Origin of the sequence: Aequorivita sp. KMM 9714 (assembly GCF_011065475.1) — a bacterium.
GTDB classification, from domain to species: Bacteria; Bacteroidota; Bacteroidia; order Flavobacteriales; family Flavobacteriaceae; genus Aequorivita; species Aequorivita sinensis.
The window spans coordinates 115,344-166,448 of the sequence record NZ_JAAGRO010000006.1 but is presented as its reverse complement, the minus strand read 5'-3'; the positions used below and the strand labels follow the sequence as shown (position 1 = coordinate 166,448).

Below are 51,105 nucleotides of genomic sequence, written 5' to 3'. Positions count from 1 at the left end.
CAAAAGAGATGTTGGCTGGTGCAAGTGTTTCCTTATTAGATGAGAATAATAAGCTTATAACTCAAACAACTGCTGATGAGAATGGTGTTTATAGTTTTGATGCAGATTGTGGGAAGCAGTTTACAGTTAGAGGAACCATGGAAGGATATAATCCACACGAAGAAATTGTTGAAACTCCTGAACTTACAGGAACTATCAATGTGCCGCTTCCATTATTTAGCAAAGGTCCTTGTGCGCCGAATGATTTAGGATGTAGATTAAACTTACAACCAATTTATTTTGACTTTGATAAGTCGTATATACGTCCAGATGCAGAAATAGAGTTAGCTAAAATTCTTGCTGCCTTACGAGAGTATCCAGAGATCGTTATCCATATAGAATCTCATACAGATTCACGAGGAAGTGATGCGTATAACGAAGCCTTATCTGAACGTCGTGCTCAATCTACCCTTAACTGGTTGATTTCAAAAGGAATCGATAGAAGTAGGTTAACTGCTAAAGGCTATGGCGAATCGCAATTGGTTAATGAATGTGAGAATGGAGTACCTTGTAGTGCAGAGAAACATCAATTAAATAGAAGGTCTATGTTCATCATAAAGAATTAACTCGACTAAATTAAATTCCATAAAAGCGTTTAATACTTTGTATTGAACGCTTTTTGCTTTTTATACAGCTACTGTTTTCGTATTTTTGAGCCAAAACTAAGTTTTTAATGGAAGAAGAAAAAGTAATACTTGTCGATGAGAACGATCAGAAGATTGGTTTAATGCCAAAAATGGAAGCCCATGAAAAGGGTTTGCTTCATAGAGCTTTTTCAGTTTTTGTATTTAATTCAAAAAATGAATTAATGCTTCAACAACGTGCATTGCATAAATACCATACCCCTGGACTTTGGGCAAATACTTGCTGTAGTCATCAACGCGACGGGGAATCTTCTATAGATGCTGGAAAAAGAAGACTTTCAGAAGAGATGGGTTTTACCACAGACTTAAAGGAAACCACAACATTTATATATAAAGCTCCTTTTGATAATGGACTAACCGAACACGAACTTGACCATATTCTAATAGGAAAGTATGAAGGAGAACCCAACATAAATCCTGATGAAGTAGCTGACTGGAAATGGATGAGTTTAGAAGAAGTTAAAAATGATATTCAAGCGAATCCAGATATTTATACAGCTTGGTTTAAAATTATTTTCGATAAATTTTATCAACATCTAGTTGTATGAGTTTAACTGTATTTAGAAAAGCACATTTCAATGCTGCTCATCGTCTATTTAAAAAAGAATGGGACGATGCAAAAAACTTTCAGGTTTTTGGAAAATGTAGCAACCCAAACTATCATGGGCATAACTATGAATTGGAGGTTGGCCTAACAGGTGAAATAGATCCTGAAACTGGATTTTTAATAGATCTTAATATTTTGAGAGATTTAATTAAAGAAGAAGTTGAAGACGCTTTAGACCATAAAAATCTAAATTTAGAAGTTCCTGAATTTAAAGATCTTAATCCTACTGTAGAAAATATAGCTATTGTAATTTGGAATAAATTAAGAAAACGTCTAGATTCTAAATTCGATATTACAATAAAATTATACGAAACCCCACGCAACTTTGTTGTTTACAACGGACATTAATGATTACAATTTCTCACCTTTATCCTTTAAAATTTGAACCTATACTTAAAGAAAAAGTATGGGGTGGCAATAAGTTGAAGGAAATATTTAATAAAGATGCCGATGAATATATAGGTGAAAGTTGGGAGATTTCTGGGGTAGAAGAAAGTGTTTCTAAAGTTGTTAATGGAAGTTTAAAAGGGAAAAACTTAAACTGGTTATTAGAGATTTATAAAGAAAAGTTAGTAGGTGCAAAAGTTTATAAGAACTACCAAAACACCTTCCCTTTGTTGTTTAAGTTTATTGATGCTCGTGAAGATCTTTCAGTTCAGGTTCATCCAGACGATATACTTGCCAAGGAAAGGCACGATTCATTAGGGAAAACCGAAATGTGGTATATTTTGGATGTTGAGGAAGATTCAAGATTGATTATAGGTTTTAATGGTGAAATTAATGAAGAAAAATATTTAAAAGCCCTTTCAGAAAAGAAAATCACCGAAGTATTAAAAACTGAATCTGTAAAAAAAGGAGATGCTTTTATTTTAAAACCGGGAACTGTTCACGCTATAGGCGCTGGAATACTTTTGGCTGAAATTCAACAAACCTCAGATAACACTTATAGAATATACGATTGGGATAGGCCGGACATTAACGGAGAAATGCGTGAATTGCATACCGACCTCGCGATAGATGCAATTGACTTTTCATCGGAAGAATCAAAACAGACTTATAAAACCAAGAAAAACACTCCTTCACAAATTGGTGTTACTGAGTTTTTTACTGTTAATAAATTAGATCTATCAAAAAATTACCTTCGAGATTTAAAAAGCATTCCATCTTTCACTGTTTATATGTGTTTAGAAGGTGAAGCCACAATAGAAACTAATGGTTATACTGAAACAATTAGTAAGGGAGAAACTGTTTTGATACCTGCTCAATTACCTGAAATAAAATTTATTACAAATTCAGTAAGCTTTTTAGAAGTGTACATAGCTTAATTGTTCGTATCTTTGCACCCAATTATTTAGAATACAACAAAAACAATTAAAGTAAGAACAATTCAATGGCAAACGTTAGAGATTTAAAAAAAGACATAAACTACGTATTAGGTGATATTATTGGTGCAGTTAGCATTTGGGAATTAACCAATGCACAGAAAGACAACAAAAAATCACAAGGTATTATAGACGAAGCTATCACAACTTTTGACGAGTTAATCGCGAAAGTAAACCAAAAAGATGTTGACAATAAAAAACAACACTTTACTGCTATAAAAGCTGAGCTAGAAGAAAGAGGTAGAAAATTAATCGACCAAATTAACGCTCTATAATATAGTATCTGTTTTTTTACGATTTACAATAAATGACTCCAATTCTTTACCGTATTTGGAGTCTTTTACTTTTGGGGTAAGCGCATTGTAAACGGTGTCTAAATACTTGATGTTGGCATCGTAAACTTCACTTAAAACAAGATAAGGAGCAAGTTCATATTCCTTATGGTTTAAAGCAAAATTTATAGTTGCGAAATATTTGCTAGAATGTAAAGCCCGCTGTTTATCTTCAATTTTTGCTAAAGAAGCTTCACTTGCGTTGTTTTTCAACTTTAATCTTTCTTCGATTAAACTTAAGTTTTTAATTACGTATCTATTTTTCAGTTTTAGATAATCTCTATACGCCTTATCATTTTCTGAACCTGTAACAACTGCAGCACTTCCAAAGTTCTTTAAGTTAGTAGTGATATTAATATCGCTATTTTCAGCAAAAAAAGTGATACGGTCATCTTTTAAGGTTCCGTCTTTAAGTCTAACATATAAATAGTAAACCTCTGGGCTCTCAACTTTATCTGAAAACTTAAAATTAGAATTACCATCTACAATCACCGAATCTATAGTAACTAGAACTGTGTCTTCAAATTTCTGAAACAATATTGTTCCTTTTTTAAGACCTTTTACAGTACCAGTAATATTCATAACTTCTGTATCCTTGGTTTCATTACAGCTAACAAGTGATACAAGTACAATTGCAATTAATAGAAAATAGCGCATTTTAATTATTTAAAGATGATATTATGCTAAAGTAGCTTTGTTTTACGAGCCTGCAAATATGACTATTTTTTTTCAAAAAGAATCGTTGAAAATAATGGATTCGGTGTTTCTTTATTCACAATTTAATCTTTAAAAGTTATCTAAAGATTTGTTTTCTTCAAAAGAAAAATACAACTGTATTAATTGCATTTAAGCAGCTGAAGCTAATTGCATAAGTACAGTACATAAAATTGCCGCTACCGTTCCCACAGCGTATCCAAATACTGCTAGTAGAACTCCAACCGTTGCTAGTGAAGGGTGAAAAGCAGAAGCAACAATAGGAGCAGATGCAGCACCTCCAACATTTGCCTGACTACCTACAGCCAAGAAGAAGTAAGGAGCGCGAATTAATTTTGCTGTCAGAATCATTAATCCCGCGTGTACAGCCATCCAAACTAATCCGATAACAATTAACCATAAATTATCGAATATGAGGGTTAAGTCCATTTTCATACCAATACTGGCAACTAATATGTAGATAAATACACTACCAAACTTACTAGCGCCTGCACCTTCATAAGTTCTGGCTTTCGTAAAGGATAGCAGTACACCAATAATAGTAGTTATGGTTATCATCCAAAAGAAACTAGAATCTAAGAAAGTGAAAATGTTTCTTGTTATCCCTTTTGGCATTTCACTCACAACAGAAGTAAAAAATCCACTTAGGAAGTTAGCTCCATAATGTGCCACACTAACAGTTCCAAAAGCGATTGCTGCAAGAACCATTAAATCTGTAAGTGAAGGGTTGCGATCAACTTTTTTAGCGTAATCGGTAACCTTTTCTTTTAAACTTTCAATGGCTGAAGTATCTGCTTTTAGCCATTTGTCAATTTTGGCAGATTTTCCAATTCCAAAGAGAATGACTGCCATCCAAATGTTTGCAACTACAATATCAACGAATACCATTCCGCCGTAAAGCTTTTGGTTGTAACCATAAATTTCAAGCATTGCAGTTTGGTTTGCACCACCGCCAATCCAGCTTCCTGCTAGTGTTGAAAGCCCGCGCCATACTGCATCTGCACCTTCGCCACCTACAGCTTCAGGATGAATAGAGCCTACAATTAAAACGGCTAAAGGCCCACCGATAACAATTCCGATGGTTCCCGCAAAGAACATAATTAAAGCTTTTGGGCCTAAATTGAGAACTCCTTTCAAGTCAATACTTAATGTCATTAATACTAAGGCTGCAGGCAGTAAATACCTACTAGACATATAATATAAACTTGTTTTTCCTGTGGTAGCCTCTCCGGTTTCAGAAACTGTTGTCCACTCTGGTGATATTATACCTGATGTTGTTAATAAAGCTGGAAGGAAATACGCCATGAAAAGCGCGGGAACTACACCATAGAATTTTTTCCAAAAACCATCTTCGCGTGAAGAAGTATAAAAAATGAAGCCTAAGGCTATCATCAAAATTCCAAAAACGATTGTGTCGTTGGTAAAAAGGGGAGTAGTGTCCTTAATAATTTCGGTAGCTGTATCTTGCATTATGGGTAGTTTTGGCGCAAAATACATATTTAATTTAAATTTTTAGAACTCTAATTTCAGAATTATGAGGTGTATGAATCTTATAACAACTTAATTTTTTTGATATTCTACTTATTAATAAATCCACTTATCGTTTCCACCAACTCTGGCATAATAGGCAGGTTATAAATGTTATAGGTTTTGCTGTTTTCTAAATCATTACCTTCAACTTCTTTAAGGATATGATTCATTTTTTCAATAATTTTATATTCAGCGTCTGGCTTGGCTTCTTTGAGTAGTTCGGCTTCTGAAACTAAAACTTGAATGTCTTTTGTTCCGTTAATGATTAAAACTGGAATATCTAGTTTTGCAATTTCTTCTTTTGGATCGAAAGCCATCCAACTCCCAATAAATGGTTGAATTTCTTTTCTAAAAATTGAAGCTAATCCTGGGTTGTAATTGTTAGCAACACCATTTACTCGAAGATCATCGAAGGCATCACGAGCACTATCAGCTAATCCAGGAGCTTGTTTGATTAGTTGAGAAACAATTACATCGTCTATAGATTGTCCCGCTCCTGCAACAGAAATAAAGCCATCTGCACCATTTTGCGCTGTAACCATCCCCACTAAGGAACCTTGACTATGGCCAATGATATATATTTTTGAAAATTCGTTTTTGTTTTTGAAATAATTTAGAATAGCATCAGCATCCTTTATAAAATCGCTGAACCGAATGTTTTTTTCATCAACATTACGCATTTTCATTTGCTTTACAATTCGTTTATCGTATCGAAAGGTAGCAATACCTTTATCGTAAAGTGCCTCAGCTAGGAATTTTAGTGAATTGTTCTCCATCATTTGTTGGTTTCCATTTCTATCTGTTGGACCACTTCCTGCAATTATAATTGCCAATGGAATTTTTTCTTCCGAATCTGGAGTTAATAAAGTGCCATCTATAAGTGGAGTAATCCGTAAATCTTCAGCGTTAAATTTCTTAGTTTGGGCAGAAATCACACTACTAAAAAGCAGGAAAGCAATAAATATATTTTTCATTTTATCTAAAATTATAACGTTGAAATTTAACCTTGCTAAGATAACACAAATTGAATTCTCTTATTCTTTTAACAAGCCGTTTATTGAAATATTGTATAAGCACATTCGCGATTCTGAAACATTTAATCAGTTTTAAGATTATAATTATTTAAGATGCTATCTTTGCATTCCTAAATTTTGAAATATCATGAATAAGCTTATCATAATTACTACTTTCTTTTTGTTTTGTTTGTCAACCGTTTTTGCATCTGAAGACTTCGGAAAAACGGGTCATAGAGCAGTAGGTGAAATTGCTCAAAAACATTTGAGTGAAACAGCTAAAAAACAAATATTTGAGTTGTTACAAGGTCAATCCTTAGCTTTAGTTTCTAATCATGGTGATGATATTAAAAGTGATAGAGCTTATGATTCTTATGGTCCTTGGCATTATGTAAGTTTTCCATTTGGTGAAAAATATGATGAACACCCTAAAAGCGAAAGAGGAGATCTAATTCAGGCTATTGAAACATGTATCGCTGTATTGAAGGACGACAAAAGCACTAAAGAAGATAAGGTTTTTCATTTAAAATTACTGGTTCATTTTATAGGAGATTTACACCAACCGCTTCATATAGGTTTAGCTGAAGATAAGGGAGGAAATGACTTCCAAGTACTTTGGTTTAAAAATGGAACTAACCTACATAAAGTATGGGATAGTAAAATGATAGATTCGTACAAGATGTCTTATACTGAGCTAGCTTCAAATATTGACGTTCTTAATGAAGAAGAAATTGAAGCAATTAAAAGTGGTTCGGTAAGAGATTGGATGTATGAAAGCCGTGAGCTTTGTGAGGATATCTACGCCAATACTGAAGTTGGACAAAAGCTAAGCTACGGGTATATGTATAAGTATATGGAGACTGTACGCTTCCAACTTCAAAAAGGAGGAGTCCGATTAGCTGGATTATTGAATGAGATTTTTGGCTAGTCGATAGCGTTTTAGTGGTGAGAGGTGAATAGGGGAAGGTCGTTGCTTCTCTGTATTTTGGCTTTCTACAGTGAAACGGTTTAGCTCTCTTTTACCTAATGCGTAATGATCTAAAGTTAGTATTTATTACGTATATAAATACGCCCAGTAAATCAATCCTAATTGCAAGGGGAATCTAACGATTAGAGCCCATTTTGGTAGCTTCATAGAAGCTTTTTTATCCTGCAACATATAAATGTGTACTGGTATAAATGCAATTAATAATGCTATTATACCCCAGGCCGCCATTTCTTGACTGTTTTTATTCATTAGCATAAATCCTAAAACCATTTCGGCTACACCACTAAGCATAACCATAGTGCTATGTGCAGGAATATATGGTGGCATAATGCGCTCATACAACTTTGGTTTTCTAAAGTGGTTCATTCCAGCGAGTACAAGCAGTACTCCCATTAAATATTGATGCCAAGGTAACATAGTTATTTTTTTAAGTTTTTAAATGTAGGCCTTTTTTAGATTTACAACAATAACGAATTGTTTAAAAAGACAAAAGCCTTTCTAATTCATGTTTAGAAAGGCTTTTAGAATATTTAATCTATTTGTTTTGCTTAAATACTACTTAATCATTTCGTAGCTACGCTTGATAAAAGCAGTAAGCTCTTCACCTTTTAGTAAGTTTTTACTCAATCTCGCTAAGTCTAAAGCTTGATTAACTAAACGCTCCTTTTTCTTATCGGTTTTAGTATTTAGTATTTCACTTACCAATTCGTGGTTTGTGTTTACAATTAGATTGTACATTTCTGGGAATCCACCCATTCCAAACATACCACCGCCTCCGGTTTTCTGCATATCTTTCATTCTACGCATAAATTCTGGCTCGGTAATAATAAATGGATTTGCATTGCTATCCATAGCCTCTAATTGAACAGTGAATTTTTCTTTTGGTATAACCCCGTCTAAGAAAGTTTTTAGCGTTTCCTTTTCTTCATCTGAAAGTTTAGAAATCTGCTCGTCGTCTTTCTTAATAAGATTTTCAACGTGATCACTATCTACTCGAACAAAAGAAACTTTTTCTTCGCTGCCTTCAATTTTTTGAAGTAGGTGAGTAACAATAGGAGAGTCTAATAGTAAAACTTCGTATCCTTTGTCTTTTGCAGCCTGAATATAACTGTGTTGTTCTTCTTTGTTTGAAGCATAAAGAACTACAAGTTTGTCATCCTTATCAGTCTGTGCGTCTTTTATTTTGTCTTTTAATTCAGAGAAAGTATAGAAAGCGTTATCTACAGTTGGGTAAAGAGCAAAGTCTTTTGCTTTGTCGAAGAATTTATCTTCAGTAAGCATACCGTATTCAATAACGATTTTAATATCGTTCCATTTCTTTTCAAAACCTTCGCGGTCGTTGTTAAATAAGCTCTTAAGCTTGTCTGCAACTTTTCTTGTGATATAGCTAGATATCTTTTTAACAGCACCATCTGCTTGTAAGTAGCTTCTAGATACGTTAAGTGGAATATCTGGACTATCAATAACTCCGCGTAGCATTGTTAGGAATTCAGGAACAATTCCCTCTACATTATCCGTTACGAAAACTTGATTTTGGTATAGTTGAATTTTATCCTTCTGAATGCTCATATCATTCGTCATCTTAGGGAAGTAAAGAATTCCTGTAAGATTAAACGGATAGTCTACATTTAGGTGAATATGGAAAAGAGGTTCCTCGAATTGCATTGGGTACATTTCTCGGTAAAACTCTTTATAATCCTTATCCTCAAGTTCAGTAGGTGCTTTTGTCCAAGCTGGATTAGGATTGTTGATTATATTGTCAACTTCCTGAGTTGGAGCTGGATCGTCTTCTTTTGCGTCTTCTGGCTTAGGAAGTGTTTCAGTACGAGTTCCAAATTTAATTGGAATAGGCATAAACTTGTTATACTTTACTAAAAGTTCACTTATACGTGATTCTTCTAAGAACTCTGTAGAATCTTCAGCTATATGAAGAATAATCTCTGTTCCTCTATCTTTTTTATCGACTTTTTCTAAAGTGAATTCTGGCGAACCGTCGCAAGTCCAATGTACTGCAGGTTGATCTTTAAAACTTTTAGAAATGATTTCAACTTTTTCAGCAACCATAAAAGCTGAGTAAAAACCAAGTCCGAAATGCCCGATAATTCCAGCGTCTTTTCCGTCTTTGTCTTTGTATTTTTCGATAAATTCTTCAGCACCAGAAAATGCAATTTGGTTGATGTATTTCTCAACTTCCTCAGCGCTCATCCCAATACCTTGGTCAATAATGCGTAGTTGCTTTTTCTCTTTGTCAAGTTTTACTTCAATAATAGGGTTACCATATTCTACCCCTTCAGCTTCTCCTATATTGGCAAGGTGCTTCAGTTTTAAAGTTGCATCTGTTGCGTTCGAAATTAATTCACGAAGAAATATCTCGTGGTCGCTGTATAAAAACTTCTTAATTAGTGGAAAAATATTATCCACTGATACATTGATAGTTCCTTTGCTCATTTTTTTTATAATTTATTTATTTCTTAATTGTACTCAGTGACTTTCAATAGTCAAAAAAAATACCAAGGATGCTAATGCTGACACCTTGTCACTGTATTGTAGAAATAAACTTTAACAAAACTTTGTTTAATCCTTTAACAATATCACTAAACAAAGAATGGTATATTTACAATTAAATAATTGGATATAAAATTGCTATGAAAAAGTAAAATGTCAATTATTTAATTGGTTAGGTTGTTTAAAAAGGGCGCATTAATAATGCGCCCTTTTTTAGTTCCAATAAATTATTTTTAGAAGCGTTTATTCGCCGCTAATCTTTCTGTTTTTTACATACTTTTCAAGCCACTCGTGTTGTTCCCATAATACGTGAAGAACACTTTCTTTTGCGCTATAACCGTGACTTTCCTTTGGAAGCATAACAAGTCGAGCAGTTGCGCCTAAACCTTTTAACGCATTGAAATATCGCTCACTTTGTAGTGGGTATGTTCCTGAGTTATTATCCGCCTCTCCGTGAATTAATAACAAAGGAAATTTCATTTTATCGGCATTCATAAAAGGAGACATAGTGTTATAGGTTTCAGGAGAATCCCAATAGCTTCTTTCTTCACTTTGAAATCCGAAAGGAGTAAGGGTTCTGTTATAGGCACCACTTCTAGCAATACCTGCAGCAAATAAATTTGAATGACTTAATAAATTTGCTGTCATAAATGCACCATAAGAGTGTCCTCCAACACCAACTCTGTTTCTGTCTATGTACCCCATTTCATCAACTGCATCTATTGCGGCTTTTGCATTTCCAACTAACTGAGCAACAAAAGAGTCGTTAGGCTCTTCATCACCTTCACCAACAATTGGGAACGCTGCATCATCTAAAACTACATATCCTTGAGTTACCCAGTAAATTGGAGATCCGTAATACGGGTATATAAACTCGTTAGGGTTTGTTGTACTTTGTGCAGCACTGCTTTTGTCTTTGTATTCACGCGGATAAGCCCAAAGAATCATCGGCATTTTTTCTTTGCTATTTACATCATATCCGATAGGTAAATACAAGGTGCCTTCAAGTTCTAAACCATCATCGCGTTTGTAACTGATAACTTCTTTGTGAACATCTTGAATGCTTTTAAATGGATTTTCAAATGAAGTAACTGGAGTTAAATCATTCTTCTTTTTAATGTTTCTGAAGTAATAATTAGGGTATTCATTCTGTGATTCTATGCGCACTAAAATCTTCCCTTTCTTCATATCAATAGCAGAGTTTAGATTTTCTAACTTATCGGTATAAGTAGATTCATAAACACGCTTAGTTTTTTGAGTTTTTAAATTGTATTCATCAATAAAAGGAAATTGTCCTTTTTCTGAAAAACCGTCACCCATTAGATAAGCTGTACCATTATTGATTTCTAAAACTCTTTCGTCATAATTGTTTCTAGTAGTTACAAAACTTCCCGGATCGCTATATCTATCTTGATAACTTCTATCGAAAATTATTTTTGGTGCTTGGGAAGCATTTGAAGGATTGAAAATATAACTCTTTGTGTTACGGTCGTTCCACCAGTAATCACTTGCAATTGCTAGGTTATCATTCCCCCAAGTTATACCAGAAAAACGATTGATAGTTTTAAGAAGCAATTTCTCTTTCCCATTAAAAGGAGCGGCTAATTCATAAACTGCATCTCTGTGATCTACTTTTACTTCTGGATCACCTTTGTCTTGCGCTTCAGCCCAATATAATGTAGCCGGTTTATCTGCGCGCCATCTCATGCTTCTTTTGCCTTCTCTAGTAGCCATAAATCCTTTTGGCTGTACTTCATTTAATGGTACATCGTTTACTTTTTGAATCAGTTTCCCGTTCTTGTCGTAAATATTTGTTTCAAATGGAAATCTGTAATAAGGAACTATGTATGAAAATGGTTTTTTTATGATATTCACCATAACATAACTCCCGTCTGGAGAGAAATCGATGTCGTCATACATAGCAGTAGGCAGAAAATCTGAAACTTCTCCGTTAAGTGTAATCTTTTTTATTGTTGAAAGCGCCAATTGCTCAAAGTTGTATTCGTCGTTAGGGCTACTTAATAAATCTTGATAGGTTCTGTTTTGAGCTTTTTCTCCATCGCTGATTGAAATTGTTGGACCTTCAGGTACGGCTTCTGAAGTATTTATTAACTCTTTTCTGTTGTTAGGAATAGCATTTACCAATAGTGCATTACTGTCTTTAAACCAATTGATGGGATTCCCCATATTTGCATTTAATTTAAGTGTACTTAGTTTCTTTGCACTACCTTTTTCAATATCTGCAATCCATAATTGAACACCATCGTCTGAGGTGTTTAAGAAAGCAACCATCTTTTCGTTTGGAGAGATAGAGAAATTAGAAATTCTTGCATTCTCAGGTAATCCAGTGATTTGCTTGGCATCCTTTGCTGTAGATTCTTTTACTTTTATATTGTTGAAATACCTTGTTCTACTTCCGATATTAGTTTTAGGGTTTATACGTAGACCTCCCAAACGAAGTTCGGTTTCAGAAAGTTCGGCAATAGATTTATATGCATCGCGGTAAAATAGCAACACGTTTTCCCCTTTACTGTCAATCCAAACTGAAGGTGCTAAAGGAGCATCAACAAGCTCTAAAATTTCTTTCGGGGGTTTTTGATACTTTAATTTCTCTTGTCCAAAAAAAGTTGTTGTTACAAATAAAAATGCAACAAATGCAATAATGTTTTTCATATTAAAATTTTTAAAAGCCTAAAGATATTCAAAATAATTATCCTAGGCGTTTTATAAAATAAGGAGTAAAGAGAATGTTTTAAAATGTGAGAACTTATAATCTTCTTCTTTAAAATCTATTATGCATGCATACTTTATTACGTTTAAATTACTTCCTTAAAAAAAAGTATATGTGTATCTTTCACGATTATTTAAAACTCTAAAAATGTATACTTCAAAAATTACTGGTCTTGGATATTATGTTCCCGAAAATGTTGTGACCAATGACGATTTGTCGAAATTAATGGACACTAATGATGCTTGGATTCAAGAGCGCACGGGTATTAAAGAACGCAGACATATTAAAAAGGGCGATGGGAACTCGACTTCTGTTATGGGAGTTAAAGCGGCTACCATAGCTTTAGACCGAGCTAAACTGGTTCCTAACGATATAGATATGATTGTTTTTGCTACGCTTAGTCCAGATATGTATTTCCCTGGAGGTGGAGTAGAAGTACAAGAAATGATGGGAATGAGAACGATTCCAGCACTAGATGTACGAAACCAATGTAGTGGTTTTATTTATGGACTTTCTGTTGCCGATCAATTTATTAAGACGGGTATGTATAAAAACGTTTTAGTAATCGGTAGTGAAAACCACAGTGGGGGATTAGATTTTACAACTCGTGGAAGAAACGTTTCAGTAATTTTTGGGGATGGTGCAGGAGCTGCTGTATTATCTAGAAATGAAGAGGGTGCCAATGGAATTTTATCTACTCATCTCCATAGTGAAGGCGCACATAAAAATGAACTTGCATTACAAGGGCCTAGCACCGCTCATTGGGTTCCAGAAATTATAGCTGAAAATCCTCAAGAAAATATTCCGTATTATCCTGTGATGAATGGGCAATTTGTGTTCAAACACGCTATAGTTCGTTTTGCTGAGGTAATTCAGGAAGGTTTGGATGCAAATAATCTTGAAGTAAAAGATATTGATATGTTAATTCCTCACCAGGCTAATTTACGTATATCGCAATTTATTCAGCACAAATTGAAATTAACAGACGATCAAGTTTTTAATAATATTCAGAAATACGGAAATACAACAGCTGCCTCAATTCCAATTGCGCTTACTGAAGCTTGGGAACAAGGTAAAATTAAAGAAGGAGATCTTGTAGTGTTAGCAGCTTTCGGAAGTGGATTTACTTGGGGAAGTGCAATTATAAGATGGTAAATTGATTTTTTTAAAATAAAGATGTGATAGTGAAACACCCATTTTTAAAAGGTTGTTTACTCATAAAATAAGATAGCCTTTCAGTATTTCTGAAAGGCTATTTCAATTACCTAAAATATGGAATAATTCGTTGAAGGCTAATTCAAATAAATTATAAAAATGAAACTTAGGATTATATGTGTTAGACGAAAAAACATCTTAATTGTTTCATTGTAAAACCTTATTTAACAATACAATAACATTTGAGTTTTAAAACAAACAAACCCGAAGTGTTTGCTTCGGGTTTGAAATATTACTGCAATTATTAACACTAACCATCAACGTAAAACTATTGCAGTAAAATAATATCTTACTTCTACTTTAATAAAGACGTTCAAAAAGTTATTATGTTTCATTGCTGCCTTCTTTTTAACTAACATTTATGATAATTTAGAACGTTGTATTGTATTTTTCCTAAAAACTAAATCAAATGAAAAAAACATTAGTGCTAGGCGCAAGTTTAAAGCCGAACCGATATTCTAATTTGGCAATAAATAGATTAGTGAATCACAATCACCTGGTTGAAGCGGTAGGTTTAAAAGAAGGTGAGGTTGCTGGCGTAAATATTGGTACAGAAAAGAAAGATTTTGAAGATATTGATACAGTAACCTTATATCTAAATCCAAAACGACAAGAAGAATACTACAACTATATTATTTCGCTAAAACCGAAGCGAGTGATCTTCAATCCAGGTACTGAAAATCCTGAATTCTACACACTTCTTAAAGAAAATAATATTGAAGCTGAGGTTGCTTGTACTTTAGTTCTTTTGGGTACGAATCAGTATTAGACCTAAGAATGTAAGTACTCCATTTAAGATTAATATAAAAAAGCCGAATTCAAAGTTTAGGTACAATGAGCTTAGATGGCTTATACCATACCCTATGAATGGAGTTGCAATTGCAATTAACGGAACAAGTTTATCTTTTACATTCCATTTTGTAAAGAGACCGTAAGCATACAAGCCTAACAGAGGGCCGTAGGTGTAACCTGCAAAAACAAAGAGTTTGGATATTACAGAATCATCTGCAATAACATATTTAAAGATGATAATTACAAATATTAATAATAGCGAAAATAAAATGTGAATGAGCTTTCGCATTTTAATTTGCTTCTTTTCATCATACCTCTTTTCAATATCCAGTATATCGATACTAAAGGAGGTGGTTAGTGCCGTTAAAGCGCTATCTGCACTACTATAAGCTGCAGCTATTAGGCCTAAGATAAACAACACAGCTACACCCATCCCAAATACGCTTTCCTGCGCAGCAAGGGTTGAGAAAAGTTGATCTTTGTGAGCATCTATTCCATTTTGTTCAGCGTACACAGTAAGTAATAACCCTAAAGTTAAGAATACAAAATTTACAATTGTAAGTACAATAGTAAACCAAAACATATTTTTTTGAGCGTCTTCTAAGTTGCGACAAGTAAGGTTTTTTTGCATCATATCCTGGTCTAGACCTGTCATTACAATTGCAATAAAAGCACCACTTATAAACTGCTTTACAAAATGATCTCCCGATCTCCAATCGTCAAAAAAGAATATCTGGCTCATTTCACTTTCAGCTACAAATGTAAAAAGACTGCTCCCAGAAAGACCTAAATCTGTGGCTACATAATAGACAGCAACTCCCACTGCAATTAGCATAAATAAGGTTTGTAGAGTATCTGTCCAAACAATGGTTTTTATTCCACTTTTAAAAGTATAGAGCCAAATCAATAAAATTGTAATAGTTACTGTTACCCAAAAAGGAATATTCAAATCGTCAAAGATTAAACTTTGCAACACTACAGCAACTAAATAAAGGCGGAAACTTGCCCCAACAACTCTTGATAATAGAAAAAATGAAGCCCCCGTTTTATAAGAAGCGTTTCCAAACCTTCCTTCTAAGTAGGTGTAAATTGAAGTGAGGTTTAAACGATAGTAGAGTGGAAGTAAAACGGTTCCAATTACTGCATAACCTACTATATAGCCTAAAACAACCTGAAAATAGCTGAATTTTGAAGCTTCAACCCAACCGGGAACTGATATAAAAGTTACTCCGCTTAACGAAGCGCCAATCATACCAAACGCAACCAAGTACCAAGGCGATTGTTTTCCAGCCTTAAAAAAATCAGCATTACTTCCACCCTTATTAGTTAAGTAGGAAATAAAAATTAAAGCTAAAAAATATCCAATGATTAATAAAAGTATGTGTAAGGGTTGCATATTATACTAGACTATAATAATTAGGAATTCGTCTGCGTAAAAATACAAAGTTTGATTTCCCTACCCATTTTATTTTTAATACATTTGATGACTTTACTCAAATTAACTTATAACTACCTAAAAACTAAAAAGATGCGTTTTAAATTACTACTGCTTTTTACCCTTTTATTTAGTTCTTTAGCCATTCAGGCTCAAGAATATTTACGAATGATTGATGCTGGCACCTATAAAGTGCAAGATATTATAGATAGTGCCGAAGCCCATTTCGAAGGAAAGGATAAAGGCCGTGGCACCGGATATAAACAATATAAGAGATGGGAGTATAACGCTCTTAGAATGGTTCAAGAAGACGGATATTTGGCTTCTAATGCTGATCGTTTAAGAGAACTAGAAAATTGGAATGCATATGTAAATAGTACTGCTGAAAATAGAATGGTTCTTCCAGATAGCTGGCAAGAAATGGGACCAGATAATTGGAACGCAACTTCAGGATGGAATCCTGGTGTAGGTAGAATTACTTCAGTAGCTATTGAAGAAGGGAACGAAAACCATATTATTGTTGGTGCTAACACCGGAGGTGTTTGGAAAACTACTGATGGAGCACAAACTTGGACTCCTTTAAATGACTACTTTTCAAATATGAAGGTTTATGCTGTTGCTATGGATCCAACCGATGCTAACACTTACTTCTTTGGAGCAACTAATGGAGATATTTTTAAATCAACAGATGCTGGAGCAACTTGGAGTTTATTAGCAACAATAGGGAATAGTGTTGTAAATAGAATTTTAATCCACCCAACCAATAGCGATATAATGTTTGCAACTGCCGAAAATGTTGGAATTTATGCTACTACAGATGGTGGAGCAACTTGGACAACTGCAGTTTCAGACTCAAGAGGGTATGACTTAGAATTTAAACCAGGAGACCCTTCAGTAGTTTATGCTTCAGGAACCGGATTTCATAAATCAACAGATGGAGGAGCAACTTTTACAACCATCAGCGGATTTAGCAGTGGAGCAAAAATGATAGGTGTTTCGGCAGCAAATCCAGAGGCAGTTTATGTGGTAGAAGCGTTTCAAAATAGATTTGGTGGATTTTATTCATCTGTAGATGGAGGTAATACATTTACAAAGCTTAATCACGGTAACAAAAACTATTTTGGTTATAGTACAACTGGAAATGACAATAACGGACAAGCTCCTAGAGATATGGCGATTGCTGTAAATCCTTCAGATGCTAATGAAGTGCATATTGCAGGTATCCTTTCTTGGAGATCTATGGATGCAGGAGTGACTTTTGAAATTACTTCAGATTGGATTCCTGGGAATGCTGCTACACAAAACATCGGCTATTGTCACGCCGATATTGATGATATGCTATTCCACGGAACTACACTTTATGCGGTTACTGATGGAGGAATTTTTAAAGCTGAAAACACGGCTACAATAAACGCTTCATATTTTGAAGATCTTACAGAAGGGCTAGGGATTCGTCAATTTTATAAAATTGGTATTTCACAAACAGAAGATGTAGTTGTATCTGGTGGGTCGCAAGATAATGGTACTTCTTTCTACACTTCTTCAACTGGATGGAGAGATTGGATTGGTGCTGACGGAATGGAAACATTTATAGACAAGGACAATACAAACTTTATGTATGGTACTAGTCAATTTGGTCAATTATACCGAACTCAGAATGGAGGAAATAGTCTAATTCAAATTAATGAACCAGGAACGGGTTCAGGGAATTGGGTAACACCTTTTGAGCAAGATCCAATAGTTCAAAATACTATATATGTTGGTTACAATCGAGTTTATAAGTCAGCTAACTTAGGTGCTTCTTGGACTCCAATTTCTCAAAATTTTGGAGGTAACTTAAACAATTTAAAAATTTACGAAAGGAACAATCAAATTATGTATGCATCAAGAGGTGCATTAATGTATAGAACTACCGATGGTGGTGCTACAGATTGGGAGCAAGTTGGAATTCCAGGAGGATTGATTAATTCAATTGCAATTCACCCTGTAGATCCTAATAAAATTGCAGTAGCTACCACAAGTGCAAATAAAGTGATGGTATCCGAAGATGGAGGGGATACTTGGAGTAGTTACAGTCTAAATCTTCCAAACTTTTCAGCTTTAGCAGTTGTTTGGCAAAACAACAGTAAGGATGGTCTTTATTTAGGTATGGATTATGGCATTTATTATATAGATAACACTTTTACCGAATGGCAACCTTTTAGTAATCTATTACCAAATGTTCAAATTAATGAACTGGAGATTAACTATGCAAACGGAATGATTTACGCAGGTTCGTATGGTAGAGGTCTTTGGGTTTCTCCAGTAGTTGAAGGTACAATGGGAGTTAATAAAAATACTTTTGAATCTTCTGTAAGTGTGTATCCAAACCCAGCGGATTCTCAAATTACTATCGGATTACAAAATCCAATAAATGCAGAAATTAGAATTTTTGATATTTCAGGAAAACTATTAATGTATCAAGCTGATGCATTTATCGCAAACAAATACACTATGGATGTTTCATCATTGAATTCAGGTGTTTACTTTGTGCGTTTAAATACAACTGCAGGTACAGCAATTAAAAAGCTTGTAATTAATTAATACAAATTTAATCCAAGTTAGGAATGCTTCAGGAAAATCATTTTTTTCTGAAGCATTTTTTTTAACTTGTCGGCAGGATTTTAGCTATGGAATTTTCTTCAAAATTACTTGAGAACGCGGTAAACGAAATGTCCCAACTCCCTGGAATTGGAAAACGTACAGCTTTGCGTTTAGTGCTTCATTTATTAAAACAGCCAAAGGAGCAAACCCAGAAATTGGCTGCTAGTTTGGTGAAAATGCGGGAAGAGATAAACTTTTGCTCAAATTGTCACAATATTAGTGATTCAAAACTATGTGAGATTTGCGCTAACCCTAACCGAAACGAAAAAATTGTTTGTGTGGTAGAAGACATTCGCGATGTAATGGCGATTGAAAACACAAGTCAGTATCGCGGACATTACCACGTTTTAGGAGGTAAAATATCACCTATGGATGGAATTGGCCCTGGTGATCTAACGGTTCCATCACTTGTTGAAAAAGTGAAATCTGGAAATATTACCGAGCTTATTTTTGCTTTAAGTTCTACTATGGAAGGGGATACCACCAACTTTTATATCTTTAAACAAATTGAACCTTATAACATTATTACAACTACTATCGCTCGTGGTATTTCTGTAGGTGATGAGTTGGAATATGCAGATGAGGTAACTTTAGGGCGAAGTATACTTCATCGTATCCCATTTGAATCGTCCTTAAAAAACAATTAGATTTGAATCAATTACTTCAAAATAATAAAACCATCTTAGCCTTTAATTTTTCAAAATAATCTGTACTGATGAAATTATCTGTAGTTATACTTAATTATAATGTGCGGTACTTTTTAGAACAGTGCATACTGTCTGTTGAAAAAGCTATTGAGAATATTGACGCTGAAATTATCGTGATAGATAATGATTCTAAGGACGATAGTTGTGAGGTGGTAAAAACTCAGTTTCCAAACGTAGTTCTTATTCAAAATAAGGAAAATGTAGGATTCAGTAAAGCAAATAATCAAGCAGTATCCGTAGCCAAAGGGGAATATGTGTGTATATTAAATCCAGATACTGTTGTAGCTGAAGACGCACTTGTAAATGCAATTAAATATTCTGAAAATGTAAAAAATATTGGCGCTTTAGGTGTTTATTTAATGGACGGTACAGGTAATTTTTTGCCTGAAAGTAAACGGAATTTACCAACACCAAAAGTATCTATGCTGAAGTTGTTAGGTTTTACAAAAAAGTATTATACCTCTCATTTGGCAGAAAACTCTAGTGGTGAAGTTGAAATATTGGTTGGTGCATTTATGCTTGTAAAACGAAGTATTTACAATGAAGTTGGTGGATTTGATGAAGATTACTTTATGTATGGTGAGGATATAGACTTGTCTTATAAATTTACTAAAGCCGGGTATAAAAACCATTATTTAGGGAAAAGTACTGTTCTTCACTATAAGGGAGAAAGCACTAAAAAAGACAAAGCGTATTTTGAGCGTTTTTATGGTGCAATGCAGATTTTTTACGAAAAACATTTTAATAATAATGCATTGCTTAAAAATTCGGTTTCTCTAGGGGTTGCCCTTGCAAAAAATGCATATAGATTCACCTCAAGTAAAAAAAACAAAGAAAATTTACAGCTAGAAAAACATTATGTTTTTACTGAAAATGTTGAATTAATTGAAAAGCTTTCAGATAAAATGAAGCTACATTTTCAAATGGCATCAAAAAATGTTCATGAGCAGGTTGTTTTGAAAAATAGCTTATTAGTTTTTGATAATGACTATGTTACAAATGGTGAAATCTTTCGGTTGATGAAACAATTGAAAGGAAAAGGCAACCATTTTAGGATAAAACCGCGAGGTCGCAACTTTATAATTGGGAGTGACCAAAGTGATGAAAAAGGTGGTGTAGTAGTTTTTTAAGAAATTTGAAACAGAAGACGAGCAAATTTTGACTAATTTTGCAACGTTTTTAAAATAAGGCTTGCGCCTTCCAAATTCGATATTGAAATTATATTATGGCAAAATTTGAATTGAAACTACCCAAAATGGGCGAAAGTGTTGCAGAAGCAACCTTAACAAACTGGCTAAAAGAAGTAGGTGATACTATTGAAGCTGATGAGGCAGTGCTAGAAATCGCTACCGATAAAGTGGATAGCGAAGTTCCCAGTGAGGTAGATGGTGTGTTAGTTGAAAAACTATTTGATGTAGATGATGTTGTGCAAGTGGGACAAACCATTGCTATTATTGAAACCGAAGGAGGGGCTGATGAAACTCCAAAAACTGAAAATACTTCAAAAGCTACTGCTGATTCAACAACTGAACAAGCTGTAAAAGAAGTTGAAAAGCAATTTGAAGCTGCAAAACAAGAAACTCATACTCCTATTGAAAATACTGGCGATCGTTTTTATTCTCCATTAGTGAAGAATATTGCTGCTGCTGAAGGTATTTCACAAGCAGAGTTAGATGGTATATCTGGAACTGGTAAAGACGGCCGTGTTACTAAAAACGACATTCTTGCCTACGTAGAAAACCGTTCTTCTGCTAAAACTGTTGCTCCAGCACAAGCCACTGCAACTGCAACTCCTGCGGCAAAAGAAGCTCCAAAAGCTAAAACTCCAATATCGGTAAATGGAGGTGATGAGATAATTGAAATGTCTAGAATGGGTAAATTAATTGCCCATCATATGGTTGAAAGTGTTCAAACATCTGCACACGTACAGTCATTTGTAGAATGTGATGTTACTAATATTTGGAATTGGAGAAATAAAGTAAAAGCATCTTTTGCTAAGCGCGAAGGTGAAAACTTAACTTTTACTCCAATATTTATGGAGGCTGTAGCGAAAGCGCTAAAAGACTTTCCAATGATGAATATTGCCGTAGATGGTGATAAGATTATCAAAAGAAAAAATATAAACTTAGGTATGGCTGCTGCCTTACCTGATGGAAACTTAATTGTTCCTGTAATTAAAAATGCAGATCAGTTAAACTTGCTTGGAATGAGTAAGGCTGTAAACGACCTTGCAGTACGTGCTCGTGAAAACAAGCTTAAACCAGACGATATCCAAGGTGGCACTTACACAGTTACTAACGTCGGAACATTTGGTAGCATTATGGGAACTCCAATTCTTAATCAACCACAAGTAGGTATTTTAGCTCTTGGAGCAATTAGAAAAGTACCTGCTGTTATAGAAACTCCAGAAGGTGACTTTATTGGAATACGTTACAAAATGTTCTTGTCGCATAGTTACGACCACAGAGTTGTAAACGGTGCATTAGGAGGGCAATTTGTAAAGCGTGTTGCAGATTACCTAGAAGATTGGGATGTAAATCGTGAGATTTAATTGAGATAAACAATACGTTAAAGGGGGATTTTGTATTCAAAATCCCCCTTTTCTTTTTTATAAATTCTTTCAAAACTTCAATAAGAAGTATCTTTACTTTTTTAAAATAAAAAAATGGAACTGAACCTAAAAAAACCAATCTGTTTTTTCGATCTTGAAACCACAGGTGTAAATGTAGCTAAAGACAGAATTGTTGAAATCGCAATCCTAAAAGTATTTCCAAATGGGAATAAAGAAAGTCATACTTGGCGTGTAAACCCAGGAATGCCTATTCCACCAGAATCTACAGCTATACACGGAATTAGCGATGAAATGGTTGCTAACGAACCTACGTTTAAAGATCTTGCACCAAAAGTTTATGGATTGATAAAAGATAGTGACCTTGGCGGATTTAACTCAAATAGATTCGATATTCCACTGCTTGCTGAAGAATTGCTTCGAGCAGAAATAGACTTTGATTTGAAAAAAGCCCTTGCGGTTGACGTTCAGACCATCTTCCATAAAATGGAAAAGAGAACATTAGAAGCAGCATATAGATTTTACTGTAACAAAGACCTTCTAGATGCTCATAGTGCCGCTGCCGATACAAATGCCACTTACGAGGTTTTAAAGGCGCAATTAGAGCGTTATCCAGACTTGGAGAACGATATAGCTTCCTTAGCAGATTTTAGTTCTCATAAGGACCATGCAGATTTTGCGGGATATATAAGTTATGATGAGAATGGAGAAGAGGTTTTTTCATTCGGAAAGTATAAAGGTAAGTTAGTAACAGAAATATTAGATAAAGATTCTGGTTATTTCGGATGGTTGCTTAATGCCGATTTTCCATTGTATACCAAAAAAGTGCTTACACGAATTAGACTTCAGAAATTGAATACAAAACTTTAAGAAAATCATCTCTTTTGATAACTGACAGTATTTCTAATTTCAAATAATAAATTTTACAATATGAAAATAATCTGCGTAGGGAGAAATTACACAGAACATATTAAGGAACTAGATAATGTTGTTCCTGATGAGCCAATATTGTTTTTAAAACCAGATTCGGCTATACTATTAAAAAAGCAACCATTTTACATTCCTGAATTTACAAATGAAGTTCATCACGAAGTTGAAGTGTTGGTGAAAATCAATAGAATAGGGAAGCATATAGATCGTAAGTTTGCACATAAATACTACGATGAAATAGGTTTGGGTATTGATTTCACAGCGAGAGATTTACAAAAGAAACTAAAAAGCGATGGTCTTCCTTGGGAAAAAGCGAAGGCATTTGATGGTTCGGCTGTAATTGGAAATTTTATATCAAAAAATGAGATTGAAGATATTGACGATTTACATTTCAGTCTAAAACGCAATGGGGAGGTTGTTCAACATGGCAGCACAAAGCAGATGATGTGGAAAATAGATGCCTTAATCGAAAATATTTCAAAATACTTCACTTTAAAAATTGGAGATGTTATTTTCACCGGTACACCATCAGGCGTTGGGCCTGTTTCTGTAGATGATGTATTACAGGGGTATATTGAAGAAAAAGAAATGTTTTCAATAAAAATAAAGTAAAGAAATATCATTCTGACAATATCTTCAAAATTGTCAATGGAAGGTATGCTTTTCAAAAAAAACAATGTAAATGCTAGCAGAGATTATAACCATAGGAGATGAAATTCTCATTGGTCAAATTGTAGATACAAATTCGGCTTTTATTTCGAAAGAGCTTGATAAAATAGGGGTAAAAGTATATCAAATTACTTCGGTTCAGGACGATCGTGAGCATATATTGCAAGCTTTTGAAGACGCTGAAAAACACGCCGATTTAATTATTGTTACTGGAGGACTTGGCCCTACTAAAGACGATATTACTAAACGTACTTTTTGCGATTATTTTGAGGATACTTTGGTGGAAGACTCAGAAATAGTTGAAAATATTAAGCAATTATTTAAAAACTATCAGCTCGGGGAGCCTTTGCCGTCAAATATACAACAGGCACTCGTTCCTTCTAAAGCAAAAGTTTTAATGAATCATTATGGAACCGCACCTGGAATGTGGATGGAGAAGGATAAAACTGTTTTTGTTTCATTGCCAGGCGTTCCCTACGAAATGAAAAATTTGTTAAAGGATCAAGTTTTACCTCTAGTAATAAAACGCTTTAATAGGCCGTTTATTTACCACAAAACACTTCTTACCTATGGAATGGGTGAAAGTGCTGTTGCAGATAGAATTGCAGATTGGGAAAATAATTTACCTGAAAATATAAGATTAGCGTATTTGCCTTCACTAGGAAAAGTGCGTTTGCGACTATCATCTAGTGGTACCGACGAAAATGCTTTAAAAGAAAGTATAGATTCCCGAATGGAAGTTTTATCTGATATGCTTTCGGATATTGCTATAGGTTTTGAAGATGAAACGACTATTGTAGGAAAGATTGCACATATTTTAAATGAAAAGCAACGAACATTAAGCTTAGCAGAAAGTTGTACAGGAGGGGCGATTGCAAGCCAGATAACTGCGGAGCCTGGAGCTTCATCATTTTTCTTAGGAAGTATTATTCCGTATAAAACAGAATTAAAGACAAAAGTTTTAGGTGTGCCGGCTTCACTTATTGAAGAATTTTCAGTTGTAAGTGTTGAGGTTGCTGAAAGTATGGCTTTAAATTCGTGTAGGCTATTTGATACAGATTACGCAATTGCCACAACAGGAATTGCAGGACCAACAAAAGGAGATGGCGCAGATGAAGTTGGAACAGTTTGTATTGCAATAGCATCTCGAAATGAAGTTTTTTCAGAAAAATTTAATTTTGGAAATGATCGCTATCGTGTGATTACAAAGGCGGCAAACAAATCTTTTGAGATGTTATTAAAAGAAATTTCAAAAAACTAATTTCCTTTTGTTGTACAACACGAAAGAATTACTTAAATTTGCACCCTGTTTTAAAATAACTAATAAAGTTAAGGAAATGTCAAGAGTTTGTGAACTTACCGGAAAGAAAGCGATGGTTGGAAATAACGTGTCGCACGCGATGAATAAAACCAAACGTAAGTTTGATGTAAATTTGCTTAAAAAGCGTTTTTATATACCAGAAGAAGACAAGTGGGTAACACTTAGAGTTTCAGCTTCTGCTATTAAAGATATCAATAAAAAAGGTATTTCTGCGGTTATGAAAGAAGCGCGTGAAAAAGGCTTTTTAACTAAATAATTGCAATAATCAATAAAGTCTATTACAATGGCTAAAAAAGGAAATAGAGTACAAGTAATTTTGGAGTGCACTGAGCATAAGGAATCTGGTAAACCAGGAACTTCTCGCTACATCACTACCAAAAACAAAAAGAATACACCGGATAGAATGGAGTTGAAGAAATTCAACCCAATTCTTAAGAAAATGACGGTTCATAAAGAGATTAAATAAGAGATAAAATGGCAAAGAAATCAGTAGCATCGTTACAGACAGGTTCAAAACGTTTAACCAAAGCTATTAAAATGGTTAAATCGGAAAAATCAGGAGCATATACATTTACTGAGGCTATTATGTCTCCAGAGATGGTAAACGACTGGTTAAACAAAAAATAACCAGATTAAAATATTGAGTTAAAGCCACTTTTTTACGAAGGTGGCTTTTCGTATTTTTGTTATTTAAAAAATAGTCAGGTATATAATTGAGCTGATAATAGCATAAATTTATAACCTTTAACCGACCACGGAAACCATGAGTATATTTAAAAGGATATTCTCCAAGGAGAAAAAAGAAACACTTGATAAAGGGCTAGAAAAAACTAAAACATCTTTCTTCGATAAGCTTAGTAAAGCTGTAGCTGGAAAAAGCAAGGTTGATGATGAGGTTTTAGATAACCTTGAAGAGGTATTGGTTTCTAGTGATGTTGGTGTAAATACTACCTTAAAAGTAATTGAAAGAATTGAAGAGCGAGTTGCTAGGGATAAATACCTAGGTACTGACGAGCTAAATAAAATTCTTCGCGAAGAAATTGCTGGGCTTTTAAGTGAAATAGATTCTGGTAACGCTACCGAATTTGAAATGCCACAAGATAAAAAACCATACGTTATTATGGTTGTTGGTGTAAACGGTGTAGGTAAAACTACTACCATTGGGAAATTGGCTTATCAATTTAAAAAAGCAGGTAAGAAAGTAGTTTTAGGTGCTGCCGATACTTTCCGTGCTGCAGCTATCGATCAATTACAAATATGGGCTGATAGAACTGATGTGTCTATCGTTAAACAAAGTATGGGTAGTGATCCTGCTAGTGTTGCTTTTGACACCTTACAGAGCGCAGTAAATCAAAATGCTGATGTTGTAATTATAGATACGGCAGGGCGTCTTCACAATAAAGTAAACTTAATGAACGAGCTTACTAAAGTAAAACGTGTGATGCAGAAAGTTATACCAGATGCGCCTCACGATGTGCTTTTAGTTTTAGATGGTTCTACTGGGCAAAATGCATTTGAACAGGCTAAACAATTTACAGCTGCAACCGAAGTTACCTCTCTAGCGGTTACTAAACTTGACGGTACTGCAAAAGGTGGAGTTGTTATTGGTATAAGCGACCAATTTCAAATTCCAGTAAAATATATTGGAGTAGGTGAAGGGATGGAAGATCTTCAGGTATTTAATAAGATTGAATTTGTGGATTCGTTCTTCAAATAAATCACATAATATAACTTTATTAAAAAACCCACCTTTATAAATTTAAAGGTGGGTTTTTATGTTTCTTGTGAAGTTGAAACTTAAACTTCAATAATTGTAAAAGATAAATTTAAAGGATCTAAATTCTCTTTAATGATGTCTAATATTTCTTCTCCATTATCTAAGTAGAAGTTTGAAAAATTTAGGTTTCTCTCTTGTAAACTTCCCTTTGGGAAAAGAGTATCTTGAATGTTTTTTACAGGGTTTAATTTTTCAGAAAGTTTTCTTTTTTGAGCTTTTAGTAATCTGGACTCAAGATTATCTAGACCGTTAAGTTGTTTTTTCTCTTGAGCAGCAACAGCACCAAGAAACGACTTGTCCGTTTTTTCAGCTAGCACATATAAATCTTTAAATTGTTGTTTTAAAAATTCTCTTTGTTTAGAAAAATCAATTTCAATATCTGAAATTTTATGAACGTGCTTGGTAGTTAACTCTTGTTGTGGAAGAAATAAATCTTCAACAGAAACGTCATAAGTTTCTAGCTCTTCCAATAATTTTTTAGGAGCTATTAAAGCTGAATTTCTCAATAAAAGAATAGGAAATGGAACTTTTACCTCATTAAAATAATCTTTTAATTGAAACCAATACGCTAGTTCACCGCCTCCACCAATATAACAGAGGTTTGGTAAAACGGCTTCTTGATATAATGGACGTAGTAAGGCATTTGGAGAAAAGCACTGTGGGTTATCATTTATTTCGGCTAAAATCTCCTCCTTAGAAAATGAGATTTCAGTGTTATTCACGTAAAAATCACCTTCACTTTCTATGATACGTTCCCTAATATTCTTATTTAAGTAAAATAAATTAACCTCTCGAGGATGCACCTGTTCTGAATGACCTAAGTCGGTAAGTTTTTTAGTGGTTTCAGAAACTTTTTTGAAACTAAGATTTTCAGTTATTTCTTTTTCAGCATAAGGAATGAAATATTTCTTTAAAACCTCATCATTGCCATCAACAATTACTAATCCAGATTCAAAAAACAATGTATTGGCTAAGTGTCGAGTGGCATCAGCTAAATTGTCATTTTTTAAATAAGCGTCAGAAAAATATCTAAGAAGCTCTTTAGCATTTTCACTGTTGCCAAATTGTGTTTTTAATTTTTCAAAAACTTCATTTAAGCCTTCAGTATTTAATTCTCCAACAGCACCAGAAGAATTTCTGTCCCATTTAACCTTTTCAATCCTGGAAGTATTATTGTTTTTGTAAGTGTTAAAATAGTTTATCTCTTCAAAATCGTGATCTTCTGTTGCCATCCAATAAACGGGAACAAAATTAAAATTAGGATAGTGCTCCTTTAGCTTTTCACATAAGTTTATCGTTGAATATATTTTGTAAAGAAAATATAGTGGCCCGGTAAAAAGGTTGAGCTGATGCCCAGTTGTTACGGTAAAAGTTGTGTTTTCCTTAAGCAAGTCTAAGTTGGTTAACGTAGCTTGGGATATAGAGTTGTACCCGTATTGCAACATAATCTGTTTAGACAATAACCGTCTCTGACGAATATTAAAACTATTTTGTTTCTCTTCAATTTGAAGTTTGAAGTTCTCCAAGTTTGGAAAACGATTATAAAAAGGAATTAATGATTTTTCTTCTGCTAAATAGTCGCAGATAAGTTTAGAAAAATAACCGGTCTCTTTATAAGGAATAGATTTAATTGGCATGTGCTATATGAAAGATTTTGAACAAAAATAGCCGATTTATGTGGGCTCAGGTTTTAAAGATACGTTAATTTCAGATTGTAATAAAAGCCTTTTAAAATTGTTTAAAGTCACTTTATTTGCAGTTTGAATTTCGGGCATAGTAATTGTATCTTTGCACATCCAAAAACTATGGCCATTAAAGGTGATGGTTTCTTTCAAAAATACCCATGAAAAAACGTGTTGTAGTAGGATTAAGCGGAGGTGTAGACTCTAGTGTAGCAGCCTATTTGTTAAAAGAACAAGGCTATGAAGTTATAGGTCTTTTTATGAAGAATTGGCACGACGATTCTGTAACTATTTCAGATGAGTGTCCTTGGTTAGAAGACAGTAATGATGCAATGCTTGTTGCTGAGAAATTAGGAATACCATTTCAAACTGTAGATTTAAGTGAAGAATACAAAGAGCGAATTGTAGATTATATGTTCCGTGAATACCAAATGGGACGTACTCCAAATCCAGATGTGCTTTGTAATCGCGAAATTAAATTTGATGTGTTTATGAAAATAGCGCTAGGTTTGGGAGCAGATTTTGTCGCTACTGGGCATTATTGCAGAAAAACAACTTCAGTAAGTGAAGAGAATGGCGTTGAAACAGAAATTCATCATTTACTAGCGGGGAAAGATCCTAATAAAGATCAGTCTTACTTTTTGTGTCAACTTTCGCAAGAACAACTATCCAAAACATTGTTTCCAATTGGTGAATTATTAAAGCCAGAAGTTAGAAAAATTGCAGCCGAACAAAATCTTATCACTGCTGAAAAACGCGATTCTCAGGGCTTGTGTTTTATAGGAAAAGTGAGATTACCAGATTTCCTTCAACAAAAATTAGCTCCTAAAGATGGAATAATTGTTGAAGTTCCAGCAACATTGCCTGAATATAAAGTGGAAACTCCAGAGTTTACTTCTGAAATGGAAGAACTTGAATTTCTTTCAGCAAAACATAAATATTCAAAATCTGATGGTAAAGAAGTTGGGGTTCACAATGGAGCGCATTATTTTACTAAAGGGCAACGAAAAGGTTTAGCAGTTGGTGGTACCAAAGAGCCATTATTTGTGATAGACACAGACGTTGAAGAAAATATTATTTATACAGGGCAGGGTAAAAGTCACCCAGGACTTTACAGACGCGGACTTTTTGTAAAGGACGAAGAAGTTCATTGGGTTCGTGAAGATTTAAAGCTTCAAGAAGATGAAAAAATGGAAGTTATGGCCCGTATACGCTATAGACAGCCATTAGAAAAAGCAACTTTGCACTGCACGCATTCAGGACTTTATATTATCTTTGATAATCCGCAATCTGCTATTACAGAGGGTCAATTCGTGGCTTGGTATAATGGAGCTGAGTTACTTGGCAGTGGTGTTATCTCTTAAAAATATTATATGAAAAAATTATTCCTATTATTAGTATTTGCATTTGTATCAACCCTAAGTTTTGCACAGTTAGAAGATGCCCTAGTTTTTTTAGAACCTAAGGATCCTTCGGTGGTTTCGGCTGCATTGGCAGACCCATCAACTATTTTAACTACAGCGGCAATAAATAGAAAATTAGCACAAGGTATTGCTATTGATGAACGCGATGTTCCTTTAAATGAAGTGCAAAAAGCACAGATAGAAACTGCAACAGGTATTACGGTTCTTGCAAAATCAAAATGGTTAAATGCTGTTTATGTACGAGGAACTTTAACTAATATCAATAATCTTTTAAATCTTTCATTTGTTTCAGACATTGAGTATGCTGATAAAAGTATGAATAGACCTGGACCTAGAGAATTTGAAAGACAGTTTAGATCTTTACAGAATAAAATAGAACAAGAAGAGCAATTAAGAGTAGTTTATAATTATGGGAATGCTGAGAATCAGACTGAAATGATTGGTGTTGATGTTTTACATCAAGAAGATTTTACGGGTCAAGATATTGCTGTAGCATTTATGGATAATGGATATCCTAATGTATTATACAACCCTGCTTATGCTCATATGCGTGATGAAGGAAGATTACTTGGGTATTATGATTTTGTTGCCCGTGTGGAGAGTCCAAATGGAACAGGTGGTCACGGAGCTTTAACCTTAAGTGATGCAGCTGCAGTGGTTACAAATGAATTTGTAGGTACAGCGCCAAATGCTTCCTATTACTTATTTATTACAGAGGATGATAGTGAAGAGTCTCCTGCTGAGGAGGCGTATTGGGTTGAAGCATTGGAGCGTTCCGATAGCTTAGGTGTTTACGTGAGTAATACTTCTTTAGGTTACCAGGATTATGACAAACCAGCATATACTCATCAATATTCAGATTTAGATGGAGAAACTACTATTGCAGCTCGCGGAGCTAATATAGCTTTTGATAAAGGTATGATTACAGTTACTTCTGCGGGTAACGACGGTTCTGGCTTTGGTTATGTGGGAACTCCTGCAGATGCGCCAGGTTCTTTCACTGTAGGCGCGGTTGATGCAAATGAAAATTATGTTTATTTCAGTTCTTACGGTCCAAATTCAGCTGGACTAGTAAAGCCTGATGTAATGGCTCAAGGAGCTAATACAGCTGTTGTAGATAGATTTGGCGCAACTACAGATTATTGGGGAGATCCTTTAACTTCTAATGGAACTTCTTTTAGTTCTCCTATAATTGCTGGAGCTGTGGCATCTTTATGGAGTGCTGTACCTACATTAAAAAACGATGTAGTTATGCAAGCAATTCGTGAGTCTGCACATTTATACAACAATCCAACAGATTTAATGGGTTATGGAATTCCAAATTTTGGAGAAGCATTAAATACGCTATTACTTAAAGTGAACGAACAAGAACTACAAGAAAATCAATTTGCTTTATATCCAAACCCAGTTACTACTGAAGTAAATATTTCATTTCCTAAAACTGCAGAAAATGCTGTGTTTGTATTGTATAATGTTTTAGGTGAAAAAATACTTCAAACTAATATTACGGCTAGTAATAATCGCATTGATTTATCTAACCTAACTTCAGGGATGTATATTGCATCTATTACATCAAACAACAAGACAACAAGTTACAAAATCCTAAAAAAATAGTGCAGAATAAAATTACAGAGCTTTTCAAAATTGAATATCCAATTATTCAAGGTGGTATGATATGGAATAGTGGTTGGCGTTTGGCTAGTGCTGTTTCTAATGCAGGTGGTTTAGGCCTTTTAGGAGCAGGTTCAATGTATCCTGAAGTGCTTCGGGAACATATAATAAAGTGCCAAAAAGCTACAGACAAACCATTTGGTGTTAATGTGCCAATGCTTTACCCTGATATTGAAAAAATTATTGATATAATAATTGAAGAAGGGGTTAAAATAGTTTTTACTTCGGCTGGAAATCCAAAGACATATACTTCTAAACTTAAAGAAAACGGCATTACAGTAGTACACGTTGTTAGTAGTGTAAAGTTTGCCTTAAAAGCACAAGAAGCAGGAGTAGATGCTGTTGTAGGAGAAGGTTTTGAAGCAGGAGGCCATAATGGTCGTGAAGAATCTACTACACTTACTTTAATTCCAATGGTAAAGGAGCAATTGCAGATTCCATTAATAGCTGCTGGAGGTATTGCTACAGGTCGCGCTATGCTTGCTACTATGGTTTTAGGTGCAGATGGGGTACAGGTAGGTAGTCGTTTTGTGGCATCGGATGAAGCTTCGTCACATCATGCGTTTAAACAAATGGTTGTAGACGCAAAAGAAGGAGATACCCAACTTACTTTAAAAGAATTAGCTCCAGTAAGAATGCTTAAGAATGAATTCTTTGAAAGTGTTATGGAGTTGTATAAAACGAATCCTACAAAAGAAGAGCTTGCCAAGCATTTAGGGAGGGCTCGTGCAAAACGTGGAATGTTTGAGGGAGATTTAGTTGAAGGTGAATTAGAAATAGGACAGGTTTCTGGACTGATTCACGATATTAAACCAGCTGGAGTAATATTAAAAGAAATGGTTGAAGAATTTCAAACTGCAAAAAAAGAAGTAGCTAGCTTTTAGCCATCTTATTAAATATTTTAAAAAGCAAAAACCCTTCCGATTTATTTCGGAAGGGTTTTGTTTTTAGTTTAGTTATTGACTTACTCTTTTATAAGTCTTTTTATTACTTGACCATCTTTACCTTGTATGATTACAAAATATGTCGCTGAGGCCAATTCGGAAACATCGATAACTTTTTCAGCTCCCATATTTCTAAGATCGATTGTTTTAATTACTCTTCCTCTTAAGTCGAATATCTTCAAGTTTTCTAAAGAAAGACTTGTAGATTTTCCTAAGGTAATAGAATGCGTAGTCGGGTTAGGATACATTTGTATACTATCCGAATCTAAGTTGTTATCACCAATACCTAAAACTTCATTAACAGTAAGTTCAAACGTACAAGTAGCATCGTTTCCATACTCGTCTTCAGCAGTTAACGTAATAGTGTGAACTCCTTCAGGAAGCTGTGTTCCTGCCGCAGGATTCTGAGAAGTAATAGTAACAGGAGATGTACAATTATCTACTGCTGTTGCTTCTCCAGTTCCAAAATAATCAGGCAATACGTAAAATTCATTTCCAGGATCAGTATCAACTGTTTGGTTTGAAGGACACGTAATAGTAGGAGGGAGGTCATCAGTTACTGTTACAACAGCTACACATGTACTTGTGTTTCCGCTTGCATCTGTTACGGTTAGTGTAACATTATTTGTACCTATATCTGCGCAAGTAAATGAGCTAGTTGAAATACTTAATGTATCAATAGCACAATTATCACTAGAACCTCCGTCAACATCTGCAGCTGTAATGGTTGCATTTCCAGAAGCGTCTAATTGCACAGAAATATTCTGACAAACTGCTGTAGGAGCTTCAGTATCATTTATAGTTACAGAAAAAGAACATGTTTCTATCGGATTGATTCCATCGTCGTATTCAAAGGTGTTAACGGTAGTTCCTATAGGGAATGTGCTTCCACTTGCTAAACCTGCAGTTTGTGTAATAGTTCCTGAACCACCACAACCTGCTGGTGAGTCTACTGTATAAGTAACAACTGCGCCACAAACCCCTGGGTCGTTATCTTGTGTGATATCCCCTGGGCAAAGAAGTGGACCGCCACCGCCGTTACCAATAACATTAACAATTGCCGAACAAGTAGAGCTAGCTCCACTATCATTTGTTACTTCTACTAAGATAGTATTTAACCCTACGTCTGAACAGCTAAAGCTTACTGTTGAAGCTAATGGGCTTCCTGCAAGTACAGTGTAGCTACCACATTCAACAGTAACATCGTATAATAATGCTTCTGCATTTATAGTAGCATTTCCGGTACCGTCAAGTGTAACATCTAGTACAGGAGCGTCTATTTCATAATCGTAATCTATTGCCCAAGTGTTTAGTGTACCCGTAAGACCACCTGCAACATCCGAAACTTTAAGTTCCCATGTTCCTAAAGTGCTTTCACCATCAAAAACTGACAATGGATTGTTTGGTTTAAAAGTTCCATTAATAGTTGGTGTTGAACTCGAACATTCATTTTCTACAGATGTAGCAGCTTCATCGTCAAGGGTAGCAACAATATCATCTCCAGAGCAACCGTACCCGGAATTTGTTCTTCCTGGTCTATCAACAATTACAGCTGTAGTACCAGCTGGAGATTTTATGCTAACAATTAAGTCTCCTACCCAACTATGTGTTATGTTTAAATCTACATCTAAATCGGTTATTGTAACATCTTCGGTTACATTCATTGTTACTGTAACCCCATTTGTATTAGCATCAGGGATTGCAACACCAGGTGAGCTTGATTTAGAGCCTGTCATTGGAACTCCGCCTGAACCCATGCAAATAATTACAGGAGGTTCGTTTGTTACATTAATTTCATCTGTAATTGTAGTTGGGTCTCCAGTACAGAAATCATCTACTGCATAAGTTACCGTTACTAATCCAGGACCTCCAACACTTGGGTCGAAAGTAAAGGTTGTTCCGTTTCCATCATCAGTTACTCCAGGTCCACTATAAACTCCTCCTGCAGGGTTACCTCCTGAAAGACCAATTTGAACTCCGTCTGAAAGACATACTTCATCTATTACATTTAAGCTTGAAAAGTTTGGTGGTAAATCAAATGCTTCGGTTCCATCTGTTTTACTACTAGATGAGCCCTGAATAGCGCTATAACCAAGTCCTCTTCTGGCGAACGCATCCCAAATTGCACATTGGTTTTCTCCACCATATAATGCCATATCTGCTGCTAAAATAGCATCGCGACCGTCCACAAAACCAGGATTGCTTGGTTGTAATTTAAGCGCTTCTGTTACTAAGGCTAAAGAGATATTATTTCCACCACTTCCATTATAAAAATCTGTATCGAAACCGTGTACAGCAATTAGCTCCCATGTCATTTCCCAAAGCATTGCAGTCCAAATAGAACCTACTCCGTGTGGTGCAACTTCTGATTTAATATCATCGTAAGTGTGAGGGTTAATTGCAAAATTTGTACTGTAAGGATGGGTTCTAATCCCTGGGCCATTTGGACCTTCACCAATTAACCAAGTTCCAACACCTCTAGAATCAGTTCCTGAATCTCCGCTTTGCATAGTAAGCATTAATCCATAATAGTCGCTCCATCCTTCACCCATTTGTTCTTGTCCGCCTAAGTTGCTTAATCTATTAGAAATACCATGTGCATATTCATGAACAATTACCATATTATCTAAATCCCCATCTCTGTTATCACAAACATACATTTGCATACGAGGTCTGTTTCCGTCTGGGGGAGTAGCGAAGTTTGCATTACATGTTCCCGATCCATCTTGAGCTTCTGCATTAACGCGGTCATTACCTATTCCGCCTTTTCCATAATTATTGTGTTGAAAATTTCCACTAGCTTCATCAAAACCATATTGATAAGTTACGTCATGGATAATATTGTTCCAATAAAAAAGGTTTGTAATTGCAGCGCTCTCTGATTGGTCACTATTACTATAGTTAGTATTTAACGGGAAGTCAAAAATTAAGTTTCCGCCTGGGCTAAACGCGTATTTGTTGTCTGGTTGGTTGTTTGCATTGTCATCGTCATATGCATCAACGTTATTACCACGAGAATTGGTGTAATCAGCAGTATTATTACCGCTAATGTCATGCCATCCATAAGGGGATGCAGTTAGGTTTTCTGGGTTTGTAACTAAAGTACGCGTTCCGTGATTTGGACTTTCTACAGGCATTGCAAATACTCTATAGCTTGCTGCTGGAGCCATTGTAGTGTTTGAAGAATTTGTATTGTTGTAGTTATAAGGCTCATTCATCGGCCCAACAAAAGGCGCTGAGTTTTCAGCAGCGTGAATGTGGTCTTCGTGATCTCCTAATATATTACAGTATAAAGTCCAGTTGTCTTTGTCAATAATATTTCCTGTTGAAGCATCAACGCGGAAATTCCACCAGTCTGATGAAGTTGTTTCAGATACGGAAAGCTCCCAAACTAGTTGAGTGCCAATACCTTGTCTGTAATAATACATTAGTTTAACAGGAATGTCTTCTGAAGAAATATCTGCTTTATTAAAAACTGCAGCTTTGTTTTTACCACCGATACTTTTTACTTCTTGAAGATTGCCAATTTTGTAGTTCATTTGTCTGGCTACAGAAGTAATTGCTTGTTTTGCAGAAATTCCTTGAGCATTACTTTTTACGGTAGCTTGAATATCTGCTAAGAATTTATTGTGTTCTACTAAAACCTTTCCATTCTTGTCAATGTGAATGCTAGATTCTGTGCCGTAAACTTCTATTCCGTTTATGGCTTGTCGTAAATAGATGTGATTAACACCGCTAATACTACTTACGTGTTGTTTGGTGATTACATAGGTGTTATTTTTTTGTTTAATGAGTTCTTCCAAAGAAATAGAGGATGGCTCATTTAATATTTTAGCCTGTCTTCTTTCTTCTTCTCGATTTGTGTCTTGTGCATTGAGCTGAAAACTCAGCAAGCACAATGCTAATAAGAATAGTGTAGTGTTTTTCATAATGAAATTAGAATTTAATGGAGTCTTAAAATTACAATAAATATAGTTTTTATTGACAATTATCATTGCTTATTTCAATTTGAATGTAGTTAGGAAAGTTTTAGGCAAAAAAAACCCCGCTAAAAGCGAGGTTTATTGTCTTAAAAAGTGATAAGTATATTATAGTACTTTTACGTTAACCGCATTTAATCCTTTTCTTCCTTCTTGAAGATCAAATTCTACTTCGTCACCTTCGCGAATCTCGTCGATAAGTCCTGTAACGTGTACAAAATGTTCTTTGTTGTTTCCTTCTTCAGTGATAAAACCGAAACCTTTGGTGTCGTTGAAGAATTTTACTGTTCCTTTGTTCATTGTATTTAAATAAAATAATTAATATAAGATGCAAATATAGATTTATTAATTACAATTTGCGGGTTTTTTAACTATTTTTTTTAAAAACTATAAACTTTTCAATTGTAATAATTATTTATCTTTCATTATTTGAGTCTATTTTTCAACAAATTGCTTTCTGAAGTGTTATAAATATGGATAGTTTGTAATTGAGGCTAAATATTTGAAAAGTATTAATTTTCAATTTAATTTTACACCTAGAAGGAAAGCCTTAAAAAACATTAGGGCATTCTTGTTACATTTGTTATTTTTGCAAACCATAAATCAAGCCTACTGATAAAATGCAGTAGGAACAAAATCGCAACTATGAACTTACACGAATACCAAGGAAAAGAAATACTAAACAGTTTTGGCGTTGAAATACAACGCGGAATCGTAGCAACTACTCCAGCAGAAGCTGTTGCAGCTGCAAAAAAACTTACCGAAGACACTGGAACTAGCTGGCATGTAATTAAAGCTCAGGTTCATGCTGGTGGCCGTGGAAAAGGTGGCGGAGTAAAACTTGCAAAAAACCTTCAAGAGGTTGAAGAAATTGCTGGAAGTATAATAGGAATGAACCTTATCACTCCTCAAACTTCTGCAGAAGGAAAAAAAGTACACCAAGTTTTAATTGCTGAGGATGTTTATTACCCTGGAGATAGTGAGCCAGAAGAATTTTATATGAGCGTTCTTTTAAATCGTTCTACAGGTAGAAACATGATTATGTACTCTACAGAAGGTGGAATGGATATTGAAACTGTAGCCGAAGAAACTCCACATTTAATCTTTACTGAAGAAATTGATCCTGCTGTTGGTCTTTTAGGATTCCAAGCAAGAAGAATTGCCTTTAACTTAGGATTGAGTGGAAAAGCTTTTAAAGAAATGACAAAATTCGTTTCTGCACTATACAGAGCATATAGCGAATCTGATTCTTCTTTATTCGAAATAAACCCAGTATTAAAAACTAGTGATGATAAAATTATTGCTGTTGATGCTAAGGTAAGTCTTGATGATAACGCAATGTATCGTCATAAAGATTATATGGAAATGCGCGATAAGCGTGAAGAAAATCCAGTTGAGGTTGAAGCTCAAGAAAAAGGTCTTAACTACGTAGATCTTGATGGTAATGTTGGGTGTATGGTTAACGGTGCTGGTCTTGCAATGGCTACTATGGACTTGATTAAACAAGCTGGTGGTGAGCCTGCTAACTTCTTAGATGTTGGAGGTACTGCAAATGCCGAGCGCGTTGAAGCGGCATTCAAATTAATTTTGAAAGATCCTAACGTAAAAGCAATCTTAGTAAATATATTTGGTGGTATCGTTCGTTGCGACCGTGTAGCACAAGGTATTGTTGATGCTTATAATAATATGGGAACTATTAATGTACCAATTATTGTTCGTCTACAAGGAACAAACGCAGATATCGCAAAAGAATTAATCGACAATAGTGGTTTAGATGTACAGAGTGCTATTGAATTCCAAGAAGCTGCAGATAAAGTTAAGGAAGTATTGTCTTAATTTATTTGCCTAATCTTTAGTTATATAAAACCTTTCATTTTAACAGATGAAAGGTTTTTTTATGCTTTTAAATCAGGGTTAGCTAACGAAAACATCTTGTTCTTATCTTTTTCAGAACTAAAATCCATATCGTCAATCAAGGCTTTTAGTTCATTTTTTACAACCGTGTTGTAGTCTTTATTTCTAATAGATTGTTTGTCTAAATAGGTTAGCATGGATATTAATTTTTGTACAACTATGGGGTCGTGCTTACAATAAGCTCTTAGGGATGCCATAACATTGTACAATAGCTCTTCAAAATGAATTATCGCTATTTTTAAATTCATTTTTCCATCTATTATAATAACACCTCTATCATTTTTTCTTAAACGTAGGGCAAAGAGCTCTGTTAAGTAGTCTATAGCGTTTATAGCGGTTCCTGGGTCGTTGATTCCTGGTGACATAGCTTTTACCGCAATTTCGGTAATTTGCTTAAAGGCAAGGGTGTAATTGTCTTGAATGTATTCTCCTCGAGCAAAGTTGATGTTCGAAAATATCTCTTCCACTAATTTGTTGTCAATTGGTTTGTTAACTTTTAACATAGAATTATTTTTCAAAACAAATAATCCTTTGGGAACTGTAATGTAAATCCGGATATCGTGTTCTAAACATAATGCATTCATGTTTTTAATTGAAATATTTTGAAAATATCCACTTTTAGAACAACTGTAAGTATGCCAATCGGAAGTATCAGGGAAAATTTGCGGAAGCATTTTAGAAGAAGCTTCTTCCTTTTCAATAATTTCTTCTAGACGTTTTGTGGCTTTGTTATAAATCCCGTCCATAATGTTATTTATCTGAATGCTTTGGGAAATATTATGAATGAAAAAGATAAATGAAAATAAACACAGTACCGTAAACATTACGCCTATTAGAATTGATATTCCAGGCAAGGTGTATTTGTTTTCGCTAGGGTCTATGGAGAACAATGTGAAAATACAGTATATAATAGAGGCTAAAAAGACTCCTAAAATAACTTGATGGGTTTTGTTCGAAATTAAACCTGGAAGTAGGCGAGGGGAGAAATTGCTAGATGCCTGGCTTAATAAAAGCATTACCATAGAAAAACTAAAAGTCATCATGGCTATTAACCCACCAATACAAGTGCTAAGAACATTAAGAGCGGTGTCTCCATCCTCTACCATCAACATCGGAAATATTTTCAACACTTTTTGAGAAACTCCTTGTTGCTCAATAAATATCATGCTTAGTGCTAAAAAAAATCCTCCTAAGGCAAAAATACTTGGGTAGAAAGCAATTTTACCTTCTAGCATATTAAAGAAAGTTGATAGTCGGTTAAGGAAATACTTCATTATTAAGGTTTCAGATGACAAAAAGACAGTGAAACTCAGCTAAAGCAAGTCAAATTGTCTGGTTTTTATAAATGGAATTGTTATTGACTAATTGTAATTGAAATTAGTAAAAAATTAAACAATATAACACTATGAAAACAGTTAATAACAATAATATGTGGTTGCCTAACTTATTAGATAATATATTTTTAGAAAACCGTCTTGATAGATTAAATAATTATGAAACTTTTAGCAATCCAGCGGTAAATATTATCGAAAATTTATCGAATTTTGTAGTCGAATTGGCTGCACCAGGTTTGCACAAAGAAAACTTCAGTATTGAGGTTGAGGAAGATACCTTAAAGATTGCTTATAAGGAAGTTAAGGAATCTCAAGAACAAGAGCAGAAAAATGATAATGCAGTTCAATATAAAAGAAGAGAATTCAATTTTGGAAGTTTTGAAAAATCATTCAAACTACCTGAAAATGTAAAAGTTGAAGATATTTTGGCAAACTATGAAGATGGAGTATTAAAAGTTACTTTGCCTAAAATGGAAGAAAAGAAAGTTTTAAAGAGAATGGTTGAGATTTCATAATTGAAATTTAATTTGGTTAGTTAGTTAAAATGACCGCGTGCTACTCAATCGGTACGCGGTTTTTTTATGCTTTTTAGTTAACCTCTTCTTCGTCTTCCTCCTGTACTTTTAATATTAGAATCACCTCTTTTTTCACCGCGATCTTTTCTTGCTTGTGGCTTATCTTTTCTAAGAGTTTTACTTTTTTTATTGTCTATTTCACGACGTCTTGTGGGCTTTATGGCTCTTTTTTCATCAAAGTCGGCTTTAGGATGAGGTTTAGGCTGCCCATCGCTATCTTTTACAGAATCCTTTAAAGTTTTTAATTCTTCTTTAGTAAGATCACGCCATTCACCAATTGGTAAGTCGCCTAATTCCAAATTCATAATTCTTATTCGTTGTAGCGCTAGAACTTCATAGCCAAGGTATTCACACATTCTGCGAATCTGTCTGTTCAAACCTTGAACTAAGAATATTCTGAATTCAAATCGGCTAACTCTTTCAACTTTACAGCGCTTTGTAACAGTATCAAGAATAGGAACTCCAGACCCCATTCTTTTTATAAATTCGTCTGTAACAGGTCTGTCGACTTTTACGATATATTCCTTTTCGTGTTTGTTTCCTGCACGTAGAATTTTATTTACAATATCTCCTTCATTCGTTAGTAGAAGTAAACCTTCACTAGGTTTGTCTAATCTTCCAACAGGGAAAATTCGTTCAGGATGATTCACATAATCTATTACATTATCTTCATAACGCGTATCGGTAGTACAAGTAATACCAACAGGTTTGTTGAGCATTATATAAACAAGATTCTCATTTTCCTTAATTAATTTCCCGTCAACACGTACTTCATCATTAGGCATAACTCTATCGCCAAGTGTGCTTTTTACGCCATTTATTGTTACGCGCCCTTTTTCAATTAGGGCGTCAGCCTCACGACGTGAGCAGAAACCACTATCGCTTATAGCTTTATTAATTCTTACAGAATCTGGATGATGCATTTATAGATTTTTTGTAAAGATACCATATCTGAAGGGCAAATTAAAAAGGTTAAAATTGATTTAATTCCTATATGTACATTTTTTAAAAATTGTAGTTTCATAAAAAACTAAAAATATGGCAATATTAGGTTCAATAATCAAGACTGCTATCGACCTGCGCGATGCGATAGTTTCTGAAAAATCCCAAGTAGAATCTCAAAAAGAAGTTTTAAAAAATTTACTTGAAAAGGCTAAGGATACAGCTTTTGGGAAATATTATGGCTTTTCTAAAATTTTAGAGGCTGAGGATATACAGAAGGAATTTTCTAAAAAAGTACCTTATTTCGACTATCACCAAATGGAAGAGAAGTGGTGGGTGAAAACACAAGAAGGGCTAGAAGATATTACTTGGCCGGGTGTACCTACATATTTTGCTAGAAGTAGTGGAACTACTGGAAAAACATCAAAAAAAATTCCTGTAACTGACGAAATGGTAGAAGCTATTCGCAATGCTGGGATTAAACAAGTGGGTGCTTTAGCAAATTTTGATGTACAATCAGATTTCTTCGAAAAGGAAATAATGATGTTGGGTAGTAGTACAAACCTAGAAGAACAAGACCAGTTTTTAGAAGGTGAAATTAGCGGGATTAGCGCTAGTAATATTCCATTTTGGTTTCGCGGATACTACAAGCCTGGAGAAGAAATCGCACAGATGGATGATTGGGACGAAAAGGTAGAAACAATAGCTAAACGCGCACGGGAATGGGATATAGGAGCATTGAGCGGAATTCCTTCTTGGATGGAACTTATGATGAAAAAAGTGATAGAATATCACGGTGCAAAAAATATACACGAAATATGGCCAAACCTACAAGCATATACTTCTGGAGGTGTTGCTTTTCAGCCTTATGAAAAGAGTTTTAATCAGCTACTGGCGCATCCTATTATAATTATTGATACTTATTTAGCTTCAGAAGGTTTTTTAGCTTTTCAGAATAGACCAGAAACAACCTCAATGAAGTTGGTTACCGATAATGGTATTTATTTTGAATTCGTTCCTTTTAACCCAGATTATATCAATGATGATGGATCACTGTCTCAAGATGCTCCTGCATTAACACTTGAAGAGGTTGAGGTTGATACAGATTATGTTTTAATAATAAGTACGGTTTCTGGCGCTTGGCGTTATTTAATTGGTGATACCATTGCTTTTACAGATGTAGAAAAAGCTGAAATTAAAATTACAGGTCGCACCAAATTCTTTTTAAACGTGGTGGGGTCACAACTTTCTGTAAATAAAATGGAGGTTGCACTACGTGAACTGGAAGAGAAATTTGATATAAAAATTCCTGAATTTACACTTGCTGCTGTTAAGATAGATGAAGAGTTTTATCATCATTGGTATTTGGGTACAGATACTGAAATTAGCAATGAAGAATTAGCTGAAGCCTTAGATAATGCTTTAAAAGAAGCAAATAAAAATTATGCTGTAGCTAGATCGAAAGCTTTAAAAGGAGTAAAAGTATCTACAGTAAGTTTAGAGGTTTTTCAAGAGTGGAGTGCCAAGAATAAAAAGAAAGGTGGGCAAGTTAAAATGGAAAAGGTGATGGGAGAAGAGAAGTTTGCTGAATGGGAGGAATTTGTAAAGACACAGCAATAGAATAAGTCTAACCTTCTTTTTCAACTATTTCAATTTCTTCCTCGACTTTATTTTTGTTGATGAGTTCCATAACTTCTTCAGGTGAAATGTAAAGTCTTCGAATTCGTTCTTTATATTTTTCTGAAAGATTGGCGTTTTCTAAAATGAAGTTTTTTGTTTTTAGGATATAATCTCCCATTCCGTGGGCAACAGCGTAGGTGTCCGCTGCGCGCTCTACTTCTTTGATATGAGCTGAAGAGAAAAGATATTTCACCCCAAATATTAGCATTCCAACATTTGTTCTATTGCGATAGTCCATAACATGACCTAATTCGTGTCCAATCCAACCAATTATTACATCGGAAGGAATATCATCTATGGTGAAAACTTCCCCTTCAATTTGAATGTTTCTGCTAATTAGAATAACATATTCCCTGTTTTCTTTCGATTTAAAAAAACTTGCAAACCTCGGTTGAGCTTGCATTGTAGACTTTTTTATATTGTTCTTAAATTTAAACTCTATGGCAGTGTCATAGAGTTCAGGATAATACGAAATTGCTTCGATTACCTCTTTTTTAATGTTTTCTGGAATTATTTTGTTATCTAAATTGATATTTTGAGTTGAAATCATAGAAAGAGTAAAATACAAAATAGATTTTATGAAAGTCGTTAAAAGCATTGTAAAATTAAATCTCTTGTTAGTATACTGCTGACTATAATATATAAAGAATATTTTAGATTACTCAGACCTCCTCTAGCTGTTTTTGATACGTTTTAATTTTATCACGAAGTTTAGCAGCCATCATAAAATCTAACTCTTTGGCAGATTTTTCCATCGCTTTACGAGTATCTCGGATTTTCTTTTCAATTTGAGCTTTAGTTAGGTATTCCACTTCAGATTCTGCAGCAAGGCTTTCAGCTGTTTCAAACGAATATGCCTCTTGTTTAGACTTCGTTAGCGAATTTTCAAAAGACTTCTTAATTGCTGTTGGCGTGATACCGTGTTTTTTATTGTATGCAATTTGCTTTTCTCTTTTGTAGTTTGTGCTATCAATTGTCTCTTGCATACTTTTGGTTATTTTATCAGCATACATTATAGCTTTACCATTTAGGTTTCTAGCAGCACGACCTACAGTTTGTGTGAGTGACCGCTCACTTCTTAAAAAACCTTCCTTATCAGCATCTAAAATAGCGACCAATGAAACTTCTGGTAAGTCCAATCCTTCACGGAGAAGGTTTACTCCAACTAATACATCAAAAAGACCTAGACGTAAATCCTGCATAATTTCCACTCGTTCCAAAGTATCTACATCACTGTGGATATAACGAGTTCTTACCTGTACACGAATTAAATACTTGGTCAGCTCTTCTGCCATTCTTTTGGTTAATGTAGTAACCAAAACCCTTTCGTCTTTTTCAATACGAAGGTGAATTTCTTCTAGTAAATCATCAATTTGATTGAGGCTAGGTCGAACTTCAATTGGTGGGTCCAAAAGTCCTGTTGGGCGTATAATCTGTTCTACAAACACACCGCCACTCTTTTCTAATTCGTAGTCGGCAGGAGTTGCACTTACATAAATCACTTGATTTTGAATAGCTTCAAATTCTTCAAACTTAAGTGGTCTGTTATCCATTGCAGCTGGTAAGCGAAATCCGTATTCAACCAAATTTTCTTTTCTTGAACGGTCTCCACCGTACATTGCACTAACCTGAGGGATAGAAACGTGACTCTCATCTACTACCATCAAGTAATCATCTGGAAAATAATCTAATAGGCAGAAGGGGCGAGTACCGGGCAAACGTTGGTCTAAGTAGCGCGAATAGTTTTCGATTCCGCTACAATACCCTAGTTCGCGAATCATTTCCAGGTCGAAATTTGTACGCTCTTCTAAACGTTTTGCCTCTAGGTGTTTTCCTATTTCTTTAAAATACTCTATCTGTAAAACTAAATCATCCTGAATGCTTTTAATAGCATTTTGTAACACATCTGGTGATGTTACGAACATATTTGCAGGATAAATATTTAATCGATCGTACTTCGCTTTTATATTGTTGTTTAAAGGATCAAATACTTCAATTTCCTCAATTTCATCTCCAAAAAAATGAATTCTAAATGCATCATCGGCATAACCTGGAAAAACATCAACGGTATCTCCTTTAATACGGAATCGTCCGTGATTAAATTCGGCTTCAGTTCTAGAATAAAGACTTTGAACCAAACGGTGAAGCAACTTTGTTCGCGAAATTATTTGTCCTTTTTCTAACGAAATAACGTTTTTCTTAAATTCAACAGGGTTACCAATACCGTATAAACACGAAACGGAAGAAACTACTATCACATCTCTTCGCCCAGATAATAGGGCAGAAGTAGTGCTTAATCGCATTTTTTCTATTTCTTCATTTATAGAAAGATCTTTTTCAATATAGGTTCCACTGCTGGGGATAAAAGCTTCAGGCTGATAATAATCGTAGTAGGATACAAAATATTCAACTGCATTATTTGGAAACAGATTTTTAAACTCTGTATAAAGCTGTGCGGCAAGAGTTTTATTATGGGCTAAAACCAAGGTAGGCTTTTGTACTTGTTCTACCACATTGGCAACAGTAAAAGTTTTTCCCGACCCAGTTACACCTAAAAGTGTCTGATATTTTTCATCGGAATTAAGTCCTTCAACTAATGATTTTATAGCCCGTGGTTGGTCTCCAGTGGGTTGAAATTCTGATTCTATTTTAAACTTCATATGTTCTTTTTCAAAGCTTTACAAAAATAGTGAATTGAAGCGAGAAGAGATTGTTTGTTAGCTAATGCTTAACGTCTATTAATTATGAATTTCAATTTGAAATTTATCTAAAAGTCCAATTACTTCAGGTAGTGAAAATTTAGCGCCTTTTAATCTGTTTTGTTCAGGATCAATAGAATAGTTTTTAGCTTCTCGAAAATCAGCTTTTTCCAAATTCGTATTTTGAAAAGTTGCATTTTGAAAATTACATCCCCTAAGTGTTACACCTTTTAAGTCTGCTTCAGTAAAATCTACAAATTGCAATTGTGAATTTTTAAAAATACTTCTGCTTAATTTCATTTTGTAGAAAATTGAATGCTCTAATAGGCACTCATCAAATGAAATAGCAAATCCGAATTCATTACATGAATCAAATTGTAACCCTAACATTTTACAATTTTTAAACTTTACATCCTGAAAAGATACCTTAGACAAATTACTATTGCTGAAATTACAATCTACAAACTTACAGTCTGAAAATCTACTTCCAGAAAGGTTGCTATTAGCAAAATTGCAATTTGTAAAAGTGCAGAATTCATATTCGGCTATTTCTAAATTATCTTTAGAGGAGTCAATATTGCTAAAAGTCTGATCGTCTATGTATTTGATATTCATTAAATAATTTTGCGGTTATTGACTAGTATGCTTTGTTTATTAAGCAGATTTAATTTCAACTTTTTCACCGTAAAACTTGGGTTCAACGTTGAAAATGATATCTAGAAAAGCTTTCGTTCTTGCGAAATATTCGCGTAGCTTCACTTTAAAACCATTTCTCCCACCTACATCTTTTGCGTTAAAACCAATTACGTTTAAACCGTTTTTTTCGGCGAGATATATAGCACGTTCATTGTGAAACTGTTGTGAAATTACGGTGAAACTATCCTGACTAAAGATAGCGTGAGCACGGATAACAGAGTCTAATGTTCTAAAACCAGCATAGTCCAAAAATATTACATCTTCAGGTATGCCGCGTTTAACCAGTTCCTTTTTAAATGTTTTTGGCTCATTATAGCTTTTCGAGCTGTTATCGCCGCTTACCAAGATAAAATCAATTTTATCGTTCTTAAACAATTCTACAGCTGCATCAATTCTGTATTTAAAATATAAATTTATTCCTCCGTTTTTATAATATTTTGCTGTTCCTAATACTACGCCAACTCTATTTTTCTTTATGGAATTTACGCTGTTGAACGTCTTGCCATTACTTGTGTTTGTAATTGTATAATTTGAATAAAAAGTCAAAAAAAATACGCTTAAGAACAACAGAATAATAACTTGAAAAATTCTTTTTATAATCATTGATAGTGTAAGGTGTTTTTCTGTTGAATTTAAATTAGAGTAAATCAATATTGCTACTTCACAAAGCTACGCAATGGCTTTAATCTTATATTGTGTTTTAGGGAAATTAACTACTTATACTCATCGCGTACTTCATCACTATTCGCAAAACAAACTGGTGATGAATTTTGAGGAATTTGATTTTTAGTTTCAATCCATTTACTTAAGTATTTTGTGCTTTGTAGTGTGTGATGTTGTATCACCTGACCTAAGAAATTTTCTTGTCGGTGGTTTGTTATGTTTTCAACAAGGGAAGTAATTATTGCATTCAGTTTTTCAGAGAACATTTCACCTAAAAAACGATTTTCAATAATTCTAAACCCATTTTCCTGAGCATTTTGCCAGGCGTTTTCATCTGAATATAGTTCAATTGCTTTAGTGACGAAGTTTTCATCCGAAGTGGTTATAATTCCACCAAAGGCCAAATTTCCATATAAACCTTCAGCGCCAATTTCCGTGGTAATTGAAGGTAGGCCAAATTGCATTGCATCGAAAAGTTTTCCTTTTAATCCAGCACCAAAACGTATTGGAGCAAGCTGTAAACGATAATTATTCATTATCTCTTTAACGTCTTCTGCCCAGCCTTTTACAATAAAACCTTCTTTTTTATTATTAAGTTGAAGAATTTGCTGAGGAGCATATGCTCCGTAAACGTGGAGTTCAGCTGAGGGAATTTGCCTTTTTACTTTAGGCCATAATTTTTTAAGTTGTAAAACGGAATCTACATTAGGCGGATGCAATAAATTACCGATAGCTAAAAAGTTTTCTCTTTCTGTAAATGAAACAGTGTTTTTGAACTCCGAATTAGCGTCAGCCAACAATGGAAGATAAAAAAGTAAATCTGAGGAAATCTTAAAAGTGTTCCTTAAAAGCTCAATTTCATATTCCGAAATTATTAAAGAGAGATCACATCTTAAAATACTTGCGAGTTCCCTTTTTGCAGAATCTGAAAATAGATTCGCTTCAGAAACTGGTCTGTTTTTTTTAATCGCTTCCTTTCTTGCGTTTCTTAAAAAATGTAAGTCTTCAGTATCCAGAATTTTTAACGCATTTGGACAGTTTTCAGATACTCGCCAACCAAATTGTTCTTCAGTAATAAAACGATCAAATATTACTACTGTTGGATTTAATTCTTTTACAAAATCATCAAATGCAGAGTCGTTGAGTTTTATGTTTTTAATAGAAATATTTTGAGCTAGAAGGTTAGCCGATTTATCACCTTTTGAAGCAGTACTTACAAATGTGATTTCATAATTACTTTCAGTGAAGAAATTAATCAATTGCATCATTCTCCCACCAGCCGCGGTAGTTGAAGGCTCAGGGTATGTATGGCCTATAATTAGAAGTTTCTTGGTATTCAAATTAGTATCCATAGAATTCACACATTAATCCAAGGTTGAAAAATCCAGAAAGAGCTCCTAAAAAGAGCATAGTACTTATAAATAAGATGGTGAGAATCACAATTTTGTTTTTTGAGTGATATGCGATGTAATTTAATATTATTTGAATAACCATAGCAAAACCTTGGGCTATTAACATCCGTTCGGCACACACAATAACAGGCTCCTTATAGTAAAGAATATAGGTGGCAACCATCAGAAACACATAAAGCGCACTGATGGTAAATAAGACTGTTTTTGGAAGTTTGAATCTTTGATAGCCCATCTTGACACTTTTATATCAAAGGTACAGAAATAAGAAGTTTCAACAATTAAAAAGCCTTTCCAATGCAGCAATTGCTTCGGAAAGGCTTGTTGAATTTGGTTAGTTTTATACTCCACTGTTATATAGAGAATTCGGCTCTTTAAATTATAACAGTGGAGCCCCCCTCTAATTTTACTTAATAAACAAACAAATGTTAACTTTTCTTACTAAGTCATTAAACTCTATTTCACTAATAACCATAGCGTCAAGAATAATTTTGAAACAAATATACCTTGGATAGAAAGTCGTATCAATACCAAATTAGTATTTGGTTCATCTTACTGAGTATTCGGTTTAAATGTATTTTAATTTTCCAAATACTAATTAATAGCCGCTATTTACTAAAATGTTGAGGTATAAGCGATGGTAGAATGGTATATTAGCTACAGACATGAGAACTTCCCTTGTTTTATTTGTTTTTTGTCTTTTAGCTAATTTGACATCAATACAGGGTCAAATAATGGCTGACTCAATTGTGTTTAAATTTGAACTCATCAATAGTAAAGAAGTTCAAGCGCATATTAATGATAAAGATTCTAGCTTCGAAGATGTTAAGGCGAGTGTTTCGTGGAGACCCTATAGTTCGGAATTGTCTGTAAACTCTAAACAGGCACTTTGGTTAAAATTCGACTTAAAAAATAATTCCAAGGACACTATCCGCAATTATATATATAGTGACACCCCAAGTAACACTATATACCAAGTATTTAAAAACGATGTTAAGGTATTTAAAAATGGAAGGTTAATTCCCTTACCACAGCGCACAAACAGGTCTGATTATTATTTTACCGAAATAGCACTAGCTCCATTTCAAACTTCACAGATTTTTATACGATTACACAATCCTTTAAAGAGAAAAATAGATCCACCCACACTAAACTCCAAACTTAGCTACTGGGAGTTGCTGCATAACATTAATGAAAAACAAGATGCGTCAATTTCCTTCATATATATTTATATAATTACCATAACAACAATTTTTGCCTTTGCTCTGGTGTTTTGGTTGCGGCTTTGGAAGAAACTATACCTATATTATTTAGGATATTTACTTTTTCAAATTATTTATGGTTTTCAAGTTTTGAGAACTACTTCTGCATCTTTTGGTAATTTGTTTACTTACATTCCAACGCTTTCCACTTCTGCTTTTCAACCCGTTCAATTTGTATTTATAGGGTTTTACATTTTATTTATAAAACACTTATTGAAAGTTAAGTACTATGATAAATTACTAGCGAAAGTATTATCATACTTAGGAAGGTTTTGTTTTGTGTATGCGGTTTCACACTTTATATTCAGCTATTTTTTCTTTGGAAATATGTTTGCCGAAACAGTGTTCATTATTGTGAGATTAATAATTATTCCACTTAATTTTATACTGATTTTTTGGATTATTTATAAAGTAAAACATCCGCTTATAAGTTATTTTATAGTAGGACAAACGTTCTTTTTTATTGGTGCAGTTTTGTCGTCCTATGTTGCTTATGCAGAGTTGAGTTTCATTCCGGGACACTTCTTTAACTTTACTCAAGCTCCAAATATCATCTTCCAAATAGGGTTATTGGGTGAAGTAATATGTTTTTCACTTGCATTAGGAGAAAATGTGCTTCTACTTCAAAAAGAAAAAACTAGAGCTAATAAAGAATTAATTGTTCAATTAAAAGAAAATCAAGCTTTGCAAGAAAATATGAATCGAAAGCTTGATGAGAAAGTTCATAAAAAAACTGAAGAACTAATTAAGGTTTATTCTGAGATTGAAAAAGACAGAGAACAGAAGATTAAAGATGAATTTACTCAGAAAATAAGGGAAACAGAAATGATAGCGTTGCGTTCACAAATGAACCCTCACTTTATTTTCAATAGTTTGAGTGCTATTAAGCATTTAATAATGACCTCTAGAAATGATGATGCAATTATCTATCTAGATGAATTTTCTGCTTTACTAAGAGGCATATTAAGCAGTAGTAAACATCAACAAATTACTGTAGAAGAGGAGTTAGAGATTTTAGAATTATATCTTTCTTTGGAACGAAGTCGGATGGGGTCTAGCTTCACTTATGATATTGAAGTATCGTCGAAGGAAGAGCTTTCACAATATCAAATACCTCCATTATTGTTACAACCTTTGGTTGAAAATGCAATCTGGCACGGTTTGCAACCAAGTCTTAAAGCCGAGAAAAAATTATCGATTATATTTGATACTTCTGACGATTTAATAATCACTATATTAGATAATGGTATCGGCAGAAAGGAAAGTGCCAAGAAAAAAAGATTGCATGAGGCTATGGGCACAAGTCTAGTTCAAGATCGCTTAACGCTTTTTAATCATTTGAGCAATAAGTCAATACGTCTTAAGATTACAGACCTTGAAAAAGATGATGTAGTTTTAGGAACAAAAATTACATTAACCTATGAAACTTAAATCATGACAAAAATTATAATAATTGATGATGAGGCGCATTGTACTAATGTATTAAAACATTTAATCGAAAGGGCACATTCAGATTATACCATCACGGGGATTTTTACAAATCCACTGGAAGGATTAGAATTTATTAAAAAAAACCCACCTGATTTATTGTTTCTAGATATTGAGATGCCAAATTTAAATGGATTCACATTACTTGATAATTTATTACCAATAGATTTTGACGTAATTTTTACAACTGCTTATGATC

45 protein-coding genes (1 of these 45 cut by a window edge) are annotated in these 51,105 nt (G+C 34.3%); 27 read left to right on the top strand and 18 right to left on the bottom strand.

The features are described 5' to 3' along the window. The 5 genes from G3A46_RS12875 to G3A46_RS12855 form a co-directional block, all read left to right on the top strand. A partial coding sequence (locus G3A46_RS12875) for an OmpA family protein (protein WP_165150392.1) occupies positions 1-605 on the top strand: 605 nt, incomplete at its 5' end. Between the two features lie 107 nt (positions 606-712). Further along, complete coding sequence (idi, locus tag G3A46_RS12870) at positions 713-1,231, top strand: isopentenyl-diphosphate Delta-isomerase (protein WP_139856131.1); 519 nt, start codon at positions 713-715, stop codon at positions 1,229-1,231. Next, the gene (locus tag G3A46_RS12865) at positions 1,228-1,638 is read left to right on the top strand and encodes a 6-carboxytetrahydropterin synthase (RefSeq protein WP_139856130.1); all 411 of its coding nucleotides are present in this window, start codon (positions 1,228-1,230) and stop codon (positions 1,636-1,638) included. Before idi ends, G3A46_RS12865 begins: the two co-directional genes overlap by 4 nt. Next, entirely contained in the window at positions 1,638-2,615 is a 978-nt protein-coding gene (locus G3A46_RS12860) for a type I phosphomannose isomerase catalytic subunit (RefSeq protein WP_165150390.1), read from the top strand. The genes G3A46_RS12865 and G3A46_RS12860 overlap by 1 nt, the downstream gene beginning before the upstream one ends. 65 nt (positions 2,616-2,680) lie before the next feature. Continuing rightward, positions 2,681-2,947, top strand: coding sequence for a hypothetical protein (locus G3A46_RS12855; RefSeq protein ID WP_165150388.1), 267 nt, complete (start codon positions 2,681-2,683; stop codon positions 2,945-2,947). Here G3A46_RS12855 and G3A46_RS12850 read toward each other — a convergent pair. The 3 genes from G3A46_RS12850 to G3A46_RS12840 form a co-directional block, all read right to left on the bottom strand. Next, positions 2,942-3,661: a DUF4369 domain-containing protein gene (locus G3A46_RS12850; RefSeq protein WP_165150386.1), complete on the bottom strand. Its 720-nt coding sequence runs from the start codon at positions 3,659-3,661 to the stop codon at positions 2,942-2,944. The genes G3A46_RS12855 and G3A46_RS12850 overlap by 6 nt on opposite strands. A gap of 189 nt (positions 3,662-3,850) precedes the next feature. Beyond that, positions 3,851-5,188, bottom strand: a complete 1,338-nt coding sequence (locus G3A46_RS12845; protein ID WP_165150384.1) for a DUF819 family protein — start codon at positions 5,186-5,188, stop codon at positions 3,851-3,853. A 107-nt stretch (positions 5,189-5,295) separates the two neighbouring features. Then, positions 5,296-6,222 (bottom strand): alpha/beta hydrolase, encoded by a 927-nt coding sequence (locus G3A46_RS12840; RefSeq protein WP_165150382.1) that lies wholly within the window; start codon positions 6,220-6,222, stop codon positions 5,296-5,298. Between the two features lie 187 nt (positions 6,223-6,409). On the opposite strand from G3A46_RS12840, the gene G3A46_RS12835 reads away from it, so the two are divergent. Next, positions 6,410-7,189, top strand: coding sequence for a S1/P1 nuclease (locus G3A46_RS12835; RefSeq protein WP_165150380.1), 780 nt, complete (start codon positions 6,410-6,412; stop codon positions 7,187-7,189). 126 nt (positions 7,190-7,315) lie between these two features. Here the strand turns inward: G3A46_RS12835 and G3A46_RS12830 are convergent, their stop codons facing one another. The 3 genes from G3A46_RS12830 to G3A46_RS12820 all read right to left on the bottom strand — a co-directional run bounded on the left by G3A46_RS12830 (position 7,316) and on the right by G3A46_RS12820 (position 12,427). Next, positions 7,316-7,666, bottom strand: a complete 351-nt coding sequence (locus G3A46_RS12830) for a MauE/DoxX family redox-associated membrane protein (protein ID WP_165150378.1) — start codon at positions 7,664-7,666, stop codon at positions 7,316-7,318. A gap of 138 nt (positions 7,667-7,804) precedes the next feature. Beyond that, the gene (gene htpG / locus G3A46_RS12825) at positions 7,805-9,697 is read right to left on the bottom strand and encodes a molecular chaperone HtpG (protein ID WP_165150376.1); all 1,893 of its coding nucleotides are present in this window, start codon (positions 9,695-9,697) and stop codon (positions 7,805-7,807) included. Between the two features lie 300 nt (positions 9,698-9,997). Next, positions 9,998-12,427, bottom strand: a complete 2,430-nt coding sequence (locus G3A46_RS12820) for a prolyl oligopeptidase family serine peptidase (RefSeq protein ID WP_165150374.1) — start codon at positions 12,425-12,427, stop codon at positions 9,998-10,000. Between the two features lie 205 nt (positions 12,428-12,632). On the opposite strand from G3A46_RS12820, the gene G3A46_RS12815 reads away from it, so the two are divergent. Continuing rightward, positions 12,633-13,640 carry a beta-ketoacyl-ACP synthase III gene (locus G3A46_RS12815; RefSeq protein WP_165150372.1) on the top strand — a complete coding sequence of 336 codons (1,008 nt, stop codon included), beginning with the start codon at positions 12,633-12,635 and terminating at the stop codon, positions 13,638-13,640. Between the two features lie 469 nt (positions 13,641-14,109). Next, the gene (locus G3A46_RS12810; protein WP_165150370.1) at positions 14,110-14,469 is read left to right on the top strand and encodes a CoA-binding protein; all 360 of its coding nucleotides are present in this window, start codon (positions 14,110-14,112) and stop codon (positions 14,467-14,469) included. Here the strand turns inward: G3A46_RS12810 and G3A46_RS12805 are convergent. After that, positions 14,440-15,888 carry a sodium:solute symporter gene (locus G3A46_RS12805; RefSeq protein ID WP_165150368.1) on the bottom strand — a complete coding sequence of 483 codons (1,449 nt, stop codon included), beginning with the start codon at positions 15,886-15,888 and terminating at the stop codon, positions 14,440-14,442. The genes G3A46_RS12810 and G3A46_RS12805 overlap by 30 nt on opposite strands. A 132-nt stretch (positions 15,889-16,020) precedes the next feature. Between G3A46_RS12805 and G3A46_RS12800 the strand changes: the two genes are divergently transcribed. From G3A46_RS12800 to ftsY, 11 genes are all read left to right on the top strand, one after another. Further along, positions 16,021-18,510, top strand: coding sequence for a T9SS type A sorting domain-containing protein (locus tag G3A46_RS12800; RefSeq protein ID WP_165150366.1), 2,490 nt, complete (start codon positions 16,021-16,023; stop codon positions 18,508-18,510). Positions 18,511-18,596: 86 nt separating this feature from the next. Continuing rightward, a complete protein-coding gene (recR, locus tag G3A46_RS12795) occupies positions 18,597-19,217 on the top strand; it encodes a recombination mediator RecR (RefSeq protein WP_139856098.1) in 621 nt (206 codons plus the stop codon). A gap of 68 nt (positions 19,218-19,285) precedes the next feature. Further along, entirely contained in the window at positions 19,286-20,407 is a 1,122-nt protein-coding gene (locus G3A46_RS12790) for a glycosyltransferase family 2 protein (RefSeq protein WP_165150364.1), read from the top strand. A 95-nt stretch (positions 20,408-20,502) separates the two neighbouring features. Continuing rightward, positions 20,503-21,828, top strand: a complete 1,326-nt coding sequence (locus G3A46_RS12785; RefSeq protein ID WP_165150362.1) for a dihydrolipoamide acetyltransferase family protein — start codon at positions 20,503-20,505, stop codon at positions 21,826-21,828. Between the two features lie 114 nt (positions 21,829-21,942). After that, positions 21,943-22,716: a 3'-5' exonuclease gene (locus tag G3A46_RS12780; RefSeq protein WP_165150360.1), complete on the top strand. Its 774-nt coding sequence runs from the start codon at positions 21,943-21,945 to the stop codon at positions 22,714-22,716. Positions 22,717-22,776: 60 nt separating this feature from the next. Beyond that, complete coding sequence (locus G3A46_RS12775) at positions 22,777-23,388, top strand: fumarylacetoacetate hydrolase family protein (RefSeq protein WP_165150358.1); 612 nt, start codon at positions 22,777-22,779, stop codon at positions 23,386-23,388. Between the two features lie 70 nt (positions 23,389-23,458). After that, positions 23,459-24,706: a competence/damage-inducible protein A gene (locus tag G3A46_RS12770; RefSeq protein WP_165150356.1), complete on the top strand. Its 1,248-nt coding sequence runs from the start codon at positions 23,459-23,461 to the stop codon at positions 24,704-24,706. Positions 24,707-24,782: 76 nt separating this feature from the next. Next, on the top strand, positions 24,783-25,022 hold the full coding sequence (gene rpmB, locus G3A46_RS12765) for a 50S ribosomal protein L28 (RefSeq protein WP_014782807.1): 240 nt from the start codon (positions 24,783-24,785) through the stop codon (positions 25,020-25,022). A 27-nt stretch (positions 25,023-25,049) separates the two neighbouring features. Next, positions 25,050-25,232: a 50S ribosomal protein L33 gene (rpmG, locus tag G3A46_RS12760; protein WP_045081706.1), complete on the top strand. Its 183-nt coding sequence runs from the start codon at positions 25,050-25,052 to the stop codon at positions 25,230-25,232. An 8-nt stretch (positions 25,233-25,240) separates the two neighbouring features. Then, positions 25,241-25,393 (top strand): DUF4295 domain-containing protein, encoded by a 153-nt coding sequence (locus tag G3A46_RS12755; protein ID WP_139856086.1) that lies wholly within the window; start codon positions 25,241-25,243, stop codon positions 25,391-25,393. A gap of 136 nt (positions 25,394-25,529) precedes the next feature. After that, the gene (gene ftsY / locus G3A46_RS12750) at positions 25,530-26,483 is read left to right on the top strand and encodes a signal recognition particle-docking protein FtsY (protein ID WP_165150354.1); all 954 of its coding nucleotides are present in this window, start codon (positions 25,530-25,532) and stop codon (positions 26,481-26,483) included. Positions 26,484-26,563: 80 nt separating this feature from the next. Here ftsY and bshC read toward each other — a convergent pair whose 3' ends face one another. Beyond that, complete coding sequence (gene bshC, locus G3A46_RS12745) at positions 26,564-28,180, bottom strand: bacillithiol biosynthesis cysteine-adding enzyme BshC (RefSeq protein WP_165150353.1); 1,617 nt, start codon at positions 28,178-28,180, stop codon at positions 26,564-26,566. A 206-nt stretch (positions 28,181-28,386) separates the two neighbouring features. On the opposite strand from bshC, the gene mnmA reads away from it, so the two are divergent. From mnmA to G3A46_RS12730, 3 genes are read left to right on the top strand one after another with little or no spacing between them, the layout of a single operon-like run. Then, positions 28,387-29,589, top strand: a complete 1,203-nt coding sequence (mnmA, locus tag G3A46_RS12740; RefSeq protein ID WP_165150351.1) for a tRNA 2-thiouridine(34) synthase MnmA — start codon at positions 28,387-28,389, stop codon at positions 29,587-29,589. Between the two features lie 9 nt (positions 29,590-29,598). Beyond that, entirely contained in the window at positions 29,599-31,263 is a 1,665-nt protein-coding gene (locus tag G3A46_RS12735; protein ID WP_165150349.1) for a S8 family peptidase, read from the top strand. Next, entirely contained in the window at positions 31,263-32,204 is a 942-nt protein-coding gene (locus G3A46_RS12730; RefSeq protein WP_165150347.1) for a nitronate monooxygenase, read from the top strand. The genes G3A46_RS12735 and G3A46_RS12730 overlap by 1 nt, the downstream gene beginning before the upstream one ends. A gap of 80 nt (positions 32,205-32,284) precedes the next feature. Here the strand turns inward: G3A46_RS12730 and G3A46_RS12725 are convergent, their stop codons facing one another. Further along, positions 32,285-36,193 (bottom strand): M36 family metallopeptidase, encoded by a 3,909-nt coding sequence (locus tag G3A46_RS12725; RefSeq protein ID WP_165150345.1) that lies wholly within the window; start codon positions 36,191-36,193, stop codon positions 32,285-32,287. 159 nt (positions 36,194-36,352) lie between these two features. Beyond that, positions 36,353-36,544: a cold shock domain-containing protein gene (locus G3A46_RS12720; RefSeq protein WP_139856072.1), complete on the bottom strand. Its 192-nt coding sequence runs from the start codon at positions 36,542-36,544 to the stop codon at positions 36,353-36,355. Positions 36,545-36,889: 345 nt separating this feature from the next. Here G3A46_RS12720 and sucC point away from each other — a divergent pair, with 345 nt between their 5' ends. Further along, positions 36,890-38,080 (top strand): ADP-forming succinate--CoA ligase subunit beta, encoded by a 1,191-nt coding sequence (gene sucC / locus G3A46_RS12715; protein ID WP_165150343.1) that lies wholly within the window; start codon positions 36,890-36,892, stop codon positions 38,078-38,080. 59 nt (positions 38,081-38,139) lie between these two features. Here sucC and G3A46_RS12710 read toward each other — a convergent pair whose 3' ends face one another. Then, complete coding sequence (locus tag G3A46_RS12710; RefSeq protein WP_165150341.1) at positions 38,140-39,432, bottom strand: DUF2254 domain-containing protein; 1,293 nt, start codon at positions 39,430-39,432, stop codon at positions 38,140-38,142. Positions 39,433-39,563: 131 nt separating this feature from the next. Here G3A46_RS12710 and G3A46_RS12705 point away from each other — a divergent pair, with 131 nt between their 5' ends. After that, entirely contained in the window at positions 39,564-40,007 is a 444-nt protein-coding gene (locus G3A46_RS12705) for an Hsp20/alpha crystallin family protein (RefSeq protein ID WP_165150339.1), read from the top strand. 77 nt (positions 40,008-40,084) lie between these two features. Here the strand turns inward: G3A46_RS12705 and rluF are convergent, their stop codons facing one another. Further along, positions 40,085-40,990, bottom strand: a complete 906-nt coding sequence (gene rluF, locus G3A46_RS12700) for a 23S rRNA pseudouridine(2604) synthase RluF (RefSeq protein WP_165150337.1) — start codon at positions 40,988-40,990, stop codon at positions 40,085-40,087. Positions 40,991-41,105: 115 nt separating this feature from the next. On the opposite strand from rluF, the gene G3A46_RS12695 reads away from it, so the two are divergent. Then, positions 41,106-42,629, top strand: a complete 1,524-nt coding sequence (locus tag G3A46_RS12695; RefSeq protein WP_165150335.1) for a GH3 auxin-responsive promoter family protein — start codon at positions 41,106-41,108, stop codon at positions 42,627-42,629. A gap of 7 nt (positions 42,630-42,636) precedes the next feature. Here G3A46_RS12695 and G3A46_RS12690 read toward each other — a convergent pair whose 3' ends face one another. From G3A46_RS12690 to G3A46_RS12665, 6 genes are all read right to left on the bottom strand, one after another. Next, complete coding sequence (locus G3A46_RS12690) at positions 42,637-43,239, bottom strand: hypothetical protein (protein WP_165150400.1); 603 nt, start codon at positions 43,237-43,239, stop codon at positions 42,637-42,639. Positions 43,240-43,351: 112 nt separating this feature from the next. Further along, positions 43,352-45,349 (bottom strand): excinuclease ABC subunit UvrB, encoded by a 1,998-nt coding sequence (uvrB, locus tag G3A46_RS12685; protein WP_165150333.1) that lies wholly within the window; start codon positions 45,347-45,349, stop codon positions 43,352-43,354. A 78-nt stretch (positions 45,350-45,427) separates the two neighbouring features. Then, complete coding sequence (locus tag G3A46_RS12680; protein WP_165150331.1) at positions 45,428-46,003, bottom strand: pentapeptide repeat-containing protein; 576 nt, start codon at positions 46,001-46,003, stop codon at positions 45,428-45,430. 39 nt (positions 46,004-46,042) lie between these two features. Next, the gene (locus tag G3A46_RS12675; protein ID WP_241836898.1) at positions 46,043-46,630 is read right to left on the bottom strand and encodes an ElyC/SanA/YdcF family protein; all 588 of its coding nucleotides are present in this window, start codon (positions 46,628-46,630) and stop codon (positions 46,043-46,045) included. Positions 46,631-46,797: 167 nt separating this feature from the next. After that, positions 46,798-48,099, bottom strand: a complete 1,302-nt coding sequence (locus G3A46_RS12670; RefSeq protein ID WP_165150327.1) for a glycosyltransferase — start codon at positions 48,097-48,099, stop codon at positions 46,798-46,800. After that, positions 48,089-48,391, bottom strand: coding sequence for a hypothetical protein (locus G3A46_RS12665; RefSeq protein WP_165150325.1), 303 nt, complete (start codon positions 48,389-48,391; stop codon positions 48,089-48,091). The genes G3A46_RS12670 and G3A46_RS12665 overlap by 11 nt, the downstream gene beginning before the upstream one ends. A gap of 499 nt (positions 48,392-48,890) precedes the next feature. On the opposite strand from G3A46_RS12665, the gene G3A46_RS12660 reads away from it, so the two are divergent. Then, positions 48,891-50,849, top strand: a complete 1,959-nt coding sequence (locus G3A46_RS12660) for a histidine kinase (RefSeq protein ID WP_241836897.1) — start codon at positions 48,891-48,893, stop codon at positions 50,847-50,849. 3 nt (positions 50,850-50,852) lie between these two features. Beyond that, on the top strand, positions 50,853-51,105 hold the start of the coding sequence (locus G3A46_RS12655; protein ID WP_139856052.1) for a LytTR family DNA-binding domain-containing protein. It continues 506 nt past the right edge of the window; the window shows 253 of its 759 coding nt (coding positions 1-253); its start codon is at positions 50,853-50,855; its stop codon lies beyond the right edge, outside the window.

What these genes read in the sequence shown, in the direction of transcription:
- idi (WP_139856131.1), top strand. Translation starts at nt 713, where the DNA reads ATGGAAGAAGAAAAAGTAATACTTGTCGATGAGAACGATCAGAAGATT.
- G3A46_RS12865 (WP_139856130.1), top strand. Translation starts at nt 1,228, where the DNA reads ATGAGTTTAACTGTATTTAGAAAAGCACATTTCAATGCTGCTCATCGT.
- G3A46_RS12860 (WP_165150390.1), top strand. Translation starts at nt 1,638, where the DNA reads ATGATTACAATTTCTCACCTTTATCCTTTAAAATTTGAACCTATACTT.
- G3A46_RS12855 (WP_165150388.1), top strand. Translation starts at nt 2,681, where the DNA reads ATGGCAAACGTTAGAGATTTAAAAAAAGACATAAACTACGTATTAGGT.
- G3A46_RS12850 (WP_165150386.1), bottom strand. Translation starts at nt 3,661, where the DNA reads ATGCGCTATTTTCTATTAATTGCAATTGTACTTGTATCACTTGTTAGC.
- G3A46_RS12845 (WP_165150384.1), bottom strand. Translation starts at nt 5,188, where the DNA reads ATGCAAGATACAGCTACCGAAATTATTAAGGACACTACTCCCCTTTTT.
- G3A46_RS12840 (WP_165150382.1), bottom strand. Translation starts at nt 6,222, where the DNA reads ATGAAAAATATATTTATTGCTTTCCTGCTTTTTAGTAGTGTGATTTCT.
- G3A46_RS12835 (WP_165150380.1), top strand. Translation starts at nt 6,410, where the DNA reads ATGAATAAGCTTATCATAATTACTACTTTCTTTTTGTTTTGTTTGTCA.
- G3A46_RS12830 (WP_165150378.1), bottom strand. Translation starts at nt 7,666, where the DNA reads ATGTTACCTTGGCATCAATATTTAATGGGAGTACTGCTTGTACTCGCT.
- htpG (WP_165150376.1), bottom strand. Translation starts at nt 9,697, where the DNA reads ATGAGCAAAGGAACTATCAATGTATCAGTGGATAATATTTTTCCACTA.
- G3A46_RS12820 (WP_165150374.1), bottom strand. Translation starts at nt 12,427, where the DNA reads ATGAAAAACATTATTGCATTTGTTGCATTTTTATTTGTAACAACAACT.
- G3A46_RS12815 (WP_165150372.1), top strand. Translation starts at nt 12,633, where the DNA reads ATGTATACTTCAAAAATTACTGGTCTTGGATATTATGTTCCCGAAAAT.
- G3A46_RS12810 (WP_165150370.1), top strand. Translation starts at nt 14,110, where the DNA reads ATGAAAAAAACATTAGTGCTAGGCGCAAGTTTAAAGCCGAACCGATAT.
- G3A46_RS12805 (WP_165150368.1), bottom strand. Translation starts at nt 15,888, where the DNA reads ATGCAACCCTTACACATACTTTTATTAATCATTGGATATTTTTTAGCT.
- G3A46_RS12800 (WP_165150366.1), top strand. Translation starts at nt 16,021, where the DNA reads ATGCGTTTTAAATTACTACTGCTTTTTACCCTTTTATTTAGTTCTTTA.
- recR (WP_139856098.1), top strand. Translation starts at nt 18,597, where the DNA reads ATGGAATTTTCTTCAAAATTACTTGAGAACGCGGTAAACGAAATGTCC.
- G3A46_RS12790 (WP_165150364.1), top strand. Translation starts at nt 19,286, where the DNA reads ATGAAATTATCTGTAGTTATACTTAATTATAATGTGCGGTACTTTTTA.
- G3A46_RS12785 (WP_165150362.1), top strand. Translation starts at nt 20,503, where the DNA reads ATGGCAAAATTTGAATTGAAACTACCCAAAATGGGCGAAAGTGTTGCA.
- G3A46_RS12780 (WP_165150360.1), top strand. Translation starts at nt 21,943, where the DNA reads ATGGAACTGAACCTAAAAAAACCAATCTGTTTTTTCGATCTTGAAACC.
- G3A46_RS12775 (WP_165150358.1), top strand. Translation starts at nt 22,777, where the DNA reads ATGAAAATAATCTGCGTAGGGAGAAATTACACAGAACATATTAAGGAA.
- G3A46_RS12770 (WP_165150356.1), top strand. Translation starts at nt 23,459, where the DNA reads ATGCTAGCAGAGATTATAACCATAGGAGATGAAATTCTCATTGGTCAA.
- rpmB (WP_014782807.1), top strand. Translation starts at nt 24,783, where the DNA reads ATGTCAAGAGTTTGTGAACTTACCGGAAAGAAAGCGATGGTTGGAAAT.
- rpmG (WP_045081706.1), top strand. Translation starts at nt 25,050, where the DNA reads ATGGCTAAAAAAGGAAATAGAGTACAAGTAATTTTGGAGTGCACTGAG.
- G3A46_RS12755 (WP_139856086.1), top strand. Translation starts at nt 25,241, where the DNA reads ATGGCAAAGAAATCAGTAGCATCGTTACAGACAGGTTCAAAACGTTTA.
- ftsY (WP_165150354.1), top strand. Translation starts at nt 25,530, where the DNA reads ATGAGTATATTTAAAAGGATATTCTCCAAGGAGAAAAAAGAAACACTT.
- bshC (WP_165150353.1), bottom strand. Translation starts at nt 28,180, where the DNA reads ATGCCAATTAAATCTATTCCTTATAAAGAGACCGGTTATTTTTCTAAA.
- mnmA (WP_165150351.1), top strand. Translation starts at nt 28,387, where the DNA reads ATGAAAAAACGTGTTGTAGTAGGATTAAGCGGAGGTGTAGACTCTAGT.
- G3A46_RS12735 (WP_165150349.1), top strand. Translation starts at nt 29,599, where the DNA reads ATGAAAAAATTATTCCTATTATTAGTATTTGCATTTGTATCAACCCTA.
- G3A46_RS12725 (WP_165150345.1), bottom strand. Translation starts at nt 36,193, where the DNA reads ATGAAAAACACTACACTATTCTTATTAGCATTGTGCTTGCTGAGTTTT.
- G3A46_RS12720 (WP_139856072.1), bottom strand. Translation starts at nt 36,544, where the DNA reads ATGAACAAAGGAACAGTAAAATTCTTCAACGACACCAAAGGTTTCGGT.
- sucC (WP_165150343.1), top strand. Translation starts at nt 36,890, where the DNA reads ATGAACTTACACGAATACCAAGGAAAAGAAATACTAAACAGTTTTGGC.
- G3A46_RS12710 (WP_165150341.1), bottom strand. Translation starts at nt 39,432, where the DNA reads ATGAAGTATTTCCTTAACCGACTATCAACTTTCTTTAATATGCTAGAA.
- G3A46_RS12705 (WP_165150339.1), top strand. Translation starts at nt 39,564, where the DNA reads ATGAAAACAGTTAATAACAATAATATGTGGTTGCCTAACTTATTAGAT.
- rluF (WP_165150337.1), bottom strand. Translation starts at nt 40,990, where the DNA reads ATGCATCATCCAGATTCTGTAAGAATTAATAAAGCTATAAGCGATAGT.
- G3A46_RS12695 (WP_165150335.1), top strand. Translation starts at nt 41,106, where the DNA reads ATGGCAATATTAGGTTCAATAATCAAGACTGCTATCGACCTGCGCGAT.
- G3A46_RS12690 (WP_165150400.1), bottom strand. Translation starts at nt 43,239, where the DNA reads ATGATTTCAACTCAAAATATCAATTTAGATAACAAAATAATTCCAGAA.
- uvrB (WP_165150333.1), bottom strand. Translation starts at nt 45,349, where the DNA reads ATGAAGTTTAAAATAGAATCAGAATTTCAACCCACTGGAGACCAACCA.
- G3A46_RS12680 (WP_165150331.1), bottom strand. Translation starts at nt 46,003, where the DNA reads ATGAATATCAAATACATAGACGATCAGACTTTTAGCAATATTGACTCC.
- G3A46_RS12670 (WP_165150327.1), bottom strand. Translation starts at nt 48,099, where the DNA reads ATGGATACTAATTTGAATACCAAGAAACTTCTAATTATAGGCCATACA.
- G3A46_RS12665 (WP_165150325.1), bottom strand. Translation starts at nt 48,391, where the DNA reads ATGGGCTATCAAAGATTCAAACTTCCAAAAACAGTCTTATTTACCATC.
- G3A46_RS12660 (WP_241836897.1), top strand. Translation starts at nt 48,891, where the DNA reads ATGGCTGACTCAATTGTGTTTAAATTTGAACTCATCAATAGTAAAGAA.